General features: G+C 69.9%; 48 protein-coding genes and 4 pseudogenes (2 of these 52 cut by a window edge). 37 read left to right on the top strand and 15 right to left on the bottom strand.

Translation table 11 applies throughout. The annotated features are described in order from the left end of the window. A protein-coding gene (locus AB0C04_RS29290) for a tyrosine-type recombinase/integrase (protein WP_357060838.1) crosses the window boundary here: on the bottom strand, nt 1-86 show its 5' portion. The gene continues 400 nt to the left of window position 1, outside the view; only the first 86 of its 486 coding nucleotides appear in the window; the start codon lies at nt 84-86; the stop codon falls past the left edge of the window. A 601-nt stretch (nt 87-687) separates the two neighbouring features. On the opposite strand from AB0C04_RS29290, the gene AB0C04_RS29285 reads away from it, so the two are divergent. Both AB0C04_RS29285 and AB0C04_RS29280 read left to right on the top strand, forming a co-directional pair. After that, on the top strand, nt 688-984 hold the full coding sequence (locus AB0C04_RS29285; protein WP_357060813.1) for a GYD domain-containing protein: 297 nt from the start codon (nt 688-690) through the stop codon (nt 982-984). A 470-nt stretch (nt 985-1,454) separates the two neighbouring features. After that, nucleotides 1,455-1,731, top strand: a pseudogene (locus AB0C04_RS29280) (IS5/IS1182 family transposase); the annotation flags it as partial. A gap of 57 nt (nt 1,732-1,788) precedes the next feature. Here the strand turns inward: AB0C04_RS29280 and AB0C04_RS29275 are convergent. The 4 genes from AB0C04_RS29275 to AB0C04_RS29260 form a co-directional block, all read right to left on the bottom strand. After that, complete coding sequence (locus tag AB0C04_RS29275) at nt 1,789-3,153, bottom strand: NAD(P)/FAD-dependent oxidoreductase (protein WP_357060810.1); 1,365 nt, start codon at nt 3,151-3,153, stop codon at nt 1,789-1,791. 71 nt (nt 3,154-3,224) lie between these two features. Beyond that, nucleotides 3,225-4,181: a GNAT family N-acetyltransferase gene (locus tag AB0C04_RS29270; protein WP_357060808.1), complete on the bottom strand. Its 957-nt coding sequence runs from the start codon at nt 4,179-4,181 to the stop codon at nt 3,225-3,227. A 199-nt stretch (nt 4,182-4,380) separates the two neighbouring features. Further along, nucleotides 4,381-5,631: an MFS transporter gene (locus tag AB0C04_RS29265; protein ID WP_357060804.1), complete on the bottom strand. Its 1,251-nt coding sequence runs from the start codon at nt 5,629-5,631 to the stop codon at nt 4,381-4,383. Between the two features lie 90 nt (nt 5,632-5,721). Next, the gene (locus tag AB0C04_RS29260) at nt 5,722-6,102 is read right to left on the bottom strand and encodes a nuclear transport factor 2 family protein (protein ID WP_357060801.1); all 381 of its coding nucleotides are present in this window, start codon (nt 6,100-6,102) and stop codon (nt 5,722-5,724) included. A gap of 1,486 nt (nt 6,103-7,588) precedes the next feature. On the opposite strand from AB0C04_RS29260, the gene AB0C04_RS29255 reads away from it, so the two are divergent. The 10 genes from AB0C04_RS29255 (at nt 7,589) to AB0C04_RS29210 (ending at nt 18,575) form a co-directional block, all read left to right on the top strand. Beyond that, on the top strand, nt 7,589-8,437 hold the full coding sequence (locus tag AB0C04_RS29255) for a hypothetical protein (protein ID WP_357060798.1): 849 nt from the start codon (nt 7,589-7,591) through the stop codon (nt 8,435-8,437). 300 nt (nt 8,438-8,737) lie between these two features. Beyond that, entirely contained in the window at nt 8,738-9,013 is a 276-nt protein-coding gene (locus tag AB0C04_RS29250; RefSeq protein ID WP_357060796.1) for a hypothetical protein, read from the top strand. Between the two features lie 1,159 nt (nt 9,014-10,172). Beyond that, entirely contained in the window at nt 10,173-11,501 is a 1,329-nt protein-coding gene (locus tag AB0C04_RS29245) for an aminopeptidase P family protein (RefSeq protein WP_357060793.1), read from the top strand. Nucleotides 11,502-11,533: 32 nt separating this feature from the next. Next, nucleotides 11,534-12,439, top strand: coding sequence for a dihydrodipicolinate synthase family protein (locus AB0C04_RS29240; RefSeq protein ID WP_357060790.1), 906 nt, complete (start codon nt 11,534-11,536; stop codon nt 12,437-12,439). Further along, nucleotides 12,436-13,437 (top strand): proline racemase family protein, encoded by a 1,002-nt coding sequence (locus tag AB0C04_RS29235; RefSeq protein ID WP_357060787.1) that lies wholly within the window; start codon nt 12,436-12,438, stop codon nt 13,435-13,437. Before AB0C04_RS29240 ends, AB0C04_RS29235 begins: the two co-directional genes overlap by 4 nt. After that, on the top strand, nt 13,434-14,126 hold the full coding sequence (locus AB0C04_RS29230) for a GntR family transcriptional regulator (RefSeq protein ID WP_357060783.1): 693 nt from the start codon (nt 13,434-13,436) through the stop codon (nt 14,124-14,126). Before AB0C04_RS29235 ends, AB0C04_RS29230 begins: the two co-directional genes overlap by 4 nt. Beyond that, on the top strand, nt 14,123-15,280 hold the full coding sequence (locus AB0C04_RS29225; RefSeq protein WP_357060780.1) for an FAD-binding oxidoreductase: 1,158 nt from the start codon (nt 14,123-14,125) through the stop codon (nt 15,278-15,280). The genes AB0C04_RS29230 and AB0C04_RS29225 overlap by 4 nt, the downstream gene beginning before the upstream one ends. Next, nucleotides 15,277-15,570, top strand: coding sequence for a (2Fe-2S)-binding protein (locus AB0C04_RS29220; protein WP_357060777.1), 294 nt, complete (start codon nt 15,277-15,279; stop codon nt 15,568-15,570). The genes AB0C04_RS29225 and AB0C04_RS29220 overlap by 4 nt, the downstream gene beginning before the upstream one ends. Continuing rightward, on the top strand, nt 15,563-17,053 hold the full coding sequence (locus AB0C04_RS29215) for an NAD(P)/FAD-dependent oxidoreductase (RefSeq protein WP_357060775.1): 1,491 nt from the start codon (nt 15,563-15,565) through the stop codon (nt 17,051-17,053). The genes AB0C04_RS29220 and AB0C04_RS29215 overlap by 8 nt, the downstream gene beginning before the upstream one ends. Further along, nucleotides 17,046-18,575, top strand: coding sequence for an aldehyde dehydrogenase (NADP(+)) (locus AB0C04_RS29210; protein ID WP_357060772.1), 1,530 nt, complete (start codon nt 17,046-17,048; stop codon nt 18,573-18,575). Before AB0C04_RS29215 ends, AB0C04_RS29210 begins: the two co-directional genes overlap by 8 nt. A 507-nt stretch (nt 18,576-19,082) precedes the next feature. Here the strand turns inward: AB0C04_RS29210 and AB0C04_RS29205 are convergent. After that, a complete protein-coding gene (locus AB0C04_RS29205; protein ID WP_357060770.1) occupies nt 19,083-19,439 on the bottom strand; it encodes a VOC family protein in 357 nt (118 codons plus the stop codon). 274 nt (nt 19,440-19,713) lie between these two features. Here AB0C04_RS29205 and AB0C04_RS29200 point away from each other — a divergent pair, with 274 nt between their 5' ends. Then, nucleotides 19,714-20,670 carry a sulfotransferase gene (locus AB0C04_RS29200; RefSeq protein ID WP_357060766.1) on the top strand — a complete coding sequence of 319 codons (957 nt, stop codon included), beginning with the start codon at nt 19,714-19,716 and terminating at the stop codon, nt 20,668-20,670. Between the two features lie 320 nt (nt 20,671-20,990). Here the strand turns inward: AB0C04_RS29200 and AB0C04_RS29195 are convergent, their stop codons facing one another. Then, a complete protein-coding gene (locus AB0C04_RS29195) occupies nt 20,991-21,803 on the bottom strand; it encodes an alpha/beta hydrolase (RefSeq protein ID WP_357060764.1) in 813 nt (270 codons plus the stop codon). A gap of 627 nt (nt 21,804-22,430) precedes the next feature. On the opposite strand from AB0C04_RS29195, the gene AB0C04_RS29190 reads away from it, so the two are divergent. The 4 genes from AB0C04_RS29190 to AB0C04_RS29175 all read left to right on the top strand — a co-directional run bounded on the left by AB0C04_RS29190 (nt 22,431) and on the right by AB0C04_RS29175 (nt 28,804). Then, the gene (locus tag AB0C04_RS29190) at nt 22,431-22,778 is read left to right on the top strand and encodes a PadR family transcriptional regulator (protein WP_357060761.1); all 348 of its coding nucleotides are present in this window, start codon (nt 22,431-22,433) and stop codon (nt 22,776-22,778) included. After that, complete coding sequence (locus AB0C04_RS29185) at nt 22,775-23,830, top strand: hypothetical protein (RefSeq protein ID WP_357060757.1); 1,056 nt, start codon at nt 22,775-22,777, stop codon at nt 23,828-23,830. The genes AB0C04_RS29190 and AB0C04_RS29185 overlap by 4 nt, the downstream gene beginning before the upstream one ends. Before the next feature lie 704 nt (nt 23,831-24,534). Further along, on the top strand, nt 24,535-27,468 hold the full coding sequence (locus tag AB0C04_RS29180) for a M20/M25/M40 family metallo-hydrolase (protein ID WP_357060754.1): 2,934 nt from the start codon (nt 24,535-24,537) through the stop codon (nt 27,466-27,468). Between the two features lie 538 nt (nt 27,469-28,006). Further along, a complete protein-coding gene (locus AB0C04_RS29175) occupies nt 28,007-28,804 on the top strand; it encodes a methyltransferase domain-containing protein (protein WP_357060752.1) in 798 nt (265 codons plus the stop codon). Nucleotides 28,805-29,330: 526 nt separating this feature from the next. On the opposite strand, the gene AB0C04_RS29170 is transcribed toward AB0C04_RS29175, so the two are convergent. Then, nucleotides 29,331-29,651, bottom strand: a complete 321-nt coding sequence (locus AB0C04_RS29170; protein WP_357060750.1) for a hypothetical protein — start codon at nt 29,649-29,651, stop codon at nt 29,331-29,333. Between AB0C04_RS29170 and AB0C04_RS29165 the strand changes: the two genes are divergently transcribed. Beyond that, a complete protein-coding gene (locus AB0C04_RS29165; RefSeq protein ID WP_357060748.1) occupies nt 29,650-29,772 on the top strand; it encodes a hypothetical protein in 123 nt (40 codons plus the stop codon). The genes AB0C04_RS29170 and AB0C04_RS29165 overlap by 2 nt on opposite strands. Continuing rightward, complete coding sequence (gene mraY / locus AB0C04_RS29160; RefSeq protein ID WP_357060746.1) at nt 29,769-30,872, top strand: phospho-N-acetylmuramoyl-pentapeptide-transferase; 1,104 nt, start codon at nt 29,769-29,771, stop codon at nt 30,870-30,872. The genes AB0C04_RS29165 and mraY overlap by 4 nt, the downstream gene beginning before the upstream one ends. A gap of 405 nt (nt 30,873-31,277) precedes the next feature. On the opposite strand, the pseudogene AB0C04_RS29155 reads toward mraY, so the two are convergent. Further along, nucleotides 31,278-31,454 (bottom strand): annotated as a pseudogene (locus AB0C04_RS29155) (transposase); the annotation flags it as partial. Continuing rightward, complete coding sequence (locus AB0C04_RS29150) at nt 31,447-32,799, bottom strand: FAD-binding oxidoreductase (RefSeq protein WP_357060743.1); 1,353 nt, start codon at nt 32,797-32,799, stop codon at nt 31,447-31,449. The pseudogene AB0C04_RS29155 and the gene AB0C04_RS29150, both read right to left, overlap by 8 nt. A 47-nt stretch (nt 32,800-32,846) precedes the next feature. Here AB0C04_RS29150 and AB0C04_RS29145 point away from each other — a divergent pair, with 47 nt between their 5' ends. The 3 genes from AB0C04_RS29145 (at nt 32,847) to AB0C04_RS29135 (ending at nt 35,627) form a co-directional block, all read left to right on the top strand. Further along, nucleotides 32,847-34,271, top strand: a complete 1,425-nt coding sequence (locus AB0C04_RS29145; protein ID WP_357060740.1) for a PLP-dependent aminotransferase family protein — start codon at nt 32,847-32,849, stop codon at nt 34,269-34,271. A 70-nt stretch (nt 34,272-34,341) separates the two neighbouring features. Further along, on the top strand, nt 34,342-34,605 hold the full coding sequence (locus AB0C04_RS29140) for a hypothetical protein (RefSeq protein ID WP_357060737.1): 264 nt from the start codon (nt 34,342-34,344) through the stop codon (nt 34,603-34,605). Further along, nucleotides 34,602-35,627, top strand: coding sequence for a hypothetical protein (locus tag AB0C04_RS29135; RefSeq protein WP_357060734.1), 1,026 nt, complete (start codon nt 34,602-34,604; stop codon nt 35,625-35,627). The genes AB0C04_RS29140 and AB0C04_RS29135 overlap by 4 nt, the downstream gene beginning before the upstream one ends. Nucleotides 35,628-35,793: 166 nt before the next feature. Here the strand turns inward: AB0C04_RS29135 and AB0C04_RS29130 are convergent, their stop codons facing one another. Continuing rightward, complete coding sequence (locus tag AB0C04_RS29130) at nt 35,794-36,624, bottom strand: helix-turn-helix domain-containing protein (RefSeq protein WP_357060731.1); 831 nt, start codon at nt 36,622-36,624, stop codon at nt 35,794-35,796. Nucleotides 36,625-36,694: 70 nt separating this feature from the next. Between AB0C04_RS29130 and AB0C04_RS29125 the strand changes: the two genes are divergently transcribed. Next, nucleotides 36,695-37,114: a DUF6157 family protein gene (locus AB0C04_RS29125; RefSeq protein ID WP_357060728.1), complete on the top strand. Its 420-nt coding sequence runs from the start codon at nt 36,695-36,697 to the stop codon at nt 37,112-37,114. Nucleotides 37,115-37,124: 10 nt separating this feature from the next. On the opposite strand, the gene AB0C04_RS29120 is transcribed toward AB0C04_RS29125, so the two are convergent. After that, nucleotides 37,125-37,388, bottom strand: a complete 264-nt coding sequence (locus AB0C04_RS29120) for a hypothetical protein (protein WP_357060725.1) — start codon at nt 37,386-37,388, stop codon at nt 37,125-37,127. 239 nt (nt 37,389-37,627) lie between these two features. Further along, nucleotides 37,628-38,839, bottom strand: coding sequence for a hypothetical protein (locus tag AB0C04_RS29115; protein WP_357060722.1), 1,212 nt, complete (start codon nt 38,837-38,839; stop codon nt 37,628-37,630). A gap of 308 nt (nt 38,840-39,147) precedes the next feature. Here AB0C04_RS29115 and AB0C04_RS29110 point away from each other — a divergent pair, with 308 nt between their 5' ends. The 6 genes from AB0C04_RS29110 (at nt 39,148) to AB0C04_RS29085 (ending at nt 43,694) form a co-directional block, all read left to right on the top strand. Beyond that, nucleotides 39,148-39,594: a hypothetical protein gene (locus AB0C04_RS29110; protein WP_357060720.1), complete on the top strand. Its 447-nt coding sequence runs from the start codon at nt 39,148-39,150 to the stop codon at nt 39,592-39,594. Nucleotides 39,595-39,824: 230 nt separating this feature from the next. Then, nucleotides 39,825-40,964: a sensor histidine kinase gene (locus AB0C04_RS29105; protein ID WP_357060718.1), complete on the top strand. Its 1,140-nt coding sequence runs from the start codon at nt 39,825-39,827 to the stop codon at nt 40,962-40,964. Then, complete coding sequence (locus tag AB0C04_RS29100) at nt 40,961-41,623, top strand: response regulator transcription factor (protein ID WP_357060715.1); 663 nt, start codon at nt 40,961-40,963, stop codon at nt 41,621-41,623. The genes AB0C04_RS29105 and AB0C04_RS29100 overlap by 4 nt, the downstream gene beginning before the upstream one ends. Before the next feature lie 482 nt (nt 41,624-42,105). Then, nucleotides 42,106-42,765 (top strand): DUF2306 domain-containing protein, encoded by a 660-nt coding sequence (locus AB0C04_RS29095; protein WP_357060712.1) that lies wholly within the window; start codon nt 42,106-42,108, stop codon nt 42,763-42,765. Between the two features lie 366 nt (nt 42,766-43,131). After that, on the top strand, nt 43,132-43,314 hold the full coding sequence (locus tag AB0C04_RS29090; protein WP_357060709.1) for a hypothetical protein: 183 nt from the start codon (nt 43,132-43,134) through the stop codon (nt 43,312-43,314). Further along, entirely contained in the window at nt 43,311-43,694 is a 384-nt protein-coding gene (locus tag AB0C04_RS29085) for a hypothetical protein (RefSeq protein ID WP_357060706.1), read from the top strand. The genes AB0C04_RS29090 and AB0C04_RS29085 overlap by 4 nt, the downstream gene beginning before the upstream one ends. Before the next feature lie 107 nt (nt 43,695-43,801). Here AB0C04_RS29085 and AB0C04_RS29080 read toward each other — a convergent pair whose 3' ends face one another. Further along, nucleotides 43,802-43,927: a hypothetical protein gene (locus tag AB0C04_RS29080; RefSeq protein WP_350876935.1), complete on the bottom strand. Its 126-nt coding sequence runs from the start codon at nt 43,925-43,927 to the stop codon at nt 43,802-43,804. Between the two features lie 560 nt (nt 43,928-44,487). Between AB0C04_RS29080 and AB0C04_RS29075 the strand changes: the two genes are divergently transcribed. The 8 genes and pseudogenes from AB0C04_RS29075 to AB0C04_RS29040 all read left to right on the top strand — a co-directional run bounded on the left by AB0C04_RS29075 (nt 44,488) and on the right by AB0C04_RS29040 (nt 57,269). Next, nucleotides 44,488-44,694 (top strand): hypothetical protein, encoded by a 207-nt coding sequence (locus tag AB0C04_RS29075; protein ID WP_357060702.1) that lies wholly within the window; start codon nt 44,488-44,490, stop codon nt 44,692-44,694. Nucleotides 44,695-44,786: 92 nt separating this feature from the next. Continuing rightward, nucleotides 44,787-45,068, top strand: a pseudogene (locus AB0C04_RS29070) (hypothetical protein); the annotation flags it as partial. A gap of 347 nt (nt 45,069-45,415) precedes the next feature. After that, nucleotides 45,416-45,766, top strand: a pseudogene (locus AB0C04_RS29065) (transposase family protein); the annotation flags it as partial. Between the two features lie 154 nt (nt 45,767-45,920). Then, complete coding sequence (locus tag AB0C04_RS29060) at nt 45,921-46,517, top strand: copper resistance CopC family protein (RefSeq protein WP_357060700.1); 597 nt, start codon at nt 45,921-45,923, stop codon at nt 46,515-46,517. Then, nucleotides 46,514-47,440 carry a CopD family protein gene (locus AB0C04_RS29055; protein ID WP_357060697.1) on the top strand — a complete coding sequence of 309 codons (927 nt, stop codon included), beginning with the start codon at nt 46,514-46,516 and terminating at the stop codon, nt 47,438-47,440. The genes AB0C04_RS29060 and AB0C04_RS29055 overlap by 4 nt, the downstream gene beginning before the upstream one ends. Nucleotides 47,441-47,557: 117 nt before the next feature. Beyond that, nucleotides 47,558-54,496 carry an SdrD B-like domain-containing protein gene (locus AB0C04_RS29050; RefSeq protein WP_357060694.1) on the top strand — a complete coding sequence of 2,313 codons (6,939 nt, stop codon included), beginning with the start codon at nt 47,558-47,560 and terminating at the stop codon, nt 54,494-54,496. A 188-nt stretch (nt 54,497-54,684) separates the two neighbouring features. Further along, nucleotides 54,685-55,065 (top strand): hypothetical protein, encoded by a 381-nt coding sequence (locus AB0C04_RS29045; RefSeq protein WP_357060692.1) that lies wholly within the window; start codon nt 54,685-54,687, stop codon nt 55,063-55,065. An 8-nt stretch (nt 55,066-55,073) separates the two neighbouring features. Further along, on the top strand, nt 55,074-57,269 hold the full coding sequence (locus AB0C04_RS29040; protein WP_357060690.1) for a hypothetical protein: 2,196 nt from the start codon (nt 55,074-55,076) through the stop codon (nt 57,267-57,269). Between the two features lie 113 nt (nt 57,270-57,382). Here the strand turns inward: AB0C04_RS29040 and AB0C04_RS29035 are convergent, their stop codons facing one another. After that, nucleotides 57,383-57,671 carry the 3' end of a response regulator transcription factor gene (locus AB0C04_RS29035; RefSeq protein ID WP_357060687.1) on the bottom strand. The gene runs 401 nt beyond the window's last position, so 289 of the gene's 690 nt are visible here — the last part of the coding sequence; its start codon lies off the right edge, out of view — the gene reads right to left on this strand; the stop codon is at nt 57,383-57,385.

The raw sequence follows: 57,671 nt of genomic DNA, 5'->3' as shown, positions 1-57,671 counted from the left end.
AGCGGGAACGAGGCGAGGTGCGCCGCGAGCACCTCGGTGACCCTCTTGCCCACCGGCACCTTCCGGTAGCTGTGCCTGTTCTTCAGTCTGCATAGCTCCGTGCCGCCACCCGCCTTTGGCTGTACCTGGCTGGAGACGTTGACACGGCGAGGGGGCGACTGAGGAATCCGATATCGCCGACCTCCAGGCCGAACAGCTCACCTGCCGCAGCCCGGTCATCGCACCAACCGCGACCAGCGCGCGGTGCCGGGGCGGCATCGCCTCGGTGAGCGCATCGACCTGGTCGACGGTCAGCCGCACAAAGTTGTGTTCGCGTATGGGAAGCTCGGGCAACTGGACCTCGGCGCAGGGATCGACTGTGATCGGTCGGTCGACTACGGCGGTCCTCATGATCGCTCGCACGGTCGCCCAGATTGGTCGGATCGACGACGCGGAGACGCTCAGGCCAAGCCCGCTTACGAATGCCTGTAGCTCGGAGTGGCGCAGTTGCCCAATCGGGCGGGCACCCAGCGCGGGATGGACGTGCCTCGTCAACTGTGACCGGGTGCGCGCGGCGGCGTTCGGACGGCGGACCGCCATCCTGTTGATCACTCGCATCATTCGTTGTGATGCGCACTTGATGCCGATTCAGGCCATTATGCCCAGAAGTAGCCCTACGATGAGGTCTCTCGATGGAGGTGAAGGACCATGCCGATCTATATCGCGTTGCTGAACTGGACCGATCAGGGGATACGAAACTACAAGGACACCGCGAAGCGCGCCGACGCCTTCGCGACAGCGACCGAGAATGTCGGGGCGGATCTCCAAAAGCTTTACTGGACCGTCGGTCCGTACGACCTCGTGGCCGTCGTCGAGGCGCCCGACGACGAAACCGCCGCCGCGGCGCTCCTGCAGCTCGGCGGGGCGGGCAACGTGCGTACCACGACGCTGCGGGCCTTCGGTCGAGAGGAGATAGCACGCGTCATCGGCAAAACCGCTGGCTAAGGGCCTTCCACACGATGCCTACGACCAGTGGAGCATGTCGTACATCCGCGGGCAGGGGCCACGCCGCGCCGACGTGGATCGGTACGGTGCCTGGCATGGTCCGCACCCGCCGCCGCCCTACTCCTGGCTCTGCCTGGCTGCGTCGGCGACCCGCAGCCGAGGATGCCCAAGAACGTTGCCCCGCCGCAGTAAGCGCCCCCGCTCGGCAGCGCCGCACCCGTACGGGACATCTGGGCCAACGCCGGGATCACGCCAAGCATGATCATCGCCTTGGCTGCGTCGGCCTTCACCATCGGGTCGTTCTGGTGGATGAACGTTCGCCTTCCCCCGGCCATACCCCCCGGAGCATGGGCGGGAGCGCGCGCCACGCTCAGTGACCCCTTGACATCCTGTGGGCAGCGTCCTCCATTCGTCGCGCCACACGGGGCAGGACCTGAGCCGCCTCCGCAAGCGACTGCGCACTTCTCTTGAAGCTAGTTTCGATGGTCGTGACCGCGGGGCACCGCGGTGACAGTCCGAAGTTCATCCCGGTCCTGCACCGCGTCCGGGTCACCCGCCTCGGGGTGGGCCGGCCCCGCACCTGCCCCGATGTGGTCCTGGCCGACAAATGCCTACCGGCTACGCCACGCCGTCGAGAACGGCATCGCGCGTCTCAAACGCCACCGCGGCGTCGCCGCCCGATACGACAAGTTGGCCGTCCGCTTCCAAGCCGTCCTCACCATCACCATCATCACCGAGTGGCTCTGACCTGCTCATGAAACACACCTTGGTCGGCAGGCCTCGGCGAACTTGCGCACGACGTTGTCATGCCGATTGAACATGCTGGGACCGAACAGGCGGGTGCGTGGGTGGCTCCACCGGGTCGTCGCCGGTGACGAATGCGCGGCGGGGATCCTGCAGCGAGGCCAGCGAGACGATGTCGCGGCCGAACACCGCGGCGGTCAGCCAGACCGCCAGCACCCGGGTCTTCCGTTCCCAGCTCGGTACGGCGAGGACGTGGTACCCCCGGTGCATCAGCCAGGCCGGCAGTCCCTTGATGACGATGCCTCGGTACTGGAAGATGCCCCGACCGAGGCCCAGCGTGGCGACGGTGCCGAGGCTGTGGTGCACGTACTGCTTCGCCTTCCGCCCGCGGAGGGTGGCCACGATGTTCCTCGCCAGAAGCTTTCCCTGACGCACGGCGTGCTGGGCGTTCGGCACCGTCACGGCGCCGGGCCGGCCCACGGCGAGGTCCGGAATCGCCGCGTCGTCGCCGGCGCCCCAGGCGTCCGGCACTGGTTCGCTCTCGGTGCCGACCCGCAGGTCGGCTCGGACGATCAGCATCCCGCGCCCGTCGATGGGCAGATCGGTGTGGCTGCGCACCATCGGATTGGCGGCGTTGCCGACGGTCCACACGATCAGGTCGGAGTCGAACTCCTGCCCGGTCGACAGCACCACGTGACCGTCGCGCGCGGAGATCAATTGGGCATTGAGGTGCACGTGTGCCCCGCGCTTCTCCAGCGACCGCACTACCCATTGCCCGGGTCCGTCGGAGACCTCGGGAAGGATGCGGTCCCGGGCCTCCACCAGGTGGAACTGCAGCTCGGCAGGGTTCAGCTCGGGGTACGCCCGCATCAGCGACGTCGCCAGGGACAGCAGCTCACCGAAGCCCTCGACGCCGGAGAACCCACCGCCCACGAACGTCACGGTGAGCAGCCGCCGGCGCAGCGGCCCCGGCTCGAGCGCCGAGGCCCGGTCGAAGGCGGTCAGCAGCCGATCCCGGATCGCCACCGCCTCCTCGACGTGCTTCATACCGATCGCGTGCTCCGCTACGCCGGGAATGGCCAGCTTGCGGGTCACCGCGCCGGCGGTGACGACGATGATGTCGTAGCCGAGCGCGAACTCCGGACCCTCGGCCGGCTGCACAGTAGCCGTCCGGTGTGCGTGGTCGACCGCGACGACCGCACCCGAAATGAGCATGGCCCGGCGTAGGTGCCGGCGCAGCGACACCGCGGCGTGTCGCGCCTCGACCGATCCGGCCAACACCTCGGGGAGAAACGGCTGATACGTCATGTACGGGCGCGGATCAACCACGACGACCCGTGCCTCATCCCGCCGAAGCTTCTTCTCCAGCTTCCAGGCCGTGTAGAAACCGGCGTAGCCGCCGCCGACCACCAGAATCGTTCGCACGGTGTCCTCTGTTCCTCTCGCAGTCGACACCTATATGACCAGGTAGCGCGCTGGTTTGTGACGTCGGCGGATCAGGCCGGTCCCGACACCGCTGCGGTCTTCTCGGGGTTCACGGGTTCGTGCTTGGGGTACGCGCCGGAGCCGGGATGGATCTTATCGATGAGGTCGGTGTACTGCGGGTTGCGGGCAATGAACTCACCCACGACCGGGCAGATGATAGTGATTTTCTTCCCGCTCTCGCGGATCTCGTTCAGGACGCGAGAGACGAGTTCCGTGGCTACCCGATGGTTGCGGTAGGCGGGATCGACCCAAGTCGTCAGAAGAACGACACGGCCACCCACGAACCGGTACGGGAGCTCGGCGATCGCTTCGGCACCGAGGGTGGCGACCCATCGCCCGTGCTCCGCGTCGTTGATGACATCGAGTTCCCAGCTGGACTCCACCTCGCTAAGACCTGACTTGTCCAAGGCGGCGATGATCGCCGCATTGTTCTCGTCACGGACGACCGCCTCAGCCTTGAGATCGATCGTCATCGTCGCACTTTCTGCCGGGGAGCTAGTGGCTGGGTTTAGGATCGGTGTGAACCCTTTGGTCACTCCTGGGTGCGCAGGGTCGATGAGGTCGGCGTACTCGGGGTTGTGCTCGATGAACGTGCGCACGATCGGGCACAGGATGGTGACGGTCTTGCCTTGCGCGCGCGCGTCGTCCAGGACGCGTCGGATCAGTTCGGTGGCGATGCCCTGTTTGCGGAACTCGGGGTACACCAAGACGGCCAGCAGCACGAGTCGGTCGTCGCCGGCGACGTTGTAGGTCAGCCCGGCGATCTCGCGGTCGCCGACGATGGCGTCGTAGATGCCGGCTTTCTCGTCGTTGACGACGGCGAAGTCGGATGCGGGGGCACGGGGATCATCGAGCACCTCGTCGATGAGGACGGCCTGGTCCTGACTGAGGGTGCCTTTCTCGTCGGGGTGTCCGGCCTCGTCGGGGTACGCGAAGGCGTAGCGGGTCGGCTCAGCTGGGCCGGTCATGGTGGTGTCCCTTCGTTATTGGTCATCAGATCGGTCCCGGGTCGCGGCGACAGTCGTACTCGTCCAGCCGCATGTCGTCGACAGCGTCGTAGGCGCGGCTATCGACGTATTTCTGATGATCGATGGGCGTCGACGAGAACGGTCAGCGCCCCGCGCACGGTCGAGTGAGGTCTGGATGACGGCCAGGTTCGTCGCATGATTACTCACCGTGCTGGCTGTTCTCGGCCGTGTCGGTGTGCGCGTTGCGTGCGGCGGTGGCGGTGAACAGGGTGGCGAGGAGGGCGAGCGCACCGTAGCCGAGCGCGATCTGCGGCAGCGAGAAGGTGTGGGAAAGTCGGCCGGCGATGAGGGCCGGGATCGTAGCGCCGCTGTAGCAGAGCAGGTAGATCACGCTGAGGATCGGTGCCCGGTCGGCCAGTGTGCTTCCGTGCAGCAGACCGCGAGTGGCGGCGCTGATGGCGATCCCTTGAGCGGCGCCGGCGACGATCGTTGCGGCGATGAACAACGCCAGTGTGCCGGTGGCGATCGCTGTGATGATGCCGATCATTCCGGCTAGGAAGGCGATCATGCCGACACGTTGGGCTGCTGTTGTTGTGAACCGGCCGCCGAGGGGAGCGCCGAGAACGCTGGGACCCATGTAGGCGGCGAACACCAATCCGACGATGAGCGGGCTGCTGGTGTGGAGCTGATCCTCGACCAGCGCAGGCACGAACGCTTGGTAGAAGGCCCCGGCCGCCCAGGTGGCCACGAACACCGCTGCCGCGACGGGGAGCAGATGCCTGACCCGGGCCGGCACGTAGACCCGGGGTCGCAGCGATCGCCAGGCACTCGGCATCCGAGTCACGGTCTCCGGGCTGATGGCAATGAGACCGACAGACAGGAGGAGAAGGCCGATGACAACCAGGAAGATGAGGTCGCGTGGCCACGGCCCGAACTGAACCAGGGCGCCGGAGGCGATGGCGCCGACGGCGAGGCCAAGCATGACTGTCTGGCTGGAGGCGACAGAGGCCAGCCACGCAGGCTTGGCGGGTGCGGCGTCGACGATGTACGCAGTGAGGCTGCTACTGGCCAGCCCGGCACCAAGGCCCATCAGGAGCCGGCTGGTGATCAGGGTGCCGATGTCGTGCACGTTCAACAGCAGCACACAGCCCAAGAGGAGCAGGACGAGGCTGGCGATCGAGATGGGCCGTCGGCCCAGATGATTGGACAGTCGCCCCAGCACCAGCAGCGTGGTCAGAGTGGCGGCGGAGTACGCGACGACGGTCATCGAGATGCCGGCGTTGGTGAACCCGTCCTCGGCCCGATAGATGTTGAACAGCGGGATCGTCGAGCCCACAGCGGCAAATGCGGCCACCAGGGAGACCACTGCAGATATGAAGGTCAGCCGGAGCGTTCTGCCCCGGCCGGCCACGTTGGTCACTGGTGCCGTGTTGAGCATCGAGCTGCGCATTTCTGTTGTCCTGAACTATCCCTTGGCTCCCGTGTGGTCCCCACCCGAGTGCAAAGATGTCTCGCGACCAGGAGCCTCGTTCGACCGGCGTCAGGCGCCCGGAGCGATCGCACAGGCTGAGATGCAGACCCACGTGCCCTCACGCTTCTGGTACACGTCCGTGTACAGAGCTTCCTGCTCCGCGCCGTCCGCGATAAGGGTGTATGAGGCGCGGCCGTGGATCAGCGCAACGTCGCCGAGGATGCGGATCTTGGCGTCGCGCAGCGCGAGATCCTTGAAAGGGCGCGGCTTGGCGATGTACTCGAGGAACTCGTCGCGGTTACGGGTGACACCCGGTGTCTGCACAATGAAATCTTCAGCAAGAAACTCACTGAAGCGCTTGGCGTCGCTGGCCTGGTCCGCATGGTTGTAGTCAAGGTTGAGCTGCTCGAGGATCGCCAGATCTTCGGTGGACTGCGTGGTGTCATTCATTTTCTTGCTCCTTCTGTGTGGTTCGACGTTCGCTCTAGGTGGGCACAACGAACGGCGTTATGGTCCGACTGTTTACTGTCGGTTGCGGCGCCGTCCTACCTCAATGTCACGATCTCGCCCCGTTGTGCGGTTCATCGGCGACGAACGTGAAGCCGCGGGTGGTCATGTCCGTGCGTCGGCGCTCAGTGGCCGAAAGGACAGCTCGGGCGGATGCGACGACACGATCCCGATCGGTTTCCGTCAGGGGCGCCTTCCTGTAGATCCTGGTAGTGGCGGTCCAGATACGCGGATTCCAGCAGCAGCCGAGCCGCAGTCTGAGTGGGGGCTGTGGACCCTGTGGCCGAGTACCTCCGCAGGCTAGCCTGCGCGGACTGGATAGTCCAGTTGACCGCTCGTGCCCAGAACCGCCCAGACCTCGTGGACCAACACTTAGGGGTGTTTCAAGCTGCTCTGAGACGGTCAGGACCAAGGGGCCCCAGCTGAACTCGCTCCACGCCAAACGCAGAGATGGACTCACCAGTCCGCTAAGGCTAGGGTATGCCGTCGTTCACGCATCAGGGCGGCGACGGTGTAGCGGAGTCGTCCGTGCTCGTCGAGGCGTACTCGGCCGCGCCGCGGACCCCGACGCAAAGCAGCCTCGCCGACGTTTGAAGACCCACAGGAGTACGCCGCGACGTCCCGGGTCGCGCTGGCGCGCCCCGTCCGCCGCCCACGGAGTTCGGCCTGCGCGACGTGCCCTGCCGCGTCCTCATCTGGGCCGGTCGACACGACCCCGGGCGCACATCTGCCGCGGACAGGTCATCGCAGTGCGGAGACCGAGCGGGCGGGAGGCCGCGGAGCGGGCCCAGCGGGACGTGAACCTGCCCGACGTGCGCCGGGCCGAGGCGCCGAGTTGTTGACCACCAGACGTCCGTCGGTCACCATGCTGCGCATGCCCCATCAGTCAGCTGAGCCGAGCACCTGCGCAGTCCGGATGCCCGCTCGGCAATGGCGCAGGGTCAACCGCGTCCTCGACAACGTGGTTAACGTCGAGGCCGAGAATGGTGACCCGCACGGTCTCGTAGATGCCTGGACCGGTGGGGCAACGTTGAACGCAGCTCGGGTAAGAACACGGCTACCGAATTGCTCCTGATTCGGAAACTCGTGATCAGCCAAGCGGAGGCTTGTCTGCAGGACAGCTCTGAACTTGGCGTTTCCAACCGTGCATCGCGGATGCACTCATCTGCCGCCGAAGGTGCGCGTCGATCACCGACGCGCCCGTAGCCAGGTCTCGCTATTCCGGCGTGATGCGCCACCGCCACGGGCCCACATCGCCGAACCGTCCGGTGTGCCGCAGCAGAACACCCGTAGGACGGCGCCGCTCCGCCTGAGCGTCCGGAGCCAGCCGAGCCAGAACCGCCGCGCTGAGTTCTGCTGCGCCGGCCGCCACCTCACGCGTGGAGCGGGTTGGATCTGCCCGGGTCATGTGATCCGTAATGCTGTACACATGAGTAGTCCTGTCATCGCCGCTGGACGGCGACACTCGTTGGGGCTGTGTGCCGACGGCACCGTGGTTGCGGCCGGCACGGGGACGTCTGGTGAGTGTCGAGTCGAAGACTGGGTCCAAGTGGTCGCCGTGGCGGCGGGCAACGTGCATACGGCGTCGAACACTGGGCGGTCCCACAGCGTCGGCCTCCGCGCGGACGGCACTGTGATGGCGACGGGCTGGAACGGTGACGGACAGTGTGACGTTGCGTCATGGCGCGACGTGACCCTTGTCGCCGCGGGCTGGCGCCGCACCTTGGGGCTAGTTGGTGACGGCACCGTGCTGGCTGCGGGACGGCTCCGCGAGGGAGCATGCGACGTGAGCCGATGGCGTGAGGTTGTCGCGTTGGCTTGTGGCGACTGGCATTCGGTGGGCCTCAGAGCCGATGGGATCACCGTTGCGGTGGGCAATGATCGCCGTGGGCAGTGCGCGGTCGACACGTGGCGTGACGTTGCCGCCGTCGCCGCCGGCTACCTTCACACGGTCGGTCTCACCAACGACGGACGCGTCTTCGCGGTCGGGGATCAATCGGCGGGCGCCTGTGACGTCAGTGCTTGGCGGGACGTTGTGGCAGTGGCGGCTGGGAGCTACCACACCGTCGCAGTCACCGCGGCTGGCCGAGTCGTGGCCGTGGGCAGCGACGATTCCGGCCAGTGCGAGGTAGCCGACTGGCGCGGGATCGTCGCGGTGGCGGCCGGATCCACCCACACTCTCGGACTACGCGCGGACGGAACAGTTGTCGCCGCCGGAAATAACGAGCACGGTCAGTGCGACATCACCGGCTGGGACGTGATCCGGTCGCCTGACTAGCTGCTGCACGGAGGTTGCTCTGCTGCCGGTCCTGGGCCAACATCCTCATCTTCCGCCGATCGTGCGCGCTCTCTGCTGTGGTGGGCGTCGCTGTCAGTAGCAGCCGCAGCTCCGGCGAGGTGCGGACCTCACGATTGCGCTGGCGGCCGCACGTGCGGAGCCAGTCGTTTCCGGCAGCGAGGTAGGTCGGAACCTGGCGAAGCGACCACACCCACAACACCGCTTCCGGCATCACCACGATGGCGTCCACGGCGCCGGCGTCACAAGGCCAAGCCCCTGCCGGGGTGGGCCTACGGCAATGTGGGACGGGAGCCGCACGAGGCGATCCTGCTCCGCCTGCCCCCCGGCGCCGCCCCAGAGGACCTGTTCGACGGCGATCTCACCCAGGAGCAGGTGACGACCATCGGCCACGGCGGCGACGGCGCCGCGCTGTCGTTGATCCGGATGCGGCCGGGGACATACACCCTAGCCGATTTCATTCCCGCGCCGGACGGGCAGCCGCACGGCGCGCACGGCCAGGTCGCGCAGTTCACGGTGGAACGCCACGGTCCCGCCTGCGATCGCGGCCCACGCTGACGGGCCGCCGGCCCGGGCGGACGGCGCCGGGCATGGAACGGAGTTCGAGTTCGACCGGGCTAATCCGCGGCGTTGAACGACGCGGCCAGGGCCGCGGCGAACCCGGTGTCGGCGGGTTCCGCTCACGCCGATGCGCCAGGTCCCGCCCGGGACGTGCCCCACCGGCAGTGACCGGGAAATCCTGCGGGTGCACAGGGCGGCCAACGAGCTGGAGCCCCTACCGCCCGAGTGGTCGCCGCTGGCGCCGGTTCCGGTCGTTGAGCTGGAAGAACAGCCGCTTCATACACCAGCCGGGAGAGTTGAGCTGCTCGACGTCGATCGGCACGCCGCGCACCTCCTCGGTGAGCGATCGGGTATGGCTAATCGACGGCTTATTAGCGGATTAAGTCCGCCATAAGCGGCGCCCGAGTGTCAGTGGGCGCCGATACTGTTCACCGCGCGGAAGGCCGGGGTCCGAAGGACTTCTGCACCCGGCCGCCCGAGGCAGTGAACGCCGAGGGCAACGACCCCGGGCCTTCCGTCCAAACCTCGGTCCGCGTCCGGGTCGCGGCCCGCTGCCGGCGCCGCCCGTTTCCCCCACAACGGGCGGCGCCCGGCATTTACCGGATCCGCTTCGCGGCGTACGCCTTACGCCGGCGCGGCTTCACGCCGGCGGCGATCGCGTCTTGGCACGTGAGCTGTTCAAGCCTAGGGTCAGTGCAATGCCACACGTTACTAGCGGTGCTGATTGCGCGGGGCAACCCTCTTCGTCCGCGCACGATCAGGCGGGCGGCGTGCGGAGCGCAGCGCGACGTCGTCCCGGTTTGCGGCGGCATGCGCATCACCGGCGGCCTCCTGCGGCAGTGGTCGGCACGGTTCGCGTGCCCGCCGTCAAATTCAGGGAGCTCTACGACCTCAACCGGCTGGCCGCCAACGAGATCCCGGTGGCCGCCGCCGTCTACCACGACGACATGTACGTGGACGCCGGCCTGCAACTGGACACCGCGTCGCGGGTCGGCAACGTCCGGACCTGGATCACCAACGAGATACGAGCACGACGGCGTCCACGAGGACGACCGGGTCTTCACCCGGCTGACCGAGCTGGTCCGCGAGGTGGGCGGCGGTGTCACCGACGCCTGGGCACCCGACCGGGACCCGTCCGGCCAGGAAGGAGTTCCCGTTGCGTGACGGCAGGCCGCCGAAGCTGTCCGAGATCGCGTCGTTCACGGCGTACATGAACACGGGCTGGGGTGTTCCCGACCGCACCCCGCCGGTCGTGCCGGGCGCCGCCGAGGCGGCCGCCGACCACCGGGCCCAGCTGGTCGAGGCGCTTCCCGGCCGCACCATCGTGCTGGCGTCGGGGGAGGCCCCCGTGCGCAGCAACGACACGACGTACGACTTCCGTCCGGACAGCGACTTCTTCTGGCTGACCGGCTGCGCCATCGAGAACGCCGTCGTGGTGCTTCGCGGCGGTGCCGCCACGCTCTACCTGCCGCCCCCCGCCCGACCTGGCGACCCCGGTTTCTTCACCGATGCCCGCCACGGTGAGCTGTGGGTCGGTGCGGCGCCCGCGCCGGCCGACTGGGCGCGGGTGCTGGGCATCGAGGTCCGGCCGCTCGCGGAGCTCACCGAGGAGGTGACCCGGGACGACGAGGTTGGGCGGACCCTCGCTGAGCTGCGCATGTACAAGGACGAGTGGGAGATCGGGCAGCTCCGGGAGGCGGTGGACCGCACGGTCGAGGGTTTCGCCGCGGTTGCCCGGGAGATCCCGACCGCGGTGGCGGGGCCCGGAGAGCGGTGGCTGCAGGGCACCTTCGACCGGTACGCCCGGGCGTACGGCAACGGGCCCGGCTACACCACGATCGTCGGCAGCGGCCGGCACGCGCCCACCCTGCACTGGGTGCGCTGTGACGGCCCGGTTCTGCCCGACGAGGTGCTCCTGCTCGATATGGGCGTCGAGGTCAAGAGCCATTACACGGCCGACGTCACCCGCACGCTGCCCGCGTCCGGGCGGTTCTCTCCCGTCCAGCGGCAGGTGCACGACCTGGTGGAGCGGGCGCACCGGGCGGGGCTGGCGGCGGTCGGCCCGGACAGCCGGTTCACCGACTTCCACCATGCCGCGATGGAGGTGATCGCGCGGGGGCTGGCGGATTGGGGCCTGTTGCCCGTCTCGGTTGACGAGGCGCTGTCCGACACCGGGCAGCAGCACCGGCGCTATCTGGTGTGCGGCATCGGCCATCATCTGGGGCTGGACGTGCACGACTGCGGCCGTGCCTCGCAGGAGGCGTACCAGGGTGCGGTGATGGCGCCCGGCATGGTGCTCACGGTCGAGCCCGGGCTGTACTTCCACGCACACGACCTGACCGTGCCTCCCGAGCTGCGCGGGATCGGCGTGCGCATCGAGGATGACCTCCTGGTCACGCCGGACGGCGTGGAGGTGCTGTCCCGCGCGCTGCCGATCGAGGCCGACGGTCTGGAGAAGTGGATGGCAGCCACCCAATCCATGTGACATTGCGCTACCGGATCGCCCAAGGAGCCAGGATGACCACCTCCGCACAGCCATGGCGCGGCGTACACGTCGCGACGGCGCTTCCCCTCCACGATGACCTCTCCGTCGACTACGACGCGTACGCCGAGCACGTCCGGTTCCTCGCGGCCGCCGGCTGCGACGGGGTGACGCCCAACGGCTCGCTCGGCGAGTACCAGACGCTGACCCCCGAGGAGCGGGCGCGCGTCGTCGAGACGGCCGTCCAGGCGGCCCCCGCCGGATTCGGCGTCATGCCCGGCGTGGCCGCGTACGGCGCGCTCGAGGCCCGCCGCTGGGCCGAGCAGGCCGCCGCGGCCGGAGCCACCTCCGTGCTCCTGCTGCCGCCGAACGCCTACCGCGCCGACCGCCGGGCGGTCGTTGCCCACTACCGCGAGGTCGCGCGGGCCGGACTGCCGGTCGTCGCCTACAACAACCCGATCGACACCAAGGTCGACCTGACTCCCGCGCTGCTCGCCGAGCTGTTCGGAGAGGGCCTGGTCGTCGGTGTGAAGGAGTTCACCGGCGACGTCCGCCGGGCCTACGAGATCAGCGAGCTGGCGCCCGGCCTGGACCTCCTGGTCGGCGCCGATGACGTGCTGCTCGAACTGGGCATCGCCGGGGCCGTCGGCTGGATCGCCGGCTACCCGAACGCGATCCCGGAGAGCACCGTGGAGCTCTACCGGCTGGTCACCTCCGGCGACCCCGCCGACATCGCCAAGGCGGTGCCGATCTACCGCGACCTGCACCCCCTGCTGCGCTGGGACTCCCGGACCGAGTTCGTCCAGGCGATCAAGCTGTCGATGGACGCCTGCGGCCGCAAGGGCGGCGCCTGTCGTCCACCGCGCCTGCCGCTGCCGGACGACGTGGCGGCCAGGATCACCAGCGACACCGAAGCCGTCCTGGCCAAGGGCTACAAGTGAGGTCCCGCCGCACGTTCCACGCCGTCGACTCGCACACCGAGGGCATGCCCACCCGGGTCGTTGTCGGCGGCATGGGGACGATCCCCGGGGCCACCATGGCCGAGCGCCGGCTCTGGTTCATGGAGCACAGCGACGACATCCGCACGTTGCTGATGTACGAGCCGCGCGGTCACGCCGCGATGAGCGGGGCGATCCTGCAGCCGCCGACCCGTCCCGACGCCGACTACGGCGTGTTGTTCATCGAGGTCTCCGGGCTGCTGCCGATGTGCGGCCACGGCACGATCGGGGTCGCCACGGTCCTCGTCGAGACCGGGATGGTGCCCGTCGTCGAGCCGGTGACCACGATCCGGCTCGACACCCCCGCCGGGCTGGTCGTCGCGTCGGTGCACGTAAGGAACGGCGCGGCCGAGTCGGTCACCATCGAGAACGTCCCGTCGTTCGTGCACGCGCTGGACCGGAAGGTCGAGGTGCCGGGCTTCGGCCCGGTCGGGTACGACATGGCGTTCGGCGGGAACTTCTACGCGATCGTCGACCTCGCGGATCTGGGACTGCCCTTCGACCGCTCCCGCGCCGGCGACCTGCTGGCCGTCGGTCTGGCGATCATGGATGCGGTGAACGAGCAGGACCGGCCGGTCCACCCCGAGCGCGACGACATCAACGGCTGCCACCACGTCTATCTGAAGGCCCCCGGCTCGACGGCCCAGTTGTCGCGGCACGCCATGGCCATCCACCCCGGCTGGTTCGACCGATCGCCGTGCGGCACGGGTACGAGCGCGCGCATGGCGCAGCTGCACGCGCGGGGCGAGCTGGGCATCGGCGAAGACTTCGTCAACGAGTCGTTCATCGGCACCCGCTTCACCGGGCGGCTGCTCGGCGAGACCACGGTCGGGTCGCACCCGGCGGTGCTGCCGTCGATCACCGGCCGGGCGTGGGTCACCGCCACCGCGCAGTTCCACCTCGATCCCACGGACCCGTTTCCCGCGGGGTTCCTGCTGTGAGTCCCACGCCCGTCCCGGATCTGCCCGGCATCGGTCGCCGGGAGAACCTGCGCGACCGGATCCGGGAGGCCCTGCGCGCCGGGATCATCTCCGGCAAGCTGGAGCCCGGCGTGGTCTACTCGGCTCCGGCGTTGGGCGCGCAGCTCGGCGTCTCGCCGACGCCGGTGCGGGAGGCCATGCTCGACCTGGTGAAGGGAGGCCTGGTCGTCGCCCACCCCAACAAGGGCTTCCGGATCACGGAGATGTCCGAGGAGGACCTCGACAACCTGGCCGCCGTACGGCTGCTCATCGAGCCGCCCACCGTGCGCGACGTCGTGGCGGTGATCCCGAAGGAGGACTTTCCCGAGCTGCGGGCCCGCGCGCAGGCCATCGTGGACGCGGCGGAGAGCGGCAACCTGCTCGGCTACATCGAGGCCGACCACGTGTTCCATCTGACTCTCCTCACCTACAGCGGCAACCGCTTCCTGGTGGACGTCGTGTCCGACCTGCGTTCGCAGACCCGGCTGCTCGGCCTGACCCCGCTGCTGGAGAGCGGCAGGCTGGGCAGCTCGGCTGCCGAACACCACGAACTCCTGGACTTCGTCGAAGCCCGCGACGCGTCCGGGGCCGAGCTGCTGATGCGCCGCCACATCGGCCACGTACGGGGCCTGTGGGCCGGCGGCGCCGAGCGAAGCACAGCGGTGAGATGAGCGTGGACCTCGTGGTCGTCGGGGCGGGCGTGGTGGGCGCGGCCAGCGCGTACTTCTCGGCCCTGGCGGGGCTGCGGGTGCTCGTCGTCGAACGCGGCGCGATCGCCGGCGGCACCTCCAGCGCGGGCGAGGGCAACCTGCTGGTGTCCGACAAGGAGGCCGGCCCCGAACTCGACCTGGCGCTGTACTCGCAGCGGATCTGGCGCGAGGACCTGGCGGAACACGGCGACCTGTGGGAGTTCGAGTCCAAGGGCGGCCTGGTCGTCGCGGCGTCGGAGCAGAGCCTCGCCTCGCTGCGCGCGCTCACCGTGCACCAGCGCCGGTGCGGGGTCGAGGTCCGCGACGTCGCGCCGGCCGAGTTGCGCGACTACGAGCCGCACCTGTCCCCGCGACTCGCCGGAGGTGCCCATTATCCGCAGGACGCCCAGGTCCAGCCGATGCTGGTCGCGGCCCACCTGCTCCGGCTCGCCCGCGAGCACGGGGCCGAGGTGCGTACGAACACCGAGGTGACGGGCTTCCTGGGCGCCGGCGACCGGGTGAGCGGCGTGCGAACCCCCGGCGGCGACATCCCCGCCGGCGCGGTGCTCAACGCCGCCGGCACGTGGGCCGGCGCGGTCGCCGGCCTCGCCGGGGTGTCCGTCCCCGTGCTGCCCCGGCGCGGCTTCATCCTGGTCACCCAGCCGATGCCACCTCGCACGATCCGCCACAAGGTGTACGCCGCCGAGTACGTCGGTGACGTGGCCAGCTCCGACGCGGCCCTGCAGACCTCACCGGTCGTCGAGGGAACCGCCGGCGGCACCATCCTCATCGGCGCGTCGCGCGAGCGCGTCGGCTTCGACCGGACCGTGTCCGTCACCGCGATCAGCACGCTCGCGGCCAAGGCGATTGCGCTGTTCCCGATGCTGCGGCAGGTCCGTGCGATGCGCACCTATTTCGGCTTCCGCCCATACTGCCCCGATCACCTACCCGTTCTCGGTCCCGACCCGCGTGCGCCCGGCCTGTGGCACGCCTGCGGCCACGAGGGCGCCGGCATCGGCCTGTCCGCCGGGACCGGCAAGCTGATCGCCCAGGCGCTCCTAGGGCAGCGGACCGACCTCGACCTCACGCCGTTCGCCCCGGACCGGTTCGCCGACGCCGAGGAGGCGGCCCGTTGACCCACCGGTTGACCTTCCGCGGCACCGAGGTTCCGGCCGAGCCCGGCCAGAGCGTCGCCGCCGCACTGGTCGCCGCCGGCATCCTCGGCTGGCGCACCACCCGCCGGGGCGGCAGGCCCCGGGGACTTTTCTGCGGCATCGGCGTCTGCTTCGACTGCCTGCTCACCGTCGACGGCGTCCCCGACCAGCGCGCCTGCCTGGTCACGGCCGCGGACGGCATGACCCTCGGCGACGACGCCGACTCACAGGACCCCGGCTCACCGGGGGAAGGCGATGGCGCCCATGGATGACGTCGCCGTGGTCGGCGCCGGCCCGGCCGGCCTCGCGGCCGCCGTCGAGGCGGCCGAGGCCGGGCTCGCCGTCGCCCTGCTCGACGCCGCCGGGCAGCCCGGCGGGCAGTACTGGCGGCACTACGACGAGACCCACGACCGCCCCGCCGATCGCGTGGGCCACCACGGCTGGCCGGTCTTCACCGGCCTGCGGAACCGCCTGGACGCCCTGCGCGCCGCCGGCCGGATCCGCCACCTCCCCGGCCATCAGGTCTGGCTCATCACCCGGGACGAGGGCGGCACGTTCACCCTCCGGATGACGGCCACCGCCTCCACCTCCGCCGGCAGTGGCATCGACCGGAGCCTCCTCGCGCGGGCGCTGATCCTGTGCCCGGGAGGCTACGACCGGCAACTGCCCGTCCCCGGGTGGGACCTGCCCGGTGTGATGACCGCTGGGGGAGCCCAGGCCCTGCTCAAGGGGCACCGCACCACCGCGGGGCGGCGCGCGGTCGTCGCCGGCACCGGCCCGTTCCTGCTGCCCGTGGCCACCGGCCTCGCGCGGGCCGGCGTGAGGGTCGCGGCCGTCGTCGAGGCCAACGCAACGCTCGGGTGGCTGCGCGACCCTCTCGGCGCGATGTCCGCGCCGGGCAAGGCCGTCGAGGCACTGCAGTACGCGGCGCTGATGGCCCGCCACCGCATCCCGTACCGGACGAGGACCGTGGTCCGTGAGATCCTCGGTACGGACCGCGTCGAGGCGGTCCGGACCGTCCGGGTGAACACCGCCGGCCTCCCGGCCGGACCGGAGCAGGAGATCGCCGCCGACCTCGTGGCGGTCGGCTGGGGCTTCACCCCCTCGCTCGAACTGCCGCTCATGCTCGGCGCCGAAACGGTGCAGGACACCGACGGGTCCCTCGTTGTGGCCGTCGACGACCGTCAGCGCAGCAGCGTCGACGGGCTGTACGTCGCCGGCGAGGCGACCGGGGTGGGCGGGGCGACCCTGGCCGTCCACGAGGGACGGCTGAGCGCGCTCGCCCTCGCCGCCGCACTGGGCCACCCGGCCGATCCGGCCGTGACGAGGCGGTTGCGCGGCGCCGTCCGGCGGGGGCGGCGGTTCGCCGCCGCCATGCAACGGACCTACCCGGTGCCGGGCGCGTGGCCGCAGTGGCTGTCGGAGACGACGCTGGTGTGCCGCTGCGAGGAGGTCTCCTACGGCGACCTGCGCCGGGCGTACCACGACCTCGGCGCGGAAGACGCGCGCACGCTGAAGATGCTGGCCCGGCCGGGAATGGGCTGGTGCCAGGGACGCGTGTGCGGCTTCGCCACCGCCGCGATCGCGGCCCAGCTGAGCGGACGTGCGACCACGGCCGACGACTTGAGAGCGCTGGCCACCCGCAGCCTCGCCGTGCCGGTGCCCCTCGGCGAACTCGCCGACCTGGCCGACGACACGACGCCCGTCGAGACGCTGGAACACCCGACGAGAGAACGAGGACGAGACGGTGAGTGACGTACTGAGCACCGATCCGCGTACCGGAGCGACGCGGGCCCGCGTCGCGACGGAGTCGACGGCGGCGGACGTGGACCGGGCGGTGCGCGCGGCCGCCGCGGCCGGCGCGGCACTCCGGGACCACGCCGCGCGGGCGGACCTGCTGCGCACGGCCGCCGCGCTCCTGCAGAAGAGCGGCGAGGAGATCGTGGCGACCGCCGACGCGGAGACGGCGCTCGGCAGCGTACGGCTCACCGGCGAACTGGCCCGCACGTGCTACCAGCTCTGCGTGTTCGCGGACGTGGTGGACGCCGGCGCGTACCTCGACGTGATCATCGACCATGCCGATCCGCAGGCGCAGCCCGCGCCCCGGCCCGACCTGCGACGCTACAAGGTGCCGCTGGGCGTGGTCGCGGTCTTCGCGGCCAGCAACTTTCCGCTGGCCTTCAGCGTGGCGGGCGGTGACACCGCGAGCGCCCTGGCCGCCGGATGCCCGGTCGTGGTCAAGGCGCACCCCGATCATCCGGCCACCTCCGTCCTGTGCGCCCGGATCCTGCGCTCGGCGGCGGCCGAGGTCGGGCTGCCCGAGGACGTCGTCCGCCTGGTCCACGGCTTCGACGCGGGTCCGGAACTCGTACGCCACCCATTGACGGCGGCGGTCGGGTTCACCGGCTCGGTGCGCGGCGGCCGCGCGCTGTTCGACATCGCAGCCGCCCGGCCGCGGCCGATTCCGTTCCACGGCGAGCTGGGCAGCCTCAACCCCGTGGTGGTGACCGCCCGGGCGGCCGAGACCAGGGCGGAGGAGATCGCGGCGGGACTCGTCGCCTCGTACACCCAGGGTCTGGGCCAGTTCTGCGTCAAGCCCGGCCTCGTCCTGCTCCCCGAGGGACCGGCGGGCGACGCGGTCGTCGGGGCGGTCGTCACGGCGGCGGTCCCGTCCGGGCCGTTGCTCGACCCGCGTATGCGCACGGCGTTCCTCGACGGCGTCCGCTCCCGCGTCGCCCTCCCCGGCGTAACGGAGCCGTTGGCAGCGGGGGAGGCCGGCGACGACGGGACGCCGCTGGCCGTACGGCCGGGTGTGTTGACGGTCGCGGCGGCGCGGCTCGCCGAGGGCGGGCCATACGGGGAGCTGTTGGAGGAGTGCTTCGGACCGGTCACCGTGCTGGTCCGCTACGGCTCGACGGCCGAGCGGGACGCGCTGCTCGCCTACCTGCCGGGCAACCTCACGGCGACCGTGCACCTGGCCGCCGACGAGCGGGACGGCGCAGCGGCGGAACTGGTCACCGCGCTGAGCGCGATCGCGGGACGGGTCGTCGTGGACGGCTGGCCCACGGGGGTGACGGTTTCCCCGGCCATGCAGCACGGCGGGCCCTACCCCGCCTCGACGAGCGGCTCGACCTCGGTGGGAAGCACCGCGATCGAGCGTTGGCTGCGCCCGGTCTGCTACCAGATGACCCCGGACCCGCTGCTGCCCCCGGAGCTGCGGGAAGCCAACCCGCTCGACCTGCCCCGCGTGGTCGATGGCGTTCAGACGGCGCGGTAGCCCGGCGTCCGGCCGGACGCGCCGTTATTGGGAGGTATGGCCCGCTGCTGTCACGGGTGGACCTCCTCGAGGTTATGCCCGCAGGTAGCGGTCGCTATGGAGTAGCCGACGGTGGCTGCCGCCAGCACGAGGCCGACACCGACGCCGAGGGCTGCCGCGCCTTTGGCGGACAGTCCAGTTCGCCAAACGAACACGGCCGTCACTGCAGCGGCCAGTGGCAGCGAGAAAGCGAGGGAGAGCCACACGGTTTCGCGGAACACCCATACCAACCAAGCCGGGTCCCCGGTGAGTTCCTCGCATGGCACCGGGTGTGAAGGCATAGGCGCCGCCGCGAGCGGCGCAGTGGCAAGACCAGCGAACGCGTATGCCAACACGGTCCAGCCCAGCGCAGCCCGGGTCCTCGGCCAGCCAATCACAACCGCGACTGTGCCAGAGGCCGCCGAAGACGGCTACGGCGCACGGGAGTGATCGCCACAAGACCGGAGGCTCCCACACCACCCGTTCGGATCAGTTCAGGCAGAGGCAGAAGGGGTGACCTGCCGGGTCGAGGAAGACCCGGAAGGACGTACCGGGCTGGTGCGGGTGTTTTGTTGCGCCGAGATCGAGCACTGCCGCCTCGGCGGAATCGAGGTCGTCAACGACCACATCGAGGTGCATCTGCTGGGGCAGCGCTTGGTTTGGCCACACCGGCGGCGTGTACCCATCCACCTGCTGAAAGGAGATGCACTGACCGTACTCCGCGCGGACTTCAGCCCAGTCGGAGGAGGCGTCGACCTTCCAATCCAACATAGCGCCGTAGAACCTTGCGAGCGCACCAGGATCGGGACAGTCGATGACGATGCTGGGGAAGCGAGCGATGGCCATGCGGGCCATGGTACGGGCCGTTGCGGACGATCCCTGTCCGGATTACGTCGGGTGCGGCTGGTGCCCGCCAAGACGTCCGCTCATGGCCGAGATCAGTGCATCAGTGTGTAAGGGATGCGGCGCGTTGGGAAGCTTCGACAATTCGTTGCTCGCTTGTTGGAGGCGGCCGTCCAGCATGCACTCGCGGCGGCGGGTGCGGGTCCGGCCCGTAGCAGCGGGGTGAAGGGGATAAATGGCTTGCACAGGCGCCGGACTGAGAGTTTGACTGCTCGCCATGCCTTTCCCCTCACCGATCTTCGTTGCGGGTACGGGTCGTTCGGGAACGTCACGGATCGCCGACATCATCGGCGAACATCCGCTGATCCATCGGATTCCCATGGAGACCCGGTTCCTCATCGACCCGGGTGGCCTGCGGGACCTGGCCGACGCGCTCACCGATCGATACGACCCCACCGTCGGTGAGGACGCCCTGCACCGGCTCAGCGACTTCCTCACCGTACGAGTGCCCGGCCGGCGCGACGATCGCGGCAAAACCGTTCCCGAGCTGGTCGGCGAACGGCGCTACCGGGATGCGGTGCAACAGCTCTGGCCGCAGTTGATCGCGTACACATACGACGAACCTGCGCCCGCGGAGGGCTTCGGAAACGCCGACCGCCCTGCCGGGCCGTTCGAGCCGCTGAGCCGCCGGCGGGCACTTCCCAGGTATTTCAGCGACCGGGGCGAACTGCTCGCAATCTTGCGGAGCCTGATCGACACCATGTTCGGCGGAGCAGCCGCCGACGCGGGCAAGCCGACCTGGTGCGAGAAGACACCGTTCAACCTGCTGTGCATGGAGTTCCTCTGGGAACTGGTCCCCGAAGCGACCATCGTGCACATCAAGCGTCACCCGGTCTCAGTGCTCGCATCCCACCTGGCCCAACCATGGGCACCGCCCACCGTCGACGGCGCGCTCGCCTACCTCAAGCCGGTCTACCACCGATGGCTCACCTGGAAGAACACGGTCGACCTGACGGGCAGGCGATACATCGAGGTGAAAGCAGAAGACCTCGCAGCCGACTGGCCCGGGCAGCGCCGCGCCCTGTTCGAACGACTCGACGTCGACGACTTCGCCACCCCTTCAACATTTCAGTCGCACAAGCTGACAAACCGCAACGACCAATTCGACGACGAAACCCGCGAGTTCATCGAAGACGCACTCGGCAAGGTCATCCCGGCCATGGGATATGAGTGACGGCGCTACGCGACGTCACGGCGTGCTGACTCGGCGGGCATACGCACATGTCGAGAACACTGCAGCTGATCTCGTCGGGGCGGAGGACCGTCAGTGGTCAGCCCTTCGCGCCGCAACTTCCGGCTGCGCTGACGTGCGACCCGCAGCCGGGCTCGGCGATACCGATCCGGGGACCTGGTCGAGCGGATACTGCTGAGCGAGCGCGACGCAGCCTTCGAAGCGATCGCCGCACAGAACCTCGGCCTCGGCGATGTCACGAAACTGTGGGAGCAGTGCCCGCTGGCCGGGCCGAGCGACGACCGGTCGACGACCGCCGGTTCTCAGCCGCTCGTTACCCACGTCAGCATCGCTTGCCAATGGGCCGCAGACGGCGTGTGGGCTGCGTCCTCGCTGATGCGAACCTTGCCATTGGGCATCCGTGCGGCGATCAGCGGTGCGTCGGGAACCGCTCGGCCGGGGTCGTGTCGACCGGCCCAGATGAGGACGCGGCAGGGCACGTCGCGCAGGCCGAACCCCCACGGGCGGATGTCGGTGGCGAGCCAGTCGCCGGCCAGCCCGGCCGCGCCCTGGCGGGCACCTTCGCGGTTGGACTCCTCGTAGGGCCGCATCCAGGGGTCCTGGCCCGCGGCAAGCAGTTGCCGGTGCTGCTTGAGAGGATCCTCGGCGTACCATGCGGCGGCGCGGGTCACGTAGCGGCGCCCGAACCCCGGAATGGTCCGCAAGGCCCACGCCTGAAACCGCTGCCAGCCACGCACCGTGCGCAGTTCCCGATATGGGCCGGTGAAGCCTGCCGCGACCACCCCGGTCAGTCGATGCGGGAACCGGGCCCCACAGGCCACGGCGTACGGCGCGCCACCAGAGAACCCGATCAGGCCGAAGCGCTCGATCCGCAGAGAACTCATCAGCGTACCGACGTCGTCAGCGACGCCGAGGAGCGTTGGCTGTCGGACAGGTGTGGACCGACCGTACCCGGGCCGGTCGACGGTGATCAGGCGGACGCCCGCCAACGCCGTGTCGTCCGGGCGGCTGATCCGAGAGCCCGGCGTGCCGTGCAGGAACACCACCGGCGGCCCGGCCGGATCGCCGTACTCCGCCCAGCCCAGGACCCGGCCGTCCGGCAGCGAAAGATCCATATCGCCTCTCCGCTAGACACCCGACGCAACGTCCAGTAGAGCGTATAGGCAAGCGTCGCCCTATTTTTGCGGTGCGTCCACCTGCATCCTGCTGGCTCTATTTCGGAGAGCAGCGGCGCCCTGCGCCGTAGAGAGAAGCGCATCGCGGACAGCCAGTTGCTTCGCGAACCACCCACCCAACCTATCCGGGGTGTTGCGTGTCGGCGCTGGCTGGGACAATAAGTCACCACGAGCACGAGGCGCGGCACCCGCCGCCGTCCGGGCGCATCGGCCCTTGGAGCCCAGCGTCACCCACGTAGCCGATCCCGTGGGCATGGGTGGCCGGACATGGCTCCCCTCTGTGTCAAGACACCGCCGGGAGGAGAGTTCTATCCTGGGTCTCGGCGGGTCCGGGAAGTGACTTCTCCGAAGAGCCGGCTGGGGGTGCGAGCCGGTCACGCTGGAGCCACCGCCGGAATCGCAGGAGCGAAATCCGGCCCGCCCAGGTTTCCGGCGTCCGCCGCGTCACCGTCGCCCATCATCACTCCTTCTTGTCGTGGGCTCCGCGCGTGCCGGGCCCGGTGAAACCGCCGGCGCCAGCTCGGCTTCCGACACACAGCATATCTTGCCTTCCACTATATTAGGTGGATGAGTTCTCGGGCGATGACGGAACCAGCCTTCTTCATCCTCACTGCGCTGCTCGACGCTCCGCGCCACGGCTACGGGATCGTCGCGGAGGTGGCGGAACTGTCGCGGGGCCGCGTGCAGCTGAAGATCGGCTCCTTGTACGGGGTCTTGGACCGACTCGTCGGTGATGGCCTGGTCGAATCGGACCGCGAGGAGGCATGGCAAGGACGGTTACGCCGGTACTACCGGTTGACCGAGCGGGGCCGCCATGCCCTCGACGCCGAGGCTCAACGCCTGGCCGCCAACGCGCGCCTCGCCTCGACCCGGTTGCGCAAGCGGCGGAACCCGATCGCGGGGACGCCGTCGTGAGCCGGCTGGAGGAGCGCTACCGGTTCGTTCTGCGGCTGCTGCCCGCCGCCTACCGGCAGGAATGGGAAGACGACATGGTCGCCGCCTTCCTGGACAGCATGGACACCGGCGACTCCGAGACCACCGCGTATGTTACGGACTACGGCCGGCCGAGCCTGTCGGAGGTCACCAGCATCGTGTCTCTCGCCGTGCGGTTGCGTCTCGGCGGGGCTGACGCGCCACCCCGGTCGTACACCTGGGGGCAGGCCGTGCGACTGGCGACCCTGATGGCGATGCTGGCCCACGCCGTCATGGTCACCGCCAGTATCGCCGTCACACTGTGGCTCTACGGGAAGATCGCCTGGTTGCCGGCTCCTGCACCCGAATGGGCACTCACCCCGTCGGGGAGCATCTGGCGCACCGCGTGGGACCTGGTTGGCTACGCCTGGTTACCCGCCTACATCGCGCTTGTCCTCGGACACCGGCGCGTAGCCCAGGCAGTCGCCCTGCTCGCCGTCGTGCCCCCGGTCATCACCACCGCCGTGCAACAAGCCGGTGATGTACCGCTGTCCGTGTCGCCCTGGGCCATGCTGCTCATCGACGTCGTCTTGCTAATCGCCATGGCGGCCTTTCACCACGGCGCCCCACCGGTGCCGCGCCGCCCCTGGCTCCTCGCGCTGCCGGTCGGCATCCTCCTCGTCCCCGTGCCGCTGTTCACCATCCAGGCGACCACACCGGCGCTGAGGCTGCTGGACTGGCCGGGCCTGTCCTGCGCGGCGGTTGCTGCTGTCATGGTGATACACCTGGGCGGTCGAGTAACCAATCGTTCATCTCGCACGCTGCCATGGTCACTGGCGCTCACCCTGCTCGCCGTAGCCACGCTCGCCCTGCGAACCGCAACCCTGCTCGATTACAGCGACCAGGCACAGCACACAACCCTCGCCACGATCGCTTCCGTGCAGGCAATCGCCGTCCTGGCGGTGGGCGTACCGGTCGCCGTACTAGCCATCCGGGCGCTGCGCCGACTTCCATCGATCCCCAACGTCGGCCCAAGACCCACCACACCGACGTAGGAACTCGCCCAACCTCGGCACCACCGGCCCGAGACGCGAGCCCCATCGGCCGCGCAGACCACAACGGAACGTACTGTCATGCCGCTGACAATGCGCGCGGGCGCCGTCCGCACATTCGGGGACCTCGGGAAGAGGCTCGGTTGCTCGTGCGCTGGGGCGGCCGCGGCCGACTCGACGATCCTATTGGCGTATCCGTGGGGAGCGGGTTGAGCGCTACGGGCGCGCTTGCCCGCGGGGCCGCCTGCGTCGCAGTCGAGGGCCGGGGCCGCGTGGTGGCGAGGCCGTCCGCATGGGCGTCGGCCTGTCCGAGGGGAGACCGGTCCAGGCGACCAGTTGTCCCCGGATTCGCGGCCCGAAACGGGAAGCGGGTTGGGAGCAACCGGCTGCACTGAAGGGCGTTGAAAAGCGCTCAACGGCGGCGAACCGCACTCAACTGCACCCACCATGACCTGTGGGTTCTCGTTCCCGCAGGTCAGAGTCGGTGCAGCGTCCTGTTCGCGCGGAGTGCTCAACGACTTTGACCTGACGGCAACTGCTGTCTATCTGACCTGGTGGGCGGGTGTGAGCAGGTCAGGGCGGTAACGACCGGGGCGGCAGCTGAACCTTGCGTCGGAGCATTGACAAGCTGGGAAAAGCCTGAAAGGGTCTCGCGCACAACGAAATTCATCCGACGTATTTGGGTCTGACCATTCGGGGAGATCACGGTGATACGGAAGAAGCCTCTTGCCCTGACACTTGGCATGTCATTGCTCCTGTCCATGGGTGTAGCGGCTAACGCGTCCGCGACCAGCGTCGGCGAGGAGCGCTTCCAGCCGAGCGCCACCTACGATTTGTCGGTGACCGACGCCGAGCGCGACGCGATCCACGCAGAAGTCGAGGCGTTGGCTGGACGCGTCAACAGCGCGCGGGCGGGGGACGGCACCTACGACCCGCTCAGTCTGATCGGGGCGATGCTGGACGGGTCGAGCTACGACTCCATCTCCCGAGGCGGCACGGCCGCGACGGCGTACCCCTTCCCGGTCAGCAACACCGAAGCCAACCAGAACGAGTACGACCGCAAGGTCGCCAAGCTCGCCTGGGTGGTCAAGCTGGCCACCGACCTGGGTTTCCCGGTGGTCGTCCAACGCCAGCCCGACAAGTACGTCTACGCAGAGATCGGTGACCCGGACGCCCCGGAGATGGTCATGGCGTTGAGCCACCTGGACTCGCCGACGGCTTCCGTTTCGCCAGCCCAGCTGGCGCGCTGGCGGGACGCCGATGGCAACCTCGGCACTCCTGGTGCGTACCACTCGCCCTATGTCCAGGACGGCTGGGTCTACGGGGCGGGCCTGCAGGACGACAGCGGTCCGACGCTGGCGACGCTGCTCGCGGCCAAGGCGTTGCTCGAGGCGGGGTTGCCCCTCGACCGACGCATCCGCATCGTCATGGGAATCTACGAAGACGGCGGTCCCGGCACGCCCTCGACGACGAACACCGCCACCTTCCAGTCCATCCCGTACAACTCGAACCCGAGCTTCTACGACAACTGGGCCTACAAGAACCTCAACCGGGAGGAGATGCCGATCGCGGGTTACACCTCCGACTCGCGGTTCCCGGTCATCGTCGGCAACTCCGGGTCGGTGACCCCGTCGGTGTCGATGAGCTTGTCCGCAGACAGCACCAAGGCCTTCCGGCTGACGGATGCCACAGCCGGCGTCACCCTGCGCGAAGGCGACCCGACGCTCAAGGACATCGCCTACGGCAGCACCACGCAGATCGCCTCGCGGGCCATCTTCACCCTGGACGTGGCGGGGGCCGGCTCCGCCGAGCGCGATCGATTCGTGTCGGCGATCACCGCTGCCGCGACCACGAAGGGTTGGCTCCCGGCTGCTCCCCGCACCACGCCCAAGGTGCAGACCAGGATCACCGGCGACTCGCTCACGCTGGAGATCAACACCGATGTGGCGATGGAGATGCCGACCCCGCAGTACGGCAAGAATGCCATCGTGTGGGGAATGTTCCTCCTCTCCAAGGGACTCGGCGCATTGGGAACCACGGCCGCCGACATGCAATTGAAGAAAGCCGCCGACGGTATCGCCGACCTGTTCTTCCGCGACGGTGTCGAAGGCGAAGCCTATATCGGCAAGTACATGGGCATCCCGGCGAGCCTGTTGCGCAACCCGAGCAACGGCACGCCGAACCTGACCTTTGCCCTCATGGGCGGCATCAATTCAGAGACCCCGACGAGCTTTTACACGGACGCCTCCGGCAGCCTCAGCATGCCGATGTATGTGCGCAGCATGCACGTCACCGCGGCTGACTCCGGTCAGGCAACGGCGGCGGTCACGGCCGCCTTCCAGGCGAAGGGGTTCACCATCGGCAACCTCGGCTCGCCCGTCGGCGCCGGGTTGTACGTCACTCACGACAACCCGCTGACGGCTCTTCAGTTCGGGAGCTACCAAGCCTCGATCGACCGCAACCCGGAGGAGTTCGCGGATCCGTATTCCCTCAGGGACGTGGTCTATCCGCAGGGCACGACCGGCGGCACCCTGGCCAGCAGCTTCCGCAATAAGATGACCGCCTTCGGCGCCGTCATCCCGGGTAACGAGCGCTGGTGGCACACGGCCAACGAGCGGATGAAGGTCGACTCGGCAGTGCAGATGACCAAAATCATGGCCGATGGCATGCTGGAGATGGCCCGGTACTCCGGGCCCGCCGGTGCCAAGTTCATGTCGGCAAGCATCCCTGGGCTGAACGCCGACCGGGCGGACCTCGACCTGCTCGACGTCACGATCGGAACCTACAAGGACGCGTCGGCCGCTGTCGGCACGAGCCAGTTGGGCAACCAGGCCCTGCTCGGCGCCACCTCGTTCAACATCCCGATGTGGAACGGGCGCGGCAACTCGACCCCGACGGCTTCGGCTTTCGCACTGGGGCACGCCCCGGGAGGGGCCTACTTGCCCCTGACCGATACCGAGTACCTGAACAACACGTACGTGGCGCCGATGCGTCTGGAGTTCAAGGTGGAGCGCCCCGACCACATGTCGGACGCGGCTTGGGCGAAGTTCGTCGCCGGCGGCTACGGCGACTTCCAGTTCAACATTCTCGTCGGCGACGCGGTTGTGCCGCTGGCCGTTCCTGCGGGGCAGAGTGCGGACAAGTACTTCTCCTCGCGCATCTCGGCCAACAACCCCGACGCCATCTACCTGTCGGTCAACCTCGCGATCACCGATGCCCCGTACACCGGGGTGCAGGGCATCCTCGCGGACTCCAAGACGGACCTGTACACGGTCAATCCGACGTACTTGGCTTCAAACCCTGATCCGTTCCCCGGGCGCGGGGCCATCGAACAACGGGGCTTCTTCGTGTTCGGTGATGGGCAGAAGAACGCGGAGTTCTCTTCGCCCGACGCGGTCTACGTGACAGTTGCCAACGCGGTCATCGATGCCAAGCCGTCGGCGGTGGTGAAGAAGCTGAAGGGCAACAAGAACGAGTTGACCATCACGGTGAAGCAGACCCACGTCGACGGCAGCGAGTCTTCCGAGACGGCCACGTTCACCATCGACAACAACGCAGCTGGCACTTACACCGTCGGCGATTACAAGGTCTACGTCGAAACCAAGGGCAACACCCAAGTGCGGTCGATCTCCATCGTGTGACGGGTGTGACCCGGAAGTTCAGCGCGCGCACGAGAGGGCATGCGCGGTGGCAGGATGCCTCGACTCGGGGTCAGCGGCGCCGGGGTGCGAGGCACGGCGCGAGCACGTGCAGTGCCCACCGCGGCAGCCCGACTGACCCCCAAATGCCGAACTCCGTCGACTGACGCACCACCTCGGCCGGTAGCCGCCTACCTACCGGCCGAGGACTGGGGCGTGGTCGGTCAGGCGTGCAGGGGAGCGAGAAACGAGTGCCGCTGAATCCGGATCTGCCGCAGCACCCCGCCGACCCAGCGCGGTGAGCTGCCCGCACTGGTGTGGGCACCGGCGGCGCGGGGGTGATGCCTGATGACGGAAGCCCCGCGTGTGGGGACGACCTGGATGTGGTGGGTGGGCAGGGACAGCCGAGCGAAGGCCCCGGGCGTGAAGGCCGGCATGCCAGGCGGTCCTCGCCCAGATCGGCCGATCGGAGCCTGCGGTATGCCGACACTGGCCATCGCGTAGAAGGCGCCCCGCAGGCTCGGGCAGGTACCCTCAGTCGGTGTTTTCGCCTCAGGGTCCGTCTCTGCGTGAACTCTGCATCCAGGCGTTGTCCTCGGTCGAGCGCGGCTATGACCTGCTAGCCCCGAAGTTTGATCACACGCCCTTTCGCACGCCGGATAGCTATCTCGGCGCGACCGCCGACGCGCTGTCCAAACTCGGGCCGTTCGACCAAGGGCTGGACGTCTGCTGCGGAACCGGCGCGGGCATGGTGGTTCTCAGGTCTGTATGCCAAGGAGGCATCACGGGCGTGGACTTCAGCGCTGGCATGCTCACGCAGGCGCGCAGCGCTCACCCGGACGCCACGTGGGTTCGGGCCGATGCTCGGGCCTTGCCATTCACTGAGTACTTCAACCTCGCCGTCAGCTTCGGAGCGCTCGGGCACTTCCTGCCCACCGACCGACCGGCGCTCTTCGAGGGGGTCTACCGCGCGCTGCGGCCCGGCGGGATCTTCGCCTTGCCAATCGGTGCACCGCCGCCGCTGGCCTCGGTCTCGCACTGGGCCACGCTCGGATTCGACTTGGTCATGCGGGTACGCAATGCCATGTGGCGACCGCCGTTCGTCATGTACTACCGCACCAGCCCGCTGCCCGCAGTCCGCGACAACCTGATAGCGGCTGGCTTTACCGTGACGGCCGTCGCCTTGACCGTCCTGGGCCGGCGCCGGGACGGCAGCTCACGGTGCACGCTGATCCTCGCGCGTAAGCCGGCAGACCTCACGGATGCCCACTCGCGGACCATGTCGCCGCCTTTGGTCCGGGATGCGTCACGTCCACCTAACCGCGGCCGTCCGGATTAACAGACATCCGCCGATATCGATGACAGCGGGTGCGTGAGCGCACTTTCCAATCGGCCGATGCGGCTTCGTTAGTCTGCGCTGGTGCCAACCATGGCACTGGGCTGGCGGCTCACGATCGGTCGGCGGTCGGCGGTCGGCGGTCGGCGGTCGGCGGTCCGCGGCGTGGTGCCGGGCCGGGTCGGGGGAGCAGACTGGGAGCAGCCAGGTGCCCTGAACGGCCTTGAACTGCGTCCAACGGAATCGGACGGCACTCAACCGCAACCATCCCTGCCCGCGGCTCTAGGTTCCCGCAGGCCAGAGTCGGTGCAGCGCCCTGTTCACACCGAAGTGGTCATGGCTTTGCAGATCCCTGTCGCCCGGCTTTAGTCGCGCACGTCGAGCCGGAGCTCCGGCCGGGCGGGGGATGCCACCCTCACATATTGAGCTCGTGTCCGCCGTGCTGGCACTGCTGTCGCTCCCGGCCGCTGGGACTCAGAACCGTCAGTGACCTGAGCGCGCGTTCGGCGCCACGGATTCTTCGGCGGCCCTAACCCTGTGATGGCGTTGGATGCTCCAGCTGCGACCGGATTCGGCCGAACATTTCGAGCGGGTCGTCGCTCTTGGGGAAACCGATGAAGGTCACCATGCCAACGGTGTGACGGTCGGCCCACGCGCAGACGTTAACTCGGACGCCCTTGTCCTGACCCGTGCCGCAGCGTGTCACACCGCCGAGCGGGCCTGGCTCGATCGGTGCAATGTCGGTGATGGCGGTCAGTCCGGAGAAGGCCCCGTCCAGTGTCGCGTCTGGGTTGGATACGGTGCCGGAGGGCTGCTCCGCTCGCCGTCGGATGGCAAGCTCGTGTCTCATGATCGATGATGTCGCTAAGGACTATCTGCACGGCCGGCTCAGGTCGATACGCCAGGCGCTGATCTGGAAGCTCGGTGGGGACGCCTTGGGAAATCCGGATCTCGTGCAGGTTCGCCCGTGAGGGCGGTCATCGTCGCAGCCGCGGTCGCGTTCATCATCTCCCTGTTCGGCACGCCGGTGGCGATTCGCGTCTTCACCGCGCTCAAGGCCGGGCAGCCGATCCGATCCATCGGGCTCGCCAGCAACCAGGGCAAGAAGGGCACGCCCACGATGGGCGGCGTTGTGTTCATCGTCGCGACCGTGCTCGCGTACGTGGCCGGGCACATCGCCCTGACCACCCTGCCTGAGCGGCAGATCGCGCAGGAGGGGCCGACCATGACGGCCCTGGTGCTGCTCGGGCTGCTCGTCTTCTGCGGCGCGGTCGGCTTCTTCGACGACTTCCTCAAGGTGCGCCGGCGCAACTCCGACGGACTGTCCGCCAAAGGCAAGCTGCTCGGCCAGGCGCTCGTCGGCGGCGGGTTCGGCATCGCCGCGCTCTATGTGCCGAGCACCGACGGCCAGACCGTGGCCAGCGAGCACATCTCGCTCATCCGCGACATCAGCTGGCTGAATGTCGGCAAGGTCGGCGCGGTGATCGTGATCGTCTTCGTGATCATGGCGATGTCGAACGGCGTGAACCTCACCGACGGCCTCGACGGCCTGGCCACCGGCGCGTCGATCCTGGTGCTCGGCGCGTATGCGCTGATCGGCTTCTGGCAGTACCGGCACTGGTGCGCCGACGACGCGTATGCCCGCGTGAACGACTACTGCTACCAGGTCCGGGATCCCCTGGAGATCGCCATGATCGCGGCGGCGGCGGCCGGCGCCTGCGTGGGCTTCCTGTGGTGGAACACGTCCCCGGCGCGGATTTTCATGGGTGACGTGGGCTCGCTCGGGCTCGGCGCCCTGATCGGTGGGCTCGCGGTGGCAACCCGAACGACGCTGCTTTCGGTCATGATCGGCGGGCTCTTCGTCATCATCACGACGACCTGGGTGATCCAGATCGTCTCGTTCCGGACCACCGGTAGACGTGTCTTCCGGATGGTGCCGTTGCACCACCACTTCGAGTTGGCGGGCTGGAGCGAGGTCAATATTGTGGTCCGGTTCTGGATCGTGGCCGGTGTCTGCGTGGCGGTCGGCCTGGGCCTGTTCTACTCGGATTTTTTGGCGGTCGTTGGATAAAAGCCACGCGACCTCTTCGGCGGACCCGAAGGTGCCAGCGTTGGTGCCGGGTTGTCGAGTGGGCGACGTCCGTACATGGCTCCCCTCTGTGTCACGACACCGCAGGGAGGGAGTTCTAAGCTGGGGCTCGGCGGGTCCGGGAAGTGACTTCTCCGAAGAGCCGGCTTGGGGGTGCGAGTCGGTCACGCTGGAGCCAGTTGCCGTTCCCCGTTGTCCACTCGGGCCCGCTGCCGTGGTGGCTGTGGCGTCGATGATCATGCATCGATCGACGATGTCGGACAGGCGTCGTTTCAGCGCGTGCATCGCTTCCATCGATGTCTTTCCGGCGGCTTTCTTGCGGTCGAAGTAGGCGCGTCCTTCGGTGGGGTTGCGTAGCTGGACGGTGGCCATGATGTGCAGTACGCGGTTGATCCGCCGGTTGCCGGCGCGGGAGAGCCGGTGGCGTAGCTGTTCGCCGGAGGAGGCGTCGATGGGGGCGGTGCCGTTCCAGGACGCGAAGTGGGCCCGGTTGGGAACCGGGTGATGTGGCCGACCTCGGCCGGCTGCGCTGCTGGCTGAATTTCTCGGTGCCGGCTTAGGCATGGCTGGGCCGGATGTTGTGATTGAGGTGAAAGATGTTCTGCGGATCCCAGACGGTCTTGAGGGCGGTCAACCTGGCGAGCTTGGCGGCCGGGTATGCACGGCGTAGCCCGCGTTGCAATTCGTCGGCGGCGAGCGAGTTGACGTAGACGCCGTCGGCGTACGAGTCGAGCGCGGCTGCGGCAGTGCGAGCCGCTGCCATCCGGAGGTCGTCTTCGGATGGCTCGGTCCAGCGGGAGCCGGCGCTGTACTCGAACGTGGTGCCGCGGTGGCTGAACGCGGCGTCGGCGTCCGCGACGTCGGCGATGGCGCCGCCGTGCGCCTGCAGGCCGACGCCAGGAAGGTCAGTGCCGGCGTGCAGGTCCGACGCGCCGCGCAGCAGGAACGCCTCGATCGCGGCGGTGGGGAACTGCCGCAGGTAGTGCGCGCTGGAGTACCGGCGGTAGGCGTGGCCGCCGGTGGTGTCGTCACGTTGCTGGAGTTCGAGGTACGACTGCGTGGTGACCCGCTCGGCGACCGGGCGCCCGAGCGCGCGCATCGCCGGCAGCAACCGGCGGCCCTGTGCCGGGTCGCCGACCCAAACGAAGCCGACTGTCGCGATCGGGCCGATGGCCGTGCTGTGGACATCGGCGGTGAAGGTCGCCTGCCGCGGTGCGACGGCGTTCAGGTCCCGCCAGCCTTCGAGCACCGGCACGGCGTCCTCGGCGCGGAAGTCGAACTCGGCGACCAGGGTCTGCGTTCCGGTGTGATGCAGTTGGAAGTCGAAGGCGGTGACGATGCCGAAGTTGCCGCCCCCGCCGCGCAGGCCCCAGTAGAGGTCGGGGTTCTCGGTTCGGCTCGCGGTCACCACCTCGCCGTCGGCGGTGACCAGCGTGTAGGAAACGACGTTGTCGCAGGCCAACCCGTGTTGGCGGGCGAGCCAGCCCATGCCGCCGCCAAGGGTCAGGCCGCCGACCCCGGTGTGCGAGACGTTACCCGCGGTCGTGGCGAGGCCGTACGGCTGCGACGCCCGGTCGAGTGCGCCGAGCAGCGCGCCGCCCTGGACCCGGGCGCGCCGCCGGATCGGGTCGACCCGAACGCCGTTCAACGGGGTCAGGTCGATCATCAGACCGTCCGCGGGGACGGCGAGGCCGGCCGCGTTGTGCCCGCCGCAGCGCACCCCGATCTCCAGTTCGAGTTCGCGGGCAAGGCGCACCGCGCTCACCACGTCGGTGAGGCTCCCGGCCTGCAGGATCATCCGCGGGCGGCGGTCAATCATGGCGTTCCAGACGGTGCGGGCCGCGTCGTAACCCGGGTCGTCCGGCATGAGGAGGCGGCCGTCGAAGCGAGCGCTGGTCACTGTCGTCATACGTCTGAGCCTGACGGAAATCGGTACACCCGGTAAGGTCCGATTGTATGGGCCGAACCAGGACCAATTCCAGCACGGCAGAGGACCTGCTCATCGATGTCGACCGGTCCGCGGCCGAACCGCTGCACCGGCAGATCGCCGCCTCGATACGGAGCAGCATTCGGGCCGGCCGGTTGCGTCTCGGGACGTCCCTGCCACCCACCCGCACCATCGCAGCCGATCTGGGAGTGTCGCGCGGCGTCGTGGTCGAGGCCTACCAGCAACTCGTCGCCGAGGGCTACCTCACCAGTCGGGCTGGCGGCTACACCCAGGTTGCGGTCGAGCCGGTTCCGCCGCCAGCGGATCGCCGCGCCAGGGATCGGCCGGCGGCCCGGATCGACTTCGGGTATGGCCGCACCGACGCGTCGTCGTTCCCCCGGGCCGCCTGGCTGCGTTCGGTGCGCACGGTCCTCACCACCACGCCGAACGAGCGCTTCGCCTACCTCGACGGGCGTGGCGTGCCCGAACTGCACGCGGCCCTGACCGACTACCTCAACCGGGTCCGCGGCACGTCGGCCCGCCCGGAGAACGTCGTGATCTGCAGTGGCTACGGCCAGGGCGTCGCGCTGCTGATCCAGGTGCTCGCGGCGCGCGGCGCCCGCCGGCTGGCCGTCGAGGACCCATCCGCGGACGACGACGCCCGCCTCGTCGCGGCCGCCGCCGGCCTGGAGGTGATCGGCGTCCCGGTCGGGCCGGACGGCATTCTCGTCGAGAAGCTCGAACAGACCGACGCGGACGCCCTCGTGCTGACGCCCTCGCACCAGTGGCCCACCGGCGGGGTCCTGTCGGCCTCCGCGCGGGCCCGGGTGATCGGCTGGGCGCAGCGTCGACGCGCCGTGGTGATCGAGGACGACTACGACGCGGAGTACCGCTACGACCGCTCGCCCGTCGGCGCCATGCAGGGGCTGGCGCCCGAAACCGTCGTGTACTGCGGCACAGCGAGCAAGACCCTGGCGCCAGGGCTGCGCCTCGGATGGCTGCTGGCGCCGTCACACCTGGTCGACGAAATCGCGGCGGCCAAGGTTCTGGCCGACACCGGCTCTCCCGTCATCGACCAACTGACCTTCGCCGACTTCCTCACCCGCGGCGAGTTCGACCGGCACCTGCGGCGCATGCGCCCGGTCTACCGCCGCCGCCGCGACGCGCTCCTGGCCGCGCTGCGCACACGGCTGCCCGAACTGGAGCCGGTCGGTGTCGCGGCGGGCCAACACGTCGTAACCTGGCTCCCGCACGACCTCGACGAGGCCGCGGTCGTGGCTGCCGCCGCCCGCCACGGACTCGTCGTGCAAGGCGTCTCCCGGTACCGCCTCAGCCCCGCCCGACCCGGCGGGCTGATCTTCGGCTACGCCACCCTCACCGAACGCGCCATCACAGAAGGAGTGAAAGCCCTTGCCGACGCGGTCGCAGAGGTCCGTGCGCAAATCTGCCGCTGATGGGGGACTGTGGATCTAACGGTGTTTCCGGCCTGACCCGCCAGGCGTTGTGCCTGGTGAGGAGGGTGCCGTGCGGCAGGTCAACGTCGTCGCACAGCTCGTCCAGCTCCGCGCTCGTCAGCAGACGCAGGACCAGGGCCTGCAGGATCTCCTCGTGGGCGTACTCGTCGAACTCGTCGACGTTGTCGTTGGGCATGCTTATGCTCCTGATCTTGATGGTCCATCGTTCGGTGTCGTCTCGCTCTCGACTGGAGAGCGGTTGATCGATGGGCGTTTGCTGCGCGTCGAATCGGCTGGCGTACGGATGCGATGCGGTGATGGGGTAGCGGAGTGAAAGGCTGGAAGAGCCGCCGCGGCGGCAGGAGCCAAACCGTCCGCAAGCTGCCCACGCTGGAGCTCGACGAGGGGTTGCCGGTCATCCGGCCCGAGCGTGATGACGTCCTGGTGTCGGCGTCGATCGGGCCTGCCGGTGAGCTGGTGGCCCTGTGGGCGACAGCGGAGAACGAGGCAGCGTTGCGATCGGTCACCACAAAACCGGGCTGGGCCACGTTTCCTGACCCGACGACCGGCCGACCCGTTGCTGCCCACGTCAGCAGGCAGGCAGGGGACGCGGTCGATGTCACGCCACTCCCCGGGTTGACGCTGGCCCACCCCTCGGTCCAGCCGATGCCCGGCGGACGGGTGCTGGTGGTCGGGGCGAGGTGCCGGTGGCGGGCCGACGGTCCGGACCGCAATGCCGTGGTCTACGACAGCGAGGGACGCGTCGAGGCCCAGGCGACGCTGGGTGACGGCATCGAGCACGTCTTCACCACCACCTCCGGGGAGGTGTGGGTGGGCTACTTCGACGAGGGCGTCTACGGCAACTACGGCTGGGGCGACGTCAACGCCGCACCACCAACGGGCGCCACCGGGCTGGTGCGCTTTTCACCCCAGCTCGAGCCGGCGTGGCGCTTCCCGTCCCACGTGGACAACGACTGGGGCGCGATCAGTGACTGCTACGCCCTCAACGTCACCGACGACGCGATCTGGACCTGCTACTACACCGACTTCCCGATCGTGCGGATTCGCGACGGCGCGACCAGCGGCTGGCGCAACCAGGTCAACGGGGCGAGGGCCCTGACGGTCAGCGGCACCCGCGTCGGACTGCTCGGCGGATACGGACCAGATCATGACCGGTTCGTGGTAGGTGAGCTGGCGAGCCAGGCGATGCGCGTCGTTGGGGAGTACCGGCTCGTGCTGCCCGACGGAACCCCGCTTCCCGCTCGGGCCACGGCAGTTGGCCGCGGATCGGTTCTGCATTTGATCACCGGCGACCGCTGGTACCAGCTGTCCCTCGACGAGCTCACGCAACGGTAGGCGGAGCGAGCCCGATCAGGCAGCCGACTCCGGCCGCTCTATATCGTCTCCGCGTCCATGGCGACGTGTCCGAGGACCACCCGACGCGGTTGACCCTGGCCCGGGCAGCATCGTGTTCGGCCGGAGCGGGGTACCCCACGAGACCCTCGGCCGGTTGAAGATCAAGTTAGCTCCGGGACGGCTCCGTGGGCCGGTGCAGCGTTCGCAGGTATTCGCCAGGAGTCGTGCCGACGGCGGAGCGGAAGTCGTTGACCAGGTGCGATTGATCGGCGTAGCCGAGGCGGGCCGCGACATCGGCTGCGCAGGCTGCGCCGTTCGTCGCGAACTGCCGGGCGACCTCCTGGAGCCGTACCCACCGCCTGACCCACGCCGGACCACGACCGATCGTCTCCCGCAATGCCCGCTGCACGGTCCGCGCCGACGGGCCGGCCGGCAGCGGGTCACCTCGGACGATCGCGGCCACCACCTCGTTGGCGAGCAGTTGTCTCGGGGTCAAGGGCCGTTCGGCGGCCATCTCGCCGATGAGCGCGGTCGCTCGGGCGATCCGGGACTCGATGCCCGGCGCGTCGGCGACCGCCCGCATCAGCGCGTGCAGCCGGGCGTCCAGTTCGGGAACGACGGGAAGTGTCCGGTCGGCGATCGCCTCGGGGGTCAGGTCGCTCACGCCGGCGAGTCTGGCCGGGCGGAGCCGGATCGCGAACGCGGTACCCCACCCGGCGATCTCGCGAGTCCACGCCCGCCGGTGGACCCCGGTCACGACGAGTTCGGCAGGGACGGCCCCGGCCTCGACGGTGAGGGTCACCGCCGGGTCGGTGATGATCTGCTGCTCGATGCGCTCCCCGCAGGGAAGGTTCCACGCCACGGTCCAGAAGTGTTCGACCAGCGGGGCGACGACGGCACCGGCTTGGTGGATCGTGGCCGAGTAGCGCGCGAGGTTCTCCGGGTGCAGAACACCCGACCGGTCGGCCAGCCCGATCGGCCGCGGCGTGTTCGTCATGATGCCAGGCTGACAGCCCGTGTCGCGATTCTCCAAGACCCTCTCTGCTGCTGCGGAGAGGATGGCGTCCATGCACAGCACCAACTACGTGGACACGTTCATCCAGGTCGCGGACGACAGCACGGCGTCGAGCGCCGCCGTTCCGCCGGAGCGGACCACGCCCGGTATCGCGGGGCTCATGTTCCGGATGATCGCCGAGGCGCCATACCGCTACACCTCGGACGACGTGATCTTCACTGTCTGGGCCGACCGGCGGGGGATACCGGAGGCCGAGCGTCCGGCCGCGCGGGACGAGTTCTTCGCCAAGGGTCAGCCGTGCCTGCGTGCGAGCGACCTCGGCAAGCGGTACGGCTGGGGCATCCACGCCGACTCCGCCGGCCGGGTTGCGCTGGTGCCCCTGGGCTCGACCGAGTACGCGCAGTTGGCCGGTGGTCGTGCCCCGGACGGACGGACCGTCACCGTGACCCGTGCCATGCGCCGCAGCCGGTAGGCCGCTGGTGTCAACGGCGGTCGACCGGGCCTGCAGCCATGATCAACCAGGGTCGATTTGAACCCCTCTCACGGTTAACGATCGAGTTCGCGGTGGTTGGGGGATCGACGCCGCCCCGGCTCAGCGCCCAGAGGGCTGTTTCATGCAACACCGTCGCGAGTACCACCGAACTGGGGGCGACGAACAGGGTCGTGGTGTCGATCCGTGAGCCGCGGGTGGTGGACAGAACCAGTACGCCGATCAACGCGGCGGCTATGGCGGCCCGAACCAGCACGCCCGCTCTCGGACGTCGACTCCAATCATGCTTCCACAGACACTTGCGCGCCCCGGGCGACAGCCCTGCCAGGTCAGACAGCAGCGGCAGGGACTTCTCATCGTTCCGGTGACGACTACGACGCGTCCGGCGAGGAATGGCTGTCGGTCTCCCCCAACTGCGTCGTCGCGTTCAGCGCCGGCGTCACCGACCACCAAGACCATCCTGAAATCCGCTGTCCAGCCAACCCGCTGTGTTTGTTACCCGTTCAGGCCGGCGTAAGCGCGTAGCGCCTCGTGAGTCGTCGGCAGGCCGTGTTGGCGGAGCGGGCCTTGAGGCCCCGAAGAGCCGAACACATGCGGGTTATCGAGAAGCCAGGCGACCACCGCCCGCTGCGCCGCCGTCAGCCCCTCGAAGCCGCGGCCGTGATCCGATTCCATCTGTGGAAACGCGCACCCCAGCACCACATTGAAATGGTTGTGCCAGTTCGACGTGGGTTGCTCGGCGAGCACCGCCGCAACGAGGTCCGACCGCACCTCCTCGGCCACCGCCGCGGCGAAGGCGTCGAGCACTTCGAGTGCCACGTAGCTGGGGCTCGCAAACCAGATTGTCTGCCCGGATTTCTGTTGGCGAATGGCCGCCCATCCGCGTAGCTCGGCTATTGCCGAGTCCGGCACCTCTTCACCGGCCAGCTGCGCCCACGCCACAGCAGCCGCCCACCTCAAGTCGGGATCTGTGCCTGCAAGCTTCCTGTCGAGCAGGTCCGCTAGAGGCTGCGTCAACGCACCACCGACCAGTCCTAACGCGATCAACGCCGCTCCCACTATCTGCGCGGGGCGCTGGTCGTCGGAGGCGATTTCGAGCAGGCGGGGGCGGATCGACGTCATCTCCTCCGAAAACCAGGCCAAGGCGTGGATCGCCTCGCCGACCACCTCGGCGTCTGAGTCAGCCAGGCATGTCAACAGCAGCGGGACGCCGGCCCGGACGGCATCGTACGCGGCGAGCGCGTGCCGGGTCTCGAACAAGCGCCGCTCGGGCTTGGTGAGCGGAAGCGGCTGCCTCTGCCCGGTACTAACGACCTCATACCAATCCTTCATCGCTTGCGACCAGCGGCGCCAGGTCTCCTCGGGGACGTGGGCCACGTCGTTGCGGATTTCGGCGATGGGGAAGCCGCCGGCGGGTATGTCGTGAGGCGTGTAACCGACCGCGAGGCAGGAGAGCAGCTGAATGACCTCGTGCCGGGCGGGTGTGGCGGGGTCGGCCAGCAACTCCAGCAGGAACGGGACCGCGTATGCGCTGGCCTCGTACCGGGTCCCCTGGTGGTAAATGTTGCCGTAAAGCTCGTACATCGCCGCGCTACGGACCTCGGCATCGGATGACCGCAGATCACGAATGAGGCCAGGCACGTCCTCGGCACTTCCGTACGCGTGCGTCAACGACGCCCAGTCGATGCTGTCCAGATCAAGTCGCACCCGCCGCATTCTCCACGAGGTGAGCCCATGATGGGGTACCCCTCGATGTTCGCTGCAGCCATCAGCCCCCGGATCGAGCAGACCACCGGCTGGTCAATACCCCGGTTCGTGCGCACCCCGCGCTAACGGGGTGTGGCGGTCCGGGCGGTCGAGCAGCACGGGCAGGTCATCGACGTGCTGGTCTCGGCCCGCCGGGATGCCGGTGCAGCCCGGCGTACGCATCCGCCGAATCCCGCGGCGAGCCGCTCGCTGAGGACGCTGCCCTGGCCCCACTCGGCTACACCCAGGCCGGCTTTCTGGTGCTCGGCGTGCCGGCGGCCGCGTCCGAGTACCGGGAGGGTGGCCAGATCCACACCACGCTGCTCGCGATGCCCCAGCGCCTGCCACTGCAGGCGTCAAAAGCCCTCGCGCTGACCGTGGGGACGCTCCCGCTGGTCGCCGCACCGGCGGCCAGCAGCACCCTGCCGACCGGTGCGGCCACGTGGACGCCGGCCGCGACCGCGTACCTGACGCTCACCACGTTGCTGGGGGCGGCAGTCACCGGCGTCGTCCGCCGCGCGCTGCCCGCCGTGGTGCTGCTGCTCGGTCTCTACTTCGTCGCGGGCCCCCTGTTGCGCGCTCGGTTCGCCACCAGCGCCGCCTACCTCCCGGGCACCGCGGCCCTCGACTCGCCCCGCGGCGCCGCCGCCACGATCATCTGGACACTTTCCGCCCTGACCCTCGCCGCTCTCCTTCTCCATCGCCGCGATGCTTGACTCCAGTCGGGTCAGCGAATGCACATTGTCCCGGCCGGTTCCATATGTCAGCGGCCGGCTGCGGCTCGTGCCTGGGACGCCGTCGCCGACGAGATCATCGAGCAGTTCCGGGCCCGTTGGGGCGGTCGTGGAGGCCCGGAGCGGGCGCAGCCGGCTCACGCTCTCGGCGGGACGAATCAGTCGTACTTTGGGACGATCTGAAGTCGCACCGCCGTTCGTACGATGGTCCTATGCACCCTCGCCTGCGCGCCGTGTTGGCCGAGCCGCGCGCCCCACACGCCCCGGCCCGCGTGTGGCGCGACTGGGCGTTGATCGCCGTCTTCGCGCCGGCGATCGTGCTGGAGGGGATCGCCCGGCCCGGCCTGCCGTGGCGGGTGGGCTGCCTCGTCATCGCGCTCACGCTGCTGCCCACGCTGCTGTGGCGGCGCACAGAGCCACTCGCGATGGTGGCGATCGCGTTCGGCTTCACGGCGGTCGCCCCGTTCGTGCTGCCCGGCGATGCCTGCCAGATGTACACGGCGAGCTTCCTGGTCCTGCTGACTTACGCGCTGTTCCGGTGGGGCTCCGGCCTGGATGCCGTGATCGGTTCGGCCTTCGTGACGGCCAAGGTGGCCGCCGCCGGCCTGGCCGGCTCGATCAGCGGCGGCGAGTTGGTCGCCGGTTTCGCGGTAATGTTCGCCGCGGCCACGCTGGGCGCCGCGGTCCGTTTCCGCGCAGCCGCCCGGCTGCGCGAGCTCGATCGGATCAAGCTACTGGAGCGCGAGCGGCTCGCCCGTGACCTGCACGACACCGTGGCCCACCACGTGTCGGCGATGGCGATTCGCGCCCAGGCCGGCATCGCCGCCTCAGCCAGCCAGCCGGGCGCCGCCGTCGAGGCGCTCCGCGTGATCGAGGCCGAGGCGTCCCGTGCGCTCGCCGAGATGCGCGCGATGGTCCGCGTCCTGCGCCGTGACCAGCCCGCCGACCTGGCGCCCAGTCCGCGGGTCGCCGACATCGAGCGGCTCGCCGGCCGCTGCCGCGCCGGGCCGGCCGTCGACGTGGAGATCCGCGGCGACCTCGACGACCTGCCACCCACGGTCGGCTCCGCGCTCTATCGCCTGGCCCAGGAATCGGTCACCAACGCCCGCCGCCACGCCCGCCACGCCACCCGCATCGAGGTCAGCGTCGCGGCCGACGACACCTCCGTGCGCCTGCGGGTCAGCGACGACGGCGAGGCAAGCCCCGCTCGCCCGGCTGGCTCGCCCGGGTTCGGCCTGATGGGCATGATGGAGCGCGCCGACCTGCTCGGCGGCACCTGCGAGGCCGGCCCCAATGCCGACCATGGGTGGACCGTGACGGCCGTGCTCCCGCGCTCGGGGGTTGGCGCGTGACGGTGCGCGTGCTCGTCGCGGACGATCAGGCGATCGTCCGCACCGGACTCACCATAATCTTGAACGCGCAGCCCGGCATCGAGGTCGTCGGCGAGGCCGGCGACGGCCGCCGGGCGGTCGAGCTCGCCCGGCGGCTCCGCCCCGACGTGTGCCTCTTCGACATTCGCATGCCCGGCATGGACGGCATAGAGGCCACTCGGCTGCTCGCCGGGCCGTCGGTCGCGGAGCCGCTCGCGGTGGTCGTCATCACGACCTTCGATCTCGACGACTACGTCTATGCGGCACTGCGTGCGGGTGCCCGCGGCTTCCTGCTCAAGGAGGCCGGGCCCGACCTGCTCGCCCAGGCCGTACACGCGGCCGCCAACGGGGACGCGCTGATCGCGCCGAGCGTCACCACGCGGCTGCTGAAGGCGTTCGCCGACGCGGGTCCCGTCGCGCCGCTGAAGCAGCCGATCGAGGCACTCACCGGCCGGGAGGAGCAGGTACTGGTCGCGGTCGCGCGGGGACGCACGAACCAGGAGATCGCCGGCGAGCTCTACATCACGCTGAGCACCGTCAAGTCGCACATCACCAGCCTGATGACCAAGCTCGGCGTGCGTAACCGGGTCGAGATCGCGATGTGGGCGTACGAGACCAACCGCACGCGGGCACGCGGCTGAATTCGTCCACACCCACGGCCGCATCCTGCTGCCCGTCCGGCCTCGTCGCCTTGTCGTGGTCGGCTGCCCCGCGTACGCGGGGCAGCGCACCGACCCGACCGACCGCGCGAGGCGCAACTACATCAGGGCACGCCACCGGCGACGGCGAGCTCGCCTGCACGCTCATGACGGAGCCGTTCGGGCAGGAAATGGCCACCGCCACTCGGTCAGCACCTGCCCGGCGGGGATCGCCGGGATGCTCGCCGGCCTCTCAGACGAGCAGCGGACCGGGTCGGCGACGCGAGCCTGGAAGCGAGCGACGCCGTGCTCGACGCCGGTGCCACCCGCTCGGCATCACCGTCTCGCCCGTCGCCAGGGTCGGCGACGAGTGGACGGCGACGGCGCCCGCTGAAAGTACGACGACGGCGTACGACCATGGGCCAGCCCGATCGCGGCCCATGTGTCGATGAGCCGGGGCGGGTACGGCGGCCACCATCGATGGCATGACGATGCGCGAGTGGCGGCTGCCGGCCGCATTGATCCTGCTGGGCCTGATACCGATGATCGCCGGTGCGGCACGGCTGACCGAACTGGGCGCCGGACCGGAGGTCACCACAGCGAACGCCCGCTTCGTCGCCGAGCCCCTGCCGGTGGTCCTGCACATCGTCGGCGCGGTGGTCTACACGATCCTCGGCGCCTTCCAGTTCGTACCCAGCCTGCGCCGCCGCCGCTGGCACCGCCTCGCCGGCCGGGTGCTCGTCCCCTGTGGACTGACGGTCGCCGTCTCCGGCTTGTGGATGACGTTCGCGTACGACCTGCCGGCCCACGACAACGACGTGCTCGCCGGCATGCGGCTCGTCTTCGGCTCGGCCATGGCCGCCCTGATCCTGCTCGGCCTCGCCGCCGCGCTACGCCGCGACTTCACCCGGCACCGGGCGTGGATGGTGCGCGGCTACGCGATCGGCCTCGGCGCCGGCACGCAGGCGTTCACGCACGCGCCGTACCTCGTGGCGACAGGCGAACAGCCCGACGGGAACATTCGGGCAGGGCTGGTGCTCGCCGGTTGGCTGATCAACCTTGCCGTGGCCGAGTGGCATCTGCGCCGCCCAGCCCGCACAGCGCGTTTTCGACCGGTTCGTCGGCCGCGTGCTGCTGCCGGATGACGCCCTTCGGCGCGTTGCCGAGCACACCGCTCGCCGACAGGGCCATGGTGCGCCGGCCGCCGGTGGTGCCGTGAGCCGGCGCTGCCGGGCCCGGCCGGCGACCGCATCCGGCAGGACACCACGGTGCCGGACGGCGTCCGGGCGCAGGACGTGATCTTCTGCCATTCAGCGATCCGACCGCCGGCCGGCCCGCCCGGCCGGTTTGGCTGGCGGGGATATCCCCACCAGCCGCCGCGTCGGGCGCCAAGGCGCGGAAGAGCCGATTGCCCGCGCTGACGCCCCAGCTGCCCCTCCAGCACCAGCGGCACCACCCCGCAGCCGCCGTTGCGCGAGACTGGCACCCCTGACCAGGGGTATCCTGCGGACATGGCCAACAGCCCCGAGACCGGCGCCCGCAGCGAGGAGATCCTCGCCGCCGCCGGCATCGTCGTCACGGCGGAGGGCAAGGCCCGCGCTCGGCGGAAGCTCGACGACGCCGAGCGCCGCTGGACCCCGGAGCTGGACGCCGAGCTGCGCGCCCAGATCGGCCTGCCCGCCCGCGCCGCGTGAACGATTGCCCTATCCGGGTCATCCTCGACGCCTCCGCGATCCTCGCCTTCACCCGCAAGTCGATTGACGTCGGCGAGGTGATCGCCGAGGTCGCCGACGAGGACTGCCACTTCGGGCTACCCGTGCTGTGCCTCGCCGAGTCCTCCCGCGCCGTCGCCGACCGTGACCGCCTCGACCTGCTCGTCAACCACCCGGCCGCCGCAGTGCTCACCATCGACCCGGTCAGCTGGCAGGCCCTCGCGGTCGTATACGACACCGTCGGTCGACTCGACGCGGCCAGCGCGCTACTCGCCGCCGTCGACAACGGGTGCAACGTGCTCACCGGGCAGCCCGGGTTGTACGGCGGCCTCGCCGGCGGCGGGCCCATCATCCCGTTCTGACCTGCCCTGCCGTTGCCGCGGCTACGAACCGCCCCGACACGCTTCCTCACGGTAACTGGCGGCCCGCCCCGCTGGCGCCCGACCGTCCCGCGGGCCGGGTCACGCTCTCACTGATAGCGCCTGCCGGGCCTTGTCGCCTTGCCCGGCTTGGTGATCACGTTGTTCCTGCCGCGGCGGGTCACCATGATCTGCCGCGCCTTCTTCTTCAACCCTGTCAGGATTTTGCCCTTCATCGCGGGCTCCCTTCTCGCGCACGTCGGACCACCCGTGGCGATGCTCGCGTACCCGACGGTTCAGCCGTCATTCCCGCCTGAACCGACCTCTGCGTGGCATAGCCACAGCGAAGTCCCGGCACCTCGAGGTGCCGGGGCTTCGCTGTGCCCACTGTCAGAGCGCGATGATCACCGCGCTGGGGAACAGGAACGCGATGTGCCAGCACCGGCGTGGCGTCGAGGATGTGTCAACGCCGGCTCAACCTTGACCCCTCTGTTCCGCCCGGAACCACGTGGTCAGTTTTCAGGCGGAGCCGACAGTCGCGATGGACCGACGCCTGCGTGCCGCCCTGCGCGCCCTCCCGGCGCCGTGGTGAGCGAGCCGGTCGCGTTGATCTGCCTCGGCTGCGCGGCGATCGGCAGACCTGTCGGGCCTACTCACTCGTGCGGCGGTAACCGGATCCCCCGTTTCGAGTTGGGCTGGTATTGCGACTGCCCCGAGGCGGAGTGCCGCCGGCGGCAGGCCGGTTCCTGGCAGGGCCTCCCACCGTTGCGGCGAGGGGAAATCTTCGGTGAAGCGCATGAAGTGCGGACGTTGGCGGCTGATCATGCTGGCGGTCGCCGCGCTCACCGTTCAACCGGCGCCGAACGGGATGTCGGGCGAGCCGTGCGACATGCCGGGGCGGACGATGGTCGACGACAGCGGGCGACACCTGACGTGCACGACCACGCTGGCCGACGGACAGCCCCGCTGGCGGACCGGCCAGCCGGACCTACCGACGCGGTGACCTGCGGGCTGTCCTGACCCGGAGCCGACGAACGCCCCCACGTGGCGGGGGCGCTCGTGTCGTCATCGCCGTCGAAGGGCCCGGTCCGTAGGATGGTGCACGTGCCATTACTGCCGCAGGCGGATCGGCTGCTGCTCGCCGAGCTGTCCGGCGTCGCCGCCCGCTACTGCATCGGACATGAGCGTGGCGCGCCCCGCGACGAAGCGATCGCCGCCGTGCACGCCGTCACCCGCGACCCCAAGCTGCTCGGCATCCAGGCCGGCGCCGCGCTGGCCGATCCGCAGGGCATCAGCGGGCCGATCGTCGAGCTGCTGCGCGCGGCCGGCGCCGACATGGACGTCGCCGAGCAGCACGCCGCGGAGGTCCGGGCACGGTGGGGGATCTAGGCACCACGACCAGGGGTAGGGCCCACGGAAACGCAGACCGCGACGGGCGACGTGTACGGGGTCTCCGGCGAGCTGGAGATGCAGAACGGGTACGGCGCGATGATCAGTGGCACGTACCAGTGCTGGTTGCAGCGCACCGGCGACGGATGGGTGACCACGTCCGCGGTTCACGCCCCAGTAGCCGGCTCGCCAGGCGAGGCAGAGTCGGCTGCGGGCTGTGCTGGTTGCTTCGGTGCGGGCCGCTCTGGAACACCGGATGCGGGAAGGCGAGTGGCAATCCTCTGCTGCTGCACCGCAATGAGCCCTTTTCATCGTGATCAAGGGCAGCTGAGCAGGTGCGCGGCGGCGTGACGCTCGGCGCCCGCTGGCGCAGGTTGCCCACGCACCAGCAGGCGCTGGTGGCCCTGGCCCACCTGCGCAACGGTGACACCCTCACCCGCCTCGCCGCCGGTTTCGGCGTGTGGGTGACGACGGTGTGGCGGTACCTGCGGGAAGCCGTCGCCTGCTCGCCGCCCACGCCGCGGACCTCGCCGAAGCGATGCGCCGGGCCGCCCGGCTGGCGTATGCGATCCTCGACGACCGTGATCCCGATCGACAGGGTCGCCGACCAGCGGCCCTACTACTCCGGCAAGCAGACGCGCCACGGCGTGAACGTGCAGGTCCTGGCCGACCCCGCCGGCCGGATAACGGCGGGATAAAGGATTCCTAAGCTTTTCCCAAGGTCGGCCCCGCACCGTTCTCTTCGTGAGAACGATCGGGGTGAGGACATTGGGGAACAGTCGCATGGGCGGGGCGCGGGTGCGCGGGGCCTGGTCTGTGCCGGGCCTGCTCCTCGCGGCCATGATCATAGTCGCGTTCCTGGCTGTCGACGTGGTCAGACCGGCCCCGGCCGTCGCTCACAGCGAGCTGAAGTCCTCCAACCCGGCGGCAGGCTCGGTGAACGGCGCGGCGCCCGCCTCCGTGTCGCTGGTCTTCGGTGGCAGCATCCTGTCAGCGTCGCTGACCGTCACCGACGGGTGCGGTCGTGCCGTGCCGGCTCAGGTGACCGTCCGGGACCGCGACGTGCGCGCCACGCTTCCGACCGGCGGACCGCCACCGGCCAGTGGTGCGTGGTCCGTCCGGTGGCGGGCGCTGAGCGAGGACGGGCACCCCATCTCCGGAGAGGTGCCCTTCACCGTGGCCGGTAAGACCGACTGCGTCGCGTCCGCCTCGCCGTCCGCCAGCGCCTCCGCCGCGCCCGACAACAGCCCGAACTTCACCGCCACGGCGGCAACCGAGGGCACCGATATCCAGGACACGGCTGTGGCGGTCTCGTCGGAGAGCGGGACCTTTCCGATCAACATCCTTCTAGCACTGGCCATCGCGCTGCTCGGAGCCGGCGCGGCGGTGCTCGCCCGTCGCCGCAGCGCGCCCGTACAGACCAGGGACAAACGATGACCGGCCCGCCGCCCGTCGATCTGGCGCTGCGGACGGTCACCCTCGGGTCCGCGCTGCTCCTGGTTGGCGCGCTCCCAGTGGCGATGCTGTTCCTGCGGTCGCTGGGCGCCGCTCAGCGAGAGGTTCCGCGGGCCGTCACGCGCTTCCGCCAAGTTCTGCGGTGCGCCGCCGTCGCCGTCGGGGCGTCCGCACTGCTCACCTTCTGGCGGTTCGCCGACCAGCTTCAGGCCGCCTCCGCCAAAAACGACACCGGCGACGCCGTGCTGCAGGCCCTGTCGAGCCAGGTCGGCAGCTGGACGGCCATCCGCGTACCGGTGGCCGTGGTGCTCTGGTTCGTGGTCGCCACCGCCCTCGCCGCGCCCGCGCCGGCCGGCTGGCTCGGCTGGGCGGCGCCGGCCGTCGTGCTGGCTGCCAGCCTGCCGATGACCAGCCACGCCGGTGTCACCAACGCCCTCGGAATCCTTGTCGACCTGCTGCACCTGGCGTCCGGCGGGGTCTGGGTTGCCGGCGTGCTGGCCCTTGCCGTAGTGGTCCCCATCGCACTGCGCGCTGGAACGGCAGACCGGCGCCGGCAGGTACTGCTGTCGTGCGCAGCCCGCTTCTCCCGGCTCGCCGTGCTGGCCGTCGCGGTCGCCGTCGTCACCGGATTTGCGCAGCCCTTCCTGGCCGACGTCGACCTCCGGTCGCTGTCCGGCACGACCTGGGGCGCTGCCGCAACGATGAAGCTTCTGCTCGTCGTGGCCATCGTCGTGGCCGGTGGGGTCAACCACCGGGTGCTGATCGGCCGACTGAAGCGGGCCAGATCCCGGGTCCGCGTCGACGACAGTGCAGCTGCGCTACTCGGCGTGGTCTCCCTCGAAGTCGTCCTTGGCGTCGCGACGGTTGTCGCCGCGGCGCTGCTCGTGTCGACGCCGCCGCCGTAGAACCTCGCCAAGCCCGCAACCGTCCACGTCGCAACCCTGAATGCGTGGGGAGAAGAACCAATGAAGACCATGGTCCATTCGCATCGGCCGTCGCCGGCAGCGCTGGCCGTTACGACAGTGACGGTCGGACTGGCGCTGGCGGTCCTTCCGGAAGCTTCCGGCGGTGGCCTGCCGGGGCTGCTGCGGCTGCTGGTGGCCGTTCCGGTTGCGGTCACGGCCGTCGCCGCAGCCGCCTGGCTGTCGTGGCGGGTGTCGCGCCCGGTGCCGGCGGGGCTGGCTGCGGCCGGGACGGTCTTCATCACGGCGAGCGCGACAGCCGTCCCCGTGGCGTGGGCCGCCGGCGTGTCCGTGGCGGGGGCGTTGCGGCAGGTGCCGGTGCAGGCGGCGGCGACCCTGCTGGTGGTGAGCGCGGCCGCGCTGTCGCGCTGGCGGCGGCCGCGGCCGGTGCGGCTGATCCGCGCCGCGTCGCGTCCGGCCGTGGCCACGATGATGGTAGGCGGCTTGCTCGCGGTGCCCGCGCAACCGGCGGCCGCCGCGGACCCGGCGGAGGCCGCCCCCTGCGTCGCCGGTCAGCAGCAGCGCATCTATTCGGTATCTGCGATCACCGTCGACGTGCCGTTCAACCGATTCGGCAGGACGCTGCGCAACGCCCGCATCTTCGCCCTCGACCAGGACGTCGCCGCCATCACCAACTGGTGGCGCCCGCTGGCCGAGAACGCGGCGGATGATCCCGCGGGCAACCGTCGGCTGCGCCCGCGCCCTTTGGTGCTGCGCGCCAACGAGGGCGAGTGCGTCCGGGTCACCCTCACCAACCGGCTGTCGTCCGACCCCGTGTACGGGCTGCCCGCCGCGCCGCGGGTCGGCATCCAGGCCACCGGTGTGGTCGTGGACGTCCGCGGTGACGGCGGTGCACGCGTGGGCAACAACGCCGACCCGACCGTCGGCATCGGGCAGTCCACCACATACTTCTGGCGGGTGCCGGCGCAGGAGGGGCTGTTCCTGTTTCAGGACATGGCCACTCCGGCCGGCGGTGAGCATGACGCCGGCTCCCGGGGGATCGGGCTCTACGGCGGGCTCGCCGTCGAGCCGAAGGACTCGGTGTGGACCGATCCGCGCAGCGGCGCCGTGCTGTCTGGAAACGGCAACCCCAGCTCCACCTACACCGCCGCGAAGAACCAGAGCGGCGAACTGTACGTCGAGGCCGACATCCACCCGCCGGGCGCGCCATCGTTCCGGGAAAGCATCCAGCTCGCCCAGGACCAGATCCCGTACGTCGGCATGGGCTTCAACTACGGCTCGGAGCCGATGGAGGACCGCGAGGCCAAGGCGTGCCCGGACTGCATCGGCGAGGAGACGTGGCTGTCGTCGTGGCCGTACGGCGACCCGGCGCTTATCAAGCTGGCCAGCGGCAAGGGACCGTGGCTGCCAAAGGGCGCCGGCGACCGCAAGGAGGCCGAGGACTGCGGCGTGCCCGAGTCGTGCTTCGTCTCCAACGTCTTCCACACCTACACCGGTGACGCCACCAAGATCCGTTTCGGCCTGTCCGGGGTGAAGGAGACCCACGTCTTCCACCTGCACGCCCACCAGTGGCTGGCCGACCCGCGCGAGAACGGCGCCAGCGGCGACGGGCCGGGCGCCAAGCCGGCGTCGTCGACCCTCGACTCGCAAAGCTACGGGCCGGGGGAGGCCTACACGGCGGAGCTGCTCTACGGTGCGGGATCGCAGAACGGCACGTTCGGCGACTCGATCTTCCACTGCCATCTCTATCCGCACTTCGCCGAGGGCTACTGGGCGATCATGCGCGTGCACGACGTCCGGCTGGACGGCTCCACGGCTACGCCCGACGGGGTGAACGTCCGGCCGCTGATCCCGTTGAAGGGCCAGCCAACGCCGCCTGCCCCGACCGCGGACAACCCCGGCTTCCCCGGCATGATCCCTGGGACGTACGGGTTCCGCGCGCCGCAGCCGCCCGGCTCGGTGACCGAGGGCGGCGTCGACGGGACCCCGGAGCGGGCCGCACCCCGGCTGGTCGGCGGCAGGACCATCGAGGAGGCCAAGCTCGCCGTCGAGCGCGCCGTCGTGGCGCGGCACAACAACGGCGGTACCGCGCCGCGAGGTGCGCCGTACGCCGACCCGTGCCCCGCCGGTGCCCGAGAGGTCGACTACGAGGTCACCGTCCTGCAACGCGATCTCGTCTACAACGAGGCCGGCCACCACGACCCGCAGGCCCGAGTCATGGTGCTGACCAAGGACGTGCCGGACATCCTCGCCGGCCGTAGGAAGGTCGAGCCGTTGTTCATCCGGGCCAACGCGGGCGACTGCATCAACTTCTCGCTCACCATGATGGCGCCCAACTGGGTGGGCGGCGACGCGTTCCAGCAGATCAAGCAGACGAACATGGCCGGTGGGCACGTTCACCTGGTCAAGTTCGACGTGACCGCCTCCGACGGCGGCTCCAACGGCTGGAACTACCAGCAGGCCGCCTTCACCTCGGAGCAGGCGGCGCTCACCGCCAAGCAGGCATCCGGCGAGGTGACCTGCAAACCGAGCGACACCTTCTTCGGCGGGCAGAGCACCGGCTGTCGGATCGACGATCGCCGTGAGTGGACGCCGCCGGCCGACTCCGGCGGACTGTGGGGCCAGACCCTGCACGAGCGGTGGTACGCCGACTACGAGCTACGGACGGCGTTCACCCACGACCACCACTTCCCGGCGATCGTGCAGCACCGCGGGCACTACGGCGCGCTCATCATCGAGCCCCAGGGCTTCGACGTGCGTGACCCGGCCACCGGCCAGTTCAAGCAGCCCATCAACAACCCCGCGCACGGCACCCCTTGCGCAGCGAGCTGCGTCGGCGAGGCGGCCGGGGAGAGCGTCGACCTGATCGGCCCGGGCGCCAACGACGACTACCGCGAGTACGGCCTCGCCATCGCGGACTTCGTGCCCCTCGTGAAGAAGGGCGGCGATCCGCGCAACTCGCACGATGTGGTCAACGCGCCCGGCGCGCCCGAGGCGTACCCGGACCGCGACCCCGGCACGTTCGCGATCAACTACCGCAACGCTCCGCTGAGCGAACGAAGTACCCGTGACGACAAGCCGGTCGATCCCGCCCACAAGTTCAGCTCCTGGGTCTTCGGTGACCCGATGACCCCGCTGCTGCAGGGCTACGCCCGGGACAACGTCAAGCTGCGAGTCGTCCAGGGCTCGCAGGAGGAGCAGCACCTGTTCCAGGTGAATGGGCTGCGCTGGCGCGAGGAGCCGGACGACCCCGACTCCCCGCTGGTCAACGCCCAGACCATCGGCATCTCGGAGGCGTTCAACGCCGAGCTGCCCGGGTTCGACTGCAAGAACACCGACACCCCCTGCCGCGGTGACTACCTGTACGGCGGCACCTCCATTGACGACCAGTGGCGCGGCATGTGGGGCATCATGCGGGTGCACGGCGCACCTGTCCCGGGTCTGCGCGCGCTGCCCGACAACCAACCCACCGGTACGGCGGGCCCCGCCCCAACCCCGGCGTCGCGGCAGGCGCCGCCGCCCGCGCAACGGCCCGGCGTGGCCTGCCCGCCCGCCGTTCCCGTGCGGACCTTCGACGTGGTCGCGCTGAACCGCGGCGTGACCTACAACGAGTACGGCGACAACGACCCGAAGGCGCTGATGTACGTCCTCGCCCAGGACGAGCAGGCCGTGCGTTCCGGAATGAAGAAGCCCGAGCCGCTGGTGATCCGCGCCAACGCCGGGGACTGCGTAAGGGTCAACCTGCGCAACGCGCTGCCGCCGGAGTACGCCAACCACCGCAACGGCGTGGGCGGTGACGTGCCGCAGATCCTCGAACCGCGTACCGGCACGCCGATGGGCACCCGGGTGTCGATGCACCCACAGCTGGTACGTCATGACGTGCGGCTGTCCGACGGCGCCGCGATCGGCTTCAACCCCGACTCGACGGTGGGAATCGGGCAGACGGTCAGCTACGAGTGGTTCGCCGACAGCGAGTTGGGCGCGACGAACATCGTCGACTACGGCGACGTCCGCGGACACCGTCACCACGGCCTGGCCGGCGCGCTGGTCATCGAGCCGCAGCACGCCACCTACCACGACCCGTCCACCGGCTCGGAGATTCGCAGCGGCACCGCCGCTGACATCCGGGTAGCGGGCCGGCAGGACTTCCGCGAGTCCGCGCTGATCTACCAGGATGGCATGGACCTGCGGACGGCCAGCGGAGCGGAGATCAAGGACAAGCCGGACGCGGAGGGGGGCGCCGAAGGCGGTGCGCCGCCGGAGCCGGACGGTGGTGACGTGCACGCCGGCGGCACGGAGGACGGCGGGGAGAAGGGTGTGAACTACGCCAACGCCCCGCTGCACCGACGCCTCGGCGCGGTGCCCGGCGGCAAGGCCACCGGGGCGACCACGTCCGGCTGGGCGAACGTGTTCAGCTCCGTCACCTACGGCGACCCCGCGACACCGATCATCCGCGCCTACGCCAACGACCAGGTAAGGGTGCGGGTGCTGGGTGGCAACAAGCCGCGGCAGACCGGATTCCAACTCGACGGCGCGCTCTGGCGGCAGGAGCCGTACGACGCACAGACCGAACTCGTCGGCGTCCAGGGCGGCATCGGTGCCGGTAAGGCCGTGAACGCGCACGTGCGACTGCCGGCCGTGGGCGACCACCTGTGGTCCTCACCGACCAGCTTCGCCCTGCCGGACGGGATCTGGGGGATGGCGCGCGTCTATGCCAGGCCGCAGGCCGACGCCGGTTTCCAGCCGAGCCCGCGCACCCCGCGCGACAACCCGTACGCGGCGTCGTACTGGCCGCTGATGCCGCTGGAGCGTAGCTACGCGGTGGTGCGGGTGTTCGACGACGAGGACGCCGACGGAGTGCAGGACGCGGGCGAGCTGGCCCGGCGGGGCGTGAAGGTGCGCCTGCTCACCCCGGCCGGCGCCGAGGTCACGGCGGCAACCACCGCCGTCGACGGCACCGCGACGTTCTCGCCGGCCCCCGGGTCGTACGACGTCGCGGTCGAGGCCCCCTCGGGCATGGCGGTCGTGGGTCTCGCCAAGCGGCGCCTCGATCTGTCGGACGACGCCGGACGGGCGGAGGTGGCGGTCGGCCTGTCGACGCTCGCGACCGTGCAGGCCCTGGTCTTCGACGACCAGGACGCCGACGGTGTCCGTGACTCAGGCGAGGCCGGCCTGCCCGGCTGGACCGTGACGCTCGACGGTGCCGCCACGCTGGCACCGGCCACCACCGGTCCCGACGGTTCGGCGACCGTCACCGGCGTGACCGCCGGCGGCTGGTCGGCCGACCTGCGGCCGCGTACCGGCTGGCGGGCGACCACCGCGCTGCCCGCCGCCGTGACGGTCGGCACCGGCCCCGCCGGCGTGGCGATCGGTGTCACACGCGTGCCCGGCCTGCTGGTCCGGCCCGTCGACGACGCCAACGGCAACGCTGCGGCCGATGACGGCGAGCCGACCATCGGCGGCCTGGTGGTGAAGCTGACCGCTGGGGACCGGATCGCATCGGCCAGGACCGCCGACGACGGTGCCGTGGTCGACCCGGCGGGCGGCGCCACGCGGATCCAGGTGCTGCGCCCCGACTCGGGTCTGCCGTGGCAGTGCGCGAAGGCGCTGGTTACCACCCCCGTGGGGGTGACACTGCTGGACTGCGGACCGGACGGGGCGGTCGAGGTCCCGGCCGGCGCGACCGAGGTCGTCGTGCTGGGCGCGTTCGCCGACGGGGTGGTCACCTCCACGCTGTTCGACGACGCCGACCGGGACGGCCGGCGCGACGCCGGCGAGGCGCCCCTCGCCGACTGGCCGGTCGCTGTGGTGACCGCCGACGAGCACGTCGAGGTGGCGCGCACGACCACCGACGAGACCGGCACCGCCGGTGCCGTCGTGCCGCCCGGGCGATACGAGATCGTGCCGATGCCGCCGGTGTCGCCGATCGCCTGGGTGAACACCGACGGCATCTATGACGTTGAGGTCACCCGCGCCCGTGACACTCAGGCCGCCGGCGGTTGGGTGCAGCCCGGCTCGGTCTCGGTGGGCGTGTTCCACGACCATGACTCCGACGGCGTGCAGGAGGCCGGCGAGGATCCCCTCGCCGATCGGACGGTCCGGCTGTTCGACACCGCCGGCCAGGTGCTGGCCACCGCCATCACTGACGGCACCGGCCGGGCGGCTTTCCCGGTGAAGGCCGGCACCCGGTACGGCGTCGAGGTGACGGTGCCGACGGGCTGGCGGGCAACCGGCCCGGTCGCCGACGGTGCCGTCGTCGCCCGGGTGCCGTTGACCGCACCGGCCGACGGCGGCCAGGCGAGCGTCGAGGTAGGCCACTACAACAGCGTGGACCGCACCCCGCCGCAACCGCCCATTGCCAACCCGGGCGTCGGCGCCCTGGCAGGCCCGACCTCGGTCACGTTGACCGCTGAGGCCGGCGCCACCATTCGGTACACCTTGGACGGCACGGCGCCGACCGCTACCCGAGGCATGCTCTACACCGCCCCGGTGCGGGTCTCGATGGACCGGGTGCTGCGGACGGTGGCGATCGACGCGGTCGGCAATGTGTCGGCCGACCTCGCGGTCGCGTACGACCTGCCGTGGACCGGCCGGACGGCGGTGCTCACACCGTCCGGTTGGTCGGCGACAACCGGCAGCGTCCGTGGCGACGTGGCGGAGACCGCGGCCGACGACGGGCGCTACCTGGTCGTCGCGTCCGCCCCGGTGGCGGGGCGTCCGACGGCGGACGTGACGGCGACGGTGGCGGTGCCGGCTGACCTGCGGTCGGCCGCGGCGCTCAACGTGTCCGCCTCGCTGCGGTCGAGCATGCGCAACACACGGGTCCGGCTGCAATGGTACGACGTCGCGACGAACACGTGGCGGGCGCTCGGCACGTACACCCAGGGGTTGGACGAGTCTCGGGCGGACGTCGACATCGCCGCCCCTGCCCGGGCCGTCGCGGCGGACGGGACGGTCCGGATCCGGGTTATCGGCGACCTGGCGTACCCGTTCGATCTTTCGGTCGACCAGCTCACAGTGACGGCGGTGAATCGATGATGAAGCGCTTGATACGGCTTGCCGCCGTCGCGGCCGGCGTGGCCGCGGTGCTCGCTGGCGCGGCCTGGGCAGTGGCGTCGGCTCCGCCCCCGGATGCCGGACCCGGCCGGCTCGCCCTGCCCGACGGGGGAGTTGTCGCCGTCGAACAGGTCATCTCGGCAGCCCGACCCCAACACGCCATGCCGGGGATGGGCACCGACGCCGACCCGGTCGCCGATGGGGAACGCCGAGTGTCGATCGACGTCACCCTGCGGGCCTCGGCGGATCAGCCGCTGGCGTACGCCGTTGACCGGTTCTCCCTGCAGGTTCCCGGCGAGATCGCCCGGAAACCGCACAGGTCCGTCCTGCCCGGGACACGCCTCCCGGCGGACACCCAGCTGTCGGGAACGCTCATCTTCGATGTTCCCGTCGAGGCCACCAACGGCGTGCTCGCCTACCACGGCGGCGGCAGCACCGAGGTGGTCCTGCCGCCCGAGGCGGCCAGGACTCCTGCTGCCAACGACCCTGCCAACCACGGCCCCGGCCACGGCGGACCGACTGCCGCGTCCCCAGCGACCAACGACAAGTGAGGACGAAGATGAATCGACGACGGAAGGCTCTGGGGGCCGCAGTAGCCGCCCTCACCGCGGCGGCCCTGCTCGTGGTGCCTGCTAGCGCTGCGGTGCCGGAAAACGCCGGCCTGCAGGCGATGGGGCCGATCGCGGAGCACGGCTTCCCCGCCTGGTACTCGGACAAGACTGGCCTGCGCTTGGAGCCGTGTCTGGACACGGCGCCGGCGGATCTGTGCGGGCTGGTGGCCAACGGCTTCACCGGTGCGCCGTCGATGCCTGACCATTTCCCGGACGAGTTCTTCTACAACGCGGCGGTCGGCGAGCTGGACGTCGGCAACCTCTCGGCGCAGGTGGAGACGGCGCTGGAGGGCGCATTCGCGATGGAGGTCGCCCGTCCGGGCGACCAGATCACGTTCGGCCGGATCCGCATCCGCGTGGACGGGCTCCAGGCGGGCGAGACCTACCGGGTCGTCCACCCGTACGGCCAGGAGGTGTTCACCGCCGAGGGCGGCGAGATCAACTTCACCGAAGACATCGGCATCGGCACCAACAACTTCAGCGGCGCGCTGAACAGCCGGCTCGGACCGTTCCTGCGCTGGGATACCCGCAACCCGGCCCCGCCGGACGGGTACATCGGTGACCCGAACGCCGAGCACACGTTCACCGGCAGCCCGTACAACACCAACTACTTCCAGCTCATCGGCCCCGACGTGGCGGCCGGTGCGCCGTCAAACGCCCTGTGCAACCCCCTGCCGGTCGGAGTCGCGGCCACCGACTGCGTCCAGCAGGCACAGTGGTCAATCATGGGCAAGAAGGCCGTCAACGCCGACGTGGCGCCGGAGTCGGCGATCTACACCCGGAACACCGACGGCACCGACGGCGGAACCATCCTCGTCCACGCCACCTCCGACGACAACGAGGTCATCGTGGTGGAGAACGGCGCCCTCGGCGACCAGGGGCACGTGGCCCGCCGGCAGATGTACGGCAGCCACGGCCGCTACGTCGCCAACGTCTCCTACGCCGGGCAGAGCGCGCCAGGAACGCTGACCATCCGCAACCTCAGCGACACTCCTGTCGCCACCCGTACGGTCAAGGTCGTCGACGGGGTGAACGTCACGGCGGCGACCTGGCTGCTCAACGCGGCCGGACGGCCGGTCCTCGCCGTACGCGCGGCCAGCACCGACCCTGCCGCCAAGCTCACGCTCCACGGCCCCGCCGGCACCAGCGGCGCCGCCGACTCCACCGGGCTGGCCCGTATCCTCGACCTGGAAGCCCCGCCGCTCAAGGTGACCGTACGCTCCGACAAGGGCGGCTCGATCGAGGTACCGGTCAAGGCCACGGTCACCCCGACGCCGATCCTTCCGCCCACCGCGGCGCCGGTCCACCCGACCAACGTGCAGCCGCGCGCCTCGGTGGCACTCGACGCCACCAAGTCGATCGGGATGGGTGCACTCACCTACGCCTGGTCCCAGGTCAACGCCGACGGCACTCCGTTCAAGGTCGGTCTTGGCCAGGACCGGGTCGTCATCGCCGCCCCGTCCGCGCCCGTGACGGGCTTCCTCGCGCCGCTCAACCCGGGCACGGTTCACCTCGCACTCAAGGTCACCGACCAGACGGGGTTGAGCGCCACGGCCCGGTTCCAGGTGGCGGTGGACGTCCCCGCCGCCCCGCTGGCAGTCGCGGTCGGCCGCCTCGACGGGCAGATCGGCAGCACCGTCACCCTCGACGGCTCCGGCAGCCTCAACGTCGTGCGCTACCGCTGGGCACAGGTCAAGATCGGGAGCAACCCAACGGTGACCCTGGTCAACCCCACCTCGGCGAAGGCCACGTTCACCATGCCTCGGCTGCCCGATCCGGCCGTGCCGCTGCATTTCCGATTGACGGTCAGCGGCGGGGACGGCACGACGCACTTCGTCACCGTGCAGGTCTTCCAGGTGGTGGACGACCTGGCCATCACCTCGGCCACATACGACGCGCCCGACCTGAGGGTTCGGGGCACCTCCAGCGTGGCCACCGGCACAAACACGGTGACGTTGACGGTCCGCAACACCGCGACCAGCGTGTCCGGGACCCTTGGCCCGGTCAGCGTCGACCAGGTCGGGGACTGGCAGTACCGCGGTCCGCTGCCTGCGGGGGTAACCGGCAACGCCGGGAACCTGCGCATCGACGCGGTCAGCGAGGCCGGCTCGCAGGTGCTCAACTACGCCGTCACGGCCGGATAGACGGCGCTTCCGCCGAAGCAACCCCGCCGGTCAGGGCCTCGTCTCGTGGCACGGAGCGACTCCACCACGCGCACGAGGCCCCGATCGGCGGGGTCTTGGTGGGTGACGCGGGGTCAGACGGCATCAGCCGGGGGCAACAGCCCACGACGGGTCGCGATGGCCACCGCTTCGAGTTGGCTGTGCGCGTCGAGCTTGGCCAGTAGCCGCTTCACATACCCCCGGCAGGTGTGCGGCGTGATGCCCAGCGCGCGGGCGATGGCCCGCACGTCCTGGCCCTGGCTCATCAACCGCAGCACCTCATACTCCCGGCCGGTCAGCCCGCCGGGCGCAGCGTCCTGCGCAGCCTGGGACCGCGCTGTGGCGAGCAAACCGGTGAGCAGGTGAGCGGAGACGGTCGTCGTG

Origin of the sequence: Micromonospora sp. NPDC048909 (genome assembly GCF_040649635.1) — a bacterium.
Taxonomy (GTDB): Bacteria; Actinomycetota; Actinomycetes; order Mycobacteriales; family Micromonosporaceae; genus Micromonospora.
This window is presented reverse-complemented; position numbering and strand designations above follow the sequence as displayed.

Coding starts and splice junctions, on each gene's coding strand:
- AB0C04_RS29285 (WP_357060813.1), top strand. CDS start 688: ATGCCGATCTATATCGCGTTGCTGAACTGGACCGATCAGGGGATACGA.
- AB0C04_RS29270 (WP_357060808.1), bottom strand. CDS start 4,181: ATGACCGGCCCAGCTGAGCCGACCCGCTACGCCTTCGCGTACCCCGAC.
- AB0C04_RS29265 (WP_357060804.1), bottom strand. CDS start 5,631: ATGCGCAGCTCGATGCTCAACACGGCACCAGTGACCAACGTGGCCGGC.
- AB0C04_RS29260 (WP_357060801.1), bottom strand. CDS start 6,102: ATGAATGACACCACGCAGTCCACCGAAGATCTGGCGATCCTCGAGCAG.
- AB0C04_RS29255 (WP_357060798.1), top strand. CDS start 7,589: ATGAGTAGTCCTGTCATCGCCGCTGGACGGCGACACTCGTTGGGGCTG.
- AB0C04_RS29240 (WP_357060790.1), top strand. CDS start 11,534: ATGACCACCTCCGCACAGCCATGGCGCGGCGTACACGTCGCGACGGCG.
- AB0C04_RS29225 (WP_357060780.1), top strand. CDS start 14,123: ATGAGCGTGGACCTCGTGGTCGTCGGGGCGGGCGTGGTGGGCGCGGCC.
- AB0C04_RS29215 (WP_357060775.1), top strand. CDS start 15,563: ATGGATGACGTCGCCGTGGTCGGCGCCGGCCCGGCCGGCCTCGCGGCC.
- AB0C04_RS29205 (WP_357060770.1), bottom strand. CDS start 19,439: ATGGCCATCGCTCGCTTCCCCAGCATCGTCATCGACTGTCCCGATCCT.
- AB0C04_RS29200 (WP_357060766.1), top strand. CDS start 19,714: ATGCCTTTCCCCTCACCGATCTTCGTTGCGGGTACGGGTCGTTCGGGA.
- AB0C04_RS29195 (WP_357060764.1), bottom strand. CDS start 21,803: ATGGATCTTTCGCTGCCGGACGGCCGGGTCCTGGGCTGGGCGGAGTAC.
- AB0C04_RS29190 (WP_357060761.1), top strand. CDS start 22,431: ATGAGTTCTCGGGCGATGACGGAACCAGCCTTCTTCATCCTCACTGCG.
- AB0C04_RS29165 (WP_357060748.1), top strand. CDS start 29,650: ATGATCGATGATGTCGCTAAGGACTATCTGCACGGCCGGCTCAGGTCG.
- AB0C04_RS29170 (WP_357060750.1), bottom strand. CDS start 29,651: ATGAGACACGAGCTTGCCATCCGACGGCGAGCGGAGCAGCCCTCCGGC.
- AB0C04_RS29150 (WP_357060743.1), bottom strand. CDS start 32,799: ATGACGACAGTGACCAGCGCTCGCTTCGACGGCCGCCTCCTCATGCCG.
- AB0C04_RS29145 (WP_357060740.1), top strand. CDS start 32,847: ATGGGCCGAACCAGGACCAATTCCAGCACGGCAGAGGACCTGCTCATC.
- AB0C04_RS29130 (WP_357060731.1), bottom strand. CDS start 36,624: ATGACGAACACGCCGCGGCCGATCGGGCTGGCCGACCGGTCGGGTGTT.
- AB0C04_RS29125 (WP_357060728.1), top strand. CDS start 36,695: ATGCACAGCACCAACTACGTGGACACGTTCATCCAGGTCGCGGACGAC.
- AB0C04_RS29105 (WP_357060718.1), top strand. CDS start 39,825: ATGCACCCTCGCCTGCGCGCCGTGTTGGCCGAGCCGCGCGCCCCACAC.
- AB0C04_RS29095 (WP_357060712.1), top strand. CDS start 42,106: ATGACGATGCGCGAGTGGCGGCTGCCGGCCGCATTGATCCTGCTGGGC.
- AB0C04_RS29090 (WP_357060709.1), top strand. CDS start 43,132: ATGGCCAACAGCCCCGAGACCGGCGCCCGCAGCGAGGAGATCCTCGCC.
- AB0C04_RS29080 (WP_350876935.1), bottom strand. CDS start 43,927: ATGAAGGGCAAAATCCTGACAGGGTTGAAGAAGAAGGCGCGGCAGATC.
- AB0C04_RS29075 (WP_357060702.1), top strand. CDS start 44,488: ATGAAGTGCGGACGTTGGCGGCTGATCATGCTGGCGGTCGCCGCGCTC.
- AB0C04_RS29060 (WP_357060700.1), top strand. CDS start 45,921: ATGATCATAGTCGCGTTCCTGGCTGTCGACGTGGTCAGACCGGCCCCG.
- AB0C04_RS29055 (WP_357060697.1), top strand. CDS start 46,514: ATGACCGGCCCGCCGCCCGTCGATCTGGCGCTGCGGACGGTCACCCTC.
- AB0C04_RS29045 (WP_357060692.1), top strand. CDS start 54,685: ATGGGCACCGACGCCGACCCGGTCGCCGATGGGGAACGCCGAGTGTCG.
- AB0C04_RS29040 (WP_357060690.1), top strand. CDS start 55,074: ATGAATCGACGACGGAAGGCTCTGGGGGCCGCAGTAGCCGCCCTCACC.